The organism is Polymorphobacter multimanifer, assembly GCF_014205635.1.
GTDB classification, from domain to species: Bacteria; Pseudomonadota; Alphaproteobacteria; order Sphingomonadales; family Sphingomonadaceae; genus Sandarakinorhabdus; species Sandarakinorhabdus multimanifer.
In genome coordinates this window covers 1-56,049 of record NZ_JACIIV010000002.1, presented here as the reverse complement: position 1 = coordinate 56,049, position 56,049 = coordinate 1, and the positions used below count along the sequence as shown (strand labels likewise).

The 56,049-nt window shown below is 65.5% G+C and carries 52 protein-coding genes (1 of these 52 only partly in view); 17 read left to right on the top strand and 35 right to left on the bottom strand.

From position 1 onward, the window contains the following. Positions 1 to 784, bottom strand: partial view of an FAD-dependent monooxygenase gene (locus tag FHS79_RS01400; RefSeq protein ID WP_184194258.1) — the 5' portion only. 446 nt of this gene lie to the left of the window's left edge; only the first 784 of its 1,230 coding nucleotides appear in the window; its start codon is at positions 782 to 784; its stop codon lies off the left edge, out of view. Positions 785 to 919: 135 nt separating this feature from the next. Here FHS79_RS01400 and FHS79_RS01395 point away from each other — a divergent pair, with 135 nt between their 5' ends. Then, positions 920 to 3,325 carry an FtsK/SpoIIIE family DNA translocase gene (locus FHS79_RS01395; RefSeq protein ID WP_243452566.1) on the top strand — a complete coding sequence of 802 codons (2,406 nt, stop codon included), beginning with the start codon at positions 920 to 922 and terminating at the stop codon, positions 3,323 to 3,325. Here FHS79_RS01395 and FHS79_RS01390 read toward each other — a convergent pair. Both FHS79_RS01390 and FHS79_RS01385 read right to left on the bottom strand, forming a co-directional pair. Beyond that, positions 3,322 to 4,002, bottom strand: coding sequence for an Npun_F0296 family exosortase-dependent surface protein (locus FHS79_RS01390; RefSeq protein ID WP_184194255.1), 681 nt, complete (start codon positions 4,000 to 4,002; stop codon positions 3,322 to 3,324). The genes FHS79_RS01395 and FHS79_RS01390 overlap by 4 nt on opposite strands. A gap of 79 nt (positions 4,003 to 4,081) precedes the next feature. Next, a complete protein-coding gene (locus tag FHS79_RS01385; protein WP_184194252.1) occupies positions 4,082 to 4,279 on the bottom strand; it encodes a hypothetical protein in 198 nt (65 codons plus the stop codon). Between the two features lie 66 nt (positions 4,280 to 4,345). On the opposite strand from FHS79_RS01385, the gene FHS79_RS01380 reads away from it, so the two are divergent. Then, on the top strand, positions 4,346 to 5,128 hold the full coding sequence (locus tag FHS79_RS01380) for a class I SAM-dependent methyltransferase (protein WP_184194249.1): 783 nt from the start codon (positions 4,346 to 4,348) through the stop codon (positions 5,126 to 5,128). Between the two features lie 140 nt (positions 5,129 to 5,268). Here the strand turns inward: FHS79_RS01380 and FHS79_RS01375 are convergent, their stop codons facing one another. After that, positions 5,269 to 6,762, bottom strand: coding sequence for a replicative DNA helicase (locus FHS79_RS01375; RefSeq protein ID WP_184194245.1), 1,494 nt, complete (start codon positions 6,760 to 6,762; stop codon positions 5,269 to 5,271). Positions 6,763 to 7,021: 259 nt separating this feature from the next. Here FHS79_RS01375 and nusB point away from each other — a divergent pair, with 259 nt between their 5' ends. From nusB to FHS79_RS01360, 3 genes are all read left to right on the top strand, one after another. Then, positions 7,022 to 7,504: a transcription antitermination factor NusB gene (gene nusB, locus FHS79_RS01370; RefSeq protein ID WP_184194242.1), complete on the top strand. Its 483-nt coding sequence runs from the start codon at positions 7,022 to 7,024 to the stop codon at positions 7,502 to 7,504. Further along, positions 7,497 to 8,414, top strand: a complete 918-nt coding sequence (gene thiL / locus FHS79_RS01365; protein ID WP_184194239.1) for a thiamine-phosphate kinase — start codon at positions 7,497 to 7,499, stop codon at positions 8,412 to 8,414. Before nusB ends, thiL begins: the two co-directional genes overlap by 8 nt. A gap of 93 nt (positions 8,415 to 8,507) precedes the next feature. Beyond that, entirely contained in the window at positions 8,508 to 10,589 is a 2,082-nt protein-coding gene (locus FHS79_RS01360; protein ID WP_184194237.1) for a sodium-translocating pyrophosphatase, read from the top strand. On the opposite strand, the gene FHS79_RS01355 is transcribed toward FHS79_RS01360, so the two are convergent. The 5 genes from FHS79_RS01355 to rpe form a co-directional block, all read right to left on the bottom strand. Beyond that, positions 10,586 to 12,040 carry a cyclic di-GMP-binding domain-containing protein, MshE-related gene (locus FHS79_RS01355; protein WP_184194235.1) on the bottom strand — a complete coding sequence of 485 codons (1,455 nt, stop codon included), beginning with the start codon at positions 12,038 to 12,040 and terminating at the stop codon, positions 10,586 to 10,588. The genes FHS79_RS01360 and FHS79_RS01355 overlap by 4 nt on opposite strands. 94 nt (positions 12,041 to 12,134) lie before the next feature. Then, positions 12,135 to 13,229, bottom strand: coding sequence for a serine hydrolase domain-containing protein (locus tag FHS79_RS01350; protein WP_184194230.1), 1,095 nt, complete (start codon positions 13,227 to 13,229; stop codon positions 12,135 to 12,137). Positions 13,230 to 13,240: 11 nt separating this feature from the next. Further along, positions 13,241 to 14,827, bottom strand: a complete 1,587-nt coding sequence (gene purH / locus FHS79_RS01345; RefSeq protein WP_184194227.1) for a bifunctional phosphoribosylaminoimidazolecarboxamide formyltransferase/IMP cyclohydrolase — start codon at positions 14,825 to 14,827, stop codon at positions 13,241 to 13,243. Positions 14,828 to 14,850: 23 nt separating this feature from the next. Then, positions 14,851 to 16,572, bottom strand: coding sequence for a heparinase II/III family protein (locus FHS79_RS01340; RefSeq protein WP_184194224.1), 1,722 nt, complete (start codon positions 16,570 to 16,572; stop codon positions 14,851 to 14,853). A 40-nt stretch (positions 16,573 to 16,612) separates the two neighbouring features. After that, positions 16,613 to 17,272: a ribulose-phosphate 3-epimerase gene (gene rpe / locus FHS79_RS01335; protein ID WP_184194221.1), complete on the bottom strand. Its 660-nt coding sequence runs from the start codon at positions 17,270 to 17,272 to the stop codon at positions 16,613 to 16,615. A 137-nt stretch (positions 17,273 to 17,409) separates the two neighbouring features. Between rpe and FHS79_RS01330 the strand changes: the two genes are divergently transcribed. Then, entirely contained in the window at positions 17,410 to 18,348 is a 939-nt protein-coding gene (locus tag FHS79_RS01330; protein ID WP_184194218.1) for a hypothetical protein, read from the top strand. Between the two features lie 19 nt (positions 18,349 to 18,367). Here the strand turns inward: FHS79_RS01330 and FHS79_RS01325 are convergent, their stop codons facing one another. After that, a complete protein-coding gene (locus FHS79_RS01325) occupies positions 18,368 to 19,033 on the bottom strand; it encodes a YoaK family protein (protein WP_184194215.1) in 666 nt (221 codons plus the stop codon). A gap of 138 nt (positions 19,034 to 19,171) precedes the next feature. On the opposite strand from FHS79_RS01325, the gene FHS79_RS01320 reads away from it, so the two are divergent. Further along, positions 19,172 to 19,942, top strand: coding sequence for a sulfite exporter TauE/SafE family protein (locus tag FHS79_RS01320; protein WP_184194212.1), 771 nt, complete (start codon positions 19,172 to 19,174; stop codon positions 19,940 to 19,942). 7 nt (positions 19,943 to 19,949) lie between these two features. Here the strand turns inward: FHS79_RS01320 and FHS79_RS01315 are convergent, their stop codons facing one another. Beyond that, a complete protein-coding gene (locus FHS79_RS01315; RefSeq protein ID WP_184194209.1) occupies positions 19,950 to 20,681 on the bottom strand; it encodes a PIG-L deacetylase family protein in 732 nt (243 codons plus the stop codon). Between the two features lie 2 nt (positions 20,682 to 20,683). Here FHS79_RS01315 and FHS79_RS01310 point away from each other — a divergent pair, with 2 nt between their 5' ends. Both FHS79_RS01310 and FHS79_RS01305 read left to right on the top strand, forming a co-directional pair. Beyond that, positions 20,684 to 21,811: an acyl-CoA dehydrogenase family protein gene (locus FHS79_RS01310; protein ID WP_184194206.1), complete on the top strand. Its 1,128-nt coding sequence runs from the start codon at positions 20,684 to 20,686 to the stop codon at positions 21,809 to 21,811. Continuing rightward, on the top strand, positions 21,808 to 22,398 hold the full coding sequence (locus tag FHS79_RS01305; protein WP_184194203.1) for an SAM-dependent methyltransferase: 591 nt from the start codon (positions 21,808 to 21,810) through the stop codon (positions 22,396 to 22,398). Before FHS79_RS01310 ends, FHS79_RS01305 begins: the two co-directional genes overlap by 4 nt. Here the strand turns inward: FHS79_RS01305 and FHS79_RS01300 are convergent. From FHS79_RS01300 to FHS79_RS18610, 4 genes are read right to left on the bottom strand one after another with little or no spacing between them, the layout of a single operon-like run. Next, positions 22,319 to 23,338, bottom strand: coding sequence for a glycosyltransferase (locus tag FHS79_RS01300; protein WP_207792176.1), 1,020 nt, complete (start codon positions 23,336 to 23,338; stop codon positions 22,319 to 22,321). The two genes, FHS79_RS01305 and FHS79_RS01300, sit on opposite strands and share 80 nt — an antisense overlap. A 23-nt stretch (positions 23,339 to 23,361) precedes the next feature. After that, positions 23,362 to 24,498 (bottom strand): beta-glucosidase, encoded by a 1,137-nt coding sequence (locus tag FHS79_RS01295; RefSeq protein WP_184194197.1) that lies wholly within the window; start codon positions 24,496 to 24,498, stop codon positions 23,362 to 23,364. Between the two features lie 9 nt (positions 24,499 to 24,507). Next, positions 24,508 to 25,626, bottom strand: coding sequence for a UDP-galactopyranose mutase (gene glf, locus FHS79_RS18615; protein WP_184194194.1), 1,119 nt, complete (start codon positions 25,624 to 25,626; stop codon positions 24,508 to 24,510). Further along, positions 25,619 to 26,665, bottom strand: coding sequence for a glycosyltransferase (locus FHS79_RS18610; RefSeq protein ID WP_184194191.1), 1,047 nt, complete (start codon positions 26,663 to 26,665; stop codon positions 25,619 to 25,621). The genes glf and FHS79_RS18610 overlap by 8 nt, the downstream gene beginning before the upstream one ends. 467 nt (positions 26,666 to 27,132) lie before the next feature. Between FHS79_RS18610 and FHS79_RS01280 the strand changes: the two genes are divergently transcribed. Both FHS79_RS01280 and FHS79_RS01275 read left to right on the top strand, forming a co-directional pair. Beyond that, complete coding sequence (locus tag FHS79_RS01280) at positions 27,133 to 27,318, top strand: hypothetical protein (protein WP_184194188.1); 186 nt, start codon at positions 27,133 to 27,135, stop codon at positions 27,316 to 27,318. Positions 27,319 to 27,322: 4 nt separating this feature from the next. Further along, entirely contained in the window at positions 27,323 to 27,766 is a 444-nt protein-coding gene (locus tag FHS79_RS01275; protein WP_184194185.1) for a hemerythrin domain-containing protein, read from the top strand. 14 nt (positions 27,767 to 27,780) lie between these two features. Here the strand turns inward: FHS79_RS01275 and FHS79_RS01270 are convergent, their stop codons facing one another. From FHS79_RS01270 to FHS79_RS01260, 3 genes are all read right to left on the bottom strand, one after another. Beyond that, positions 27,781 to 29,487, bottom strand: a complete 1,707-nt coding sequence (locus FHS79_RS01270) for a histidine kinase dimerization/phosphoacceptor domain -containing protein (protein WP_184194182.1) — start codon at positions 29,485 to 29,487, stop codon at positions 27,781 to 27,783. Between the two features lie 74 nt (positions 29,488 to 29,561). Further along, positions 29,562 to 30,200: a sigma-70 family RNA polymerase sigma factor gene (locus tag FHS79_RS01265; RefSeq protein WP_184194179.1), complete on the bottom strand. Its 639-nt coding sequence runs from the start codon at positions 30,198 to 30,200 to the stop codon at positions 29,562 to 29,564. Beyond that, entirely contained in the window at positions 30,197 to 30,508 is a 312-nt protein-coding gene (locus FHS79_RS01260; RefSeq protein ID WP_184194176.1) for a NepR family anti-sigma factor, read from the bottom strand. The genes FHS79_RS01265 and FHS79_RS01260 overlap by 4 nt, the downstream gene beginning before the upstream one ends. 160 nt (positions 30,509 to 30,668) lie before the next feature. Between FHS79_RS01260 and FHS79_RS01255 the strand changes: the two genes are divergently transcribed. Continuing rightward, positions 30,669 to 31,454, top strand: coding sequence for a response regulator (locus FHS79_RS01255; RefSeq protein WP_184194640.1), 786 nt, complete (start codon positions 30,669 to 30,671; stop codon positions 31,452 to 31,454). A 3-nt stretch (positions 31,455 to 31,457) separates the two neighbouring features. Here the strand turns inward: FHS79_RS01255 and FHS79_RS01250 are convergent, their stop codons facing one another. Then, positions 31,458 to 32,096: a Crp/Fnr family transcriptional regulator gene (locus tag FHS79_RS01250; protein ID WP_207792175.1), complete on the bottom strand. Its 639-nt coding sequence runs from the start codon at positions 32,094 to 32,096 to the stop codon at positions 31,458 to 31,460. Between the two features lie 396 nt (positions 32,097 to 32,492). Here FHS79_RS01250 and FHS79_RS01245 point away from each other — a divergent pair, with 396 nt between their 5' ends. Together FHS79_RS01245 and galE are read left to right on the top strand one after the other, a co-directional pair. After that, positions 32,493 to 33,428 (top strand): HWE histidine kinase domain-containing protein, encoded by a 936-nt coding sequence (locus FHS79_RS01245; protein ID WP_184194169.1) that lies wholly within the window; start codon positions 32,493 to 32,495, stop codon positions 33,426 to 33,428. A gap of 103 nt (positions 33,429 to 33,531) precedes the next feature. Next, entirely contained in the window at positions 33,532 to 34,620 is a 1,089-nt protein-coding gene (gene galE, locus FHS79_RS01240) for a UDP-glucose 4-epimerase GalE (RefSeq protein ID WP_184194165.1), read from the top strand. Here the strand turns inward: galE and FHS79_RS01235 are convergent. Genes FHS79_RS01235 through ubiA form a run of 3 tightly spaced genes read right to left on the bottom strand, consistent with a single transcriptional unit; the run spans position 34,617 to position 37,742 of the window. Next, the gene (locus FHS79_RS01235) at positions 34,617 to 35,435 is read right to left on the bottom strand and encodes an inositol monophosphatase family protein (protein ID WP_184194162.1); all 819 of its coding nucleotides are present in this window, start codon (positions 35,433 to 35,435) and stop codon (positions 34,617 to 34,619) included. The two genes, galE and FHS79_RS01235, sit on opposite strands and share 4 nt — an antisense overlap. Beyond that, a complete protein-coding gene (locus FHS79_RS01230; protein ID WP_184194159.1) occupies positions 35,435 to 36,781 on the bottom strand; it encodes a TldD/PmbA family protein in 1,347 nt (448 codons plus the stop codon). Before FHS79_RS01230 ends, FHS79_RS01235 begins: the two co-directional genes overlap by 1 nt. Positions 36,782 to 36,818: 37 nt before the next feature. Continuing rightward, on the bottom strand, positions 36,819 to 37,742 hold the full coding sequence (gene ubiA, locus FHS79_RS01225; RefSeq protein ID WP_184194156.1) for a 4-hydroxybenzoate octaprenyltransferase: 924 nt from the start codon (positions 37,740 to 37,742) through the stop codon (positions 36,819 to 36,821). 6 nt (positions 37,743 to 37,748) lie between these two features. Between ubiA and FHS79_RS01220 the strand changes: the two genes are divergently transcribed. Next, on the top strand, positions 37,749 to 38,507 hold the full coding sequence (locus tag FHS79_RS01220; RefSeq protein WP_184194154.1) for a 16S rRNA (uracil(1498)-N(3))-methyltransferase: 759 nt from the start codon (positions 37,749 to 37,751) through the stop codon (positions 38,505 to 38,507). Here FHS79_RS01220 and FHS79_RS01215 read toward each other — a convergent pair. The 10 genes from FHS79_RS01215 to FHS79_RS01170 form a co-directional block, all read right to left on the bottom strand. Beyond that, complete coding sequence (locus FHS79_RS01215; RefSeq protein ID WP_184194151.1) at positions 38,504 to 38,710, bottom strand: helix-turn-helix transcriptional regulator; 207 nt, start codon at positions 38,708 to 38,710, stop codon at positions 38,504 to 38,506. The two genes, FHS79_RS01220 and FHS79_RS01215, sit on opposite strands and share 4 nt — an antisense overlap. A gap of 82 nt (positions 38,711 to 38,792) precedes the next feature. Then, positions 38,793 to 39,269 (bottom strand): hypothetical protein, encoded by a 477-nt coding sequence (locus FHS79_RS01210; RefSeq protein ID WP_184194148.1) that lies wholly within the window; start codon positions 39,267 to 39,269, stop codon positions 38,793 to 38,795. Between the two features lie 2 nt (positions 39,270 to 39,271). Beyond that, a complete protein-coding gene (locus FHS79_RS01205) occupies positions 39,272 to 40,537 on the bottom strand; it encodes a tyrosine-type recombinase/integrase (protein WP_184194145.1) in 1,266 nt (421 codons plus the stop codon). Between the two features lie 243 nt (positions 40,538 to 40,780). Beyond that, positions 40,781 to 41,461 (bottom strand): response regulator transcription factor, encoded by a 681-nt coding sequence (locus FHS79_RS01200; RefSeq protein WP_184194142.1) that lies wholly within the window; start codon positions 41,459 to 41,461, stop codon positions 40,781 to 40,783. Then, positions 41,458 to 44,115 carry a sensor histidine kinase gene (locus FHS79_RS01195; RefSeq protein WP_184194139.1) on the bottom strand — a complete coding sequence of 886 codons (2,658 nt, stop codon included), beginning with the start codon at positions 44,113 to 44,115 and terminating at the stop codon, positions 41,458 to 41,460. Before FHS79_RS01195 ends, FHS79_RS01200 begins: the two co-directional genes overlap by 4 nt. Beyond that, positions 44,112 to 44,705, bottom strand: coding sequence for a potassium-transporting ATPase subunit KdpC (kdpC, locus tag FHS79_RS01190; RefSeq protein WP_184194136.1), 594 nt, complete (start codon positions 44,703 to 44,705; stop codon positions 44,112 to 44,114). The genes FHS79_RS01195 and kdpC overlap by 4 nt, the downstream gene beginning before the upstream one ends. Positions 44,706 to 44,716: 11 nt before the next feature. Next, positions 44,717 to 45,520 carry a transporter gene (locus tag FHS79_RS01185; protein WP_207792174.1) on the bottom strand — a complete coding sequence of 268 codons (804 nt, stop codon included), beginning with the start codon at positions 45,518 to 45,520 and terminating at the stop codon, positions 44,717 to 44,719. A gap of 14 nt (positions 45,521 to 45,534) precedes the next feature. Then, on the bottom strand, positions 45,535 to 47,547 hold the full coding sequence (gene kdpB / locus FHS79_RS01180) for a potassium-transporting ATPase subunit KdpB (protein ID WP_184194133.1): 2,013 nt from the start codon (positions 47,545 to 47,547) through the stop codon (positions 45,535 to 45,537). An 11-nt stretch (positions 47,548 to 47,558) separates the two neighbouring features. Continuing rightward, positions 47,559 to 49,250 (bottom strand): potassium-transporting ATPase subunit KdpA, encoded by a 1,692-nt coding sequence (gene kdpA / locus FHS79_RS01175; protein WP_184194131.1) that lies wholly within the window; start codon positions 49,248 to 49,250, stop codon positions 47,559 to 47,561. A gap of 13 nt (positions 49,251 to 49,263) precedes the next feature. Further along, on the bottom strand, positions 49,264 to 49,353 hold the full coding sequence (locus tag FHS79_RS01170) for a potassium-transporting ATPase subunit F (protein ID WP_184194128.1): 90 nt from the start codon (positions 49,351 to 49,353) through the stop codon (positions 49,264 to 49,266). A gap of 234 nt (positions 49,354 to 49,587) precedes the next feature. On the opposite strand from FHS79_RS01170, the gene FHS79_RS01165 reads away from it, so the two are divergent. Continuing rightward, complete coding sequence (locus tag FHS79_RS01165; RefSeq protein ID WP_184194125.1) at positions 49,588 to 49,857, top strand: hypothetical protein; 270 nt, start codon at positions 49,588 to 49,590, stop codon at positions 49,855 to 49,857. 343 nt (positions 49,858 to 50,200) lie between these two features. Continuing rightward, a complete protein-coding gene (locus tag FHS79_RS01160) occupies positions 50,201 to 52,288 on the top strand; it encodes a DUF3363 domain-containing protein (RefSeq protein WP_184194122.1) in 2,088 nt (695 codons plus the stop codon). A 116-nt stretch (positions 52,289 to 52,404) separates the two neighbouring features. Here the strand turns inward: FHS79_RS01160 and FHS79_RS01155 are convergent, their stop codons facing one another. From FHS79_RS01155 to FHS79_RS01145, 3 genes are read right to left on the bottom strand one after another with little or no spacing between them, the layout of a single operon-like run. Beyond that, positions 52,405 to 53,214 (bottom strand): class I SAM-dependent methyltransferase, encoded by an 810-nt coding sequence (locus FHS79_RS01155; protein WP_243452565.1) that lies wholly within the window; start codon positions 53,212 to 53,214, stop codon positions 52,405 to 52,407. Further along, positions 53,201 to 53,563, bottom strand: a complete 363-nt coding sequence (locus FHS79_RS01150; RefSeq protein WP_184194120.1) for a MerC family mercury resistance protein — start codon at positions 53,561 to 53,563, stop codon at positions 53,201 to 53,203. The genes FHS79_RS01155 and FHS79_RS01150 overlap by 14 nt, the downstream gene beginning before the upstream one ends. Before the next feature lie 52 nt (positions 53,564 to 53,615). Beyond that, positions 53,616 to 55,619, bottom strand: a complete 2,004-nt coding sequence (locus FHS79_RS01145; RefSeq protein ID WP_341534396.1) for a TonB-dependent receptor — start codon at positions 55,617 to 55,619, stop codon at positions 53,616 to 53,618. Between the last annotated feature and the right edge of the window lie 430 nt (positions 55,620 to 56,049).

The window sequence follows — 56,049 nt, the reverse complement described above, 5'->3', positions numbered from 1 at the left end:
CCAGCGTGCCGTCGATGCGCTTCTCGATTTCGGCGGCAAGGGCCTTGGGGCCGAGCTTGGCGCTGCCGGCGGCGGCATGCGCATCGACCGTCCAGACGATCGCCGAGCGCGGGCGACCATCGGTGTGATCGACCATCGGCAGCAGCGCCAGCGGACCCGAGGGGTAGAAGAGCTCGCAGGCGACCTGGCCATGGGGGACGCTGTGCGCGACCATCGAGACGAGTGCGCTGCTCTGATATTGCCAGCCGGCGATGCGGATGCCGGCGGCGGTTCGCGTGGCCGAGCGGCGGCCATCGGCGGCGATGGCCAGCGGGGCCTTGAAGCTGCGGCCATCAGCCAGCGTGAGGGTGGCGGCATGATCGCCATAGTCGAGGCTGGCGACGCGGGCGGGGGCGATGAGGGTGATGTGCGGCTCGGCTTCCACGGCGCGGAGCAGGCTGGCGCGGAGCAGGCGGTTTTCGAGCATGATGCCGAGCGGCTCGTTCCCCTCGCCGGCGTCGAAATGCAGGAATTGCGGGGCGGTGCCGTCGGTGACGCGGATGGCGCGGATGGCGCAGCCATGCTGTGCCAGCACATCATCGATGCCGAGAATCCCGAGCATCCGGGCCGAGGCGCTGGCGATGGCGCTGGCGCGGCCATCGAAGGCGGCGGTGAGCGTCGTCTGCAGGTCGGCGGTGTCGATGACGATGCTCGACACCTCGTGGCGGGCGAGGGCGAGGGCGATGGTGGAGCCGATGAGGCCACCACCGATGATGAGGACGTCTGCGGTGTTGGATGCGTTCATGGCACAGGCTTAGCGCAACCGGCGGACCACTGCCACATGATGCGGAGCCTTGACCCTGAATCCGGCCTGCGTCACTGTGAAGCCCTGCGGTTCAAAGCGTGAACACGCTGCGCGACTGAGGGAGTTTGTGCGCCAATGGCCAGCCGGGCCACCCAGCAGCCGATGCAGGCTCGCCGCCCGAAAGGCGGCGCGCGCAAGCCTGTGGCGCCGAGCCCGGTCGAGCGGCTGCTGGCCTGGGGCGCCCGGGCGTTGCGCACGACCGGTGTGTGGACGGTGGCCTTGCTGCTGATCGGGGTGGCGGTGGCGCTCGTCGTGGCGATGGCCTGGTATTCCCCCGATGATCCATCGTTCAACACCGTGACCGGCCGTGCCGTGGCCAATCCGATGGGGCAGATCGGCAGCCATGTCGCCGATCTGCTGATGCAGGGCGTGGGATGGGCTGGGCTGGGGCTGGCGCTGCTGCCGCTGATGGCGGGGTTGCGGCTGCTGCAGGAGACGGACTTTGCGGCCCGCCGGGCCCTCAGTGCCGTGCCGCTCGGCGTGGTGCTGCTGGCGGCGGCGCTGGGGTCGGCGGGGGTGACCGCAGGGCTGGCACCGGCAGGTGCCGGCGGTGCACTGGGGATGCTGGCGGGCTGGGGCAGCGACGCGCTAGGCGATGCACGGTGGCTGGAGGGCGTGCCGGTGGGGCTGGTGGTGGCGTTGCTGCTGGCGCCGCTGGCGCTGGGGCTGCTCGGCTGGGGCACTGGCGTGCGCAGCGAGGACTTCGCCTGGGCCGGCGCGCTGTGGCGGCGGGACCGGTCCGACTTCGACGACATGGATGATGAGGCCGAGGATGCGCCGCTGGTGCTTGCACCACGCGGGGGCGAAGATGTCCGGGTGCGCGCCGATGCCGATGGCGATGCCGAGTTCCGGGGTCCGCGTGTGGTCACGGCCAGCCCTTCGCCACCCCGACCGCAGCGGGGCCGCCAGCCGGTGCTCGATCTTGGCGATGGCGGGGTGCTGCCGGGGCTCGACCTGTTGAAGCCGCCGCCCACCGGCCCGGCACGGCGGATCGATGAGGCGGCGCTGGCACAGAATGCCCGGCTGCTGGAGGGCGTGCTCGAGGATTTCGGCGTGCGCGGGCGGATCGGCGAGGTGCGGCCGGGGCCGGTGGTGACGATGTATGAACTCGAGCCTGCGCCCGGCATCAAGGCAAGCCGGGTGATCGGGCTTTCGGACGATATTGCCCGGTCGATGAGTGCGCTTTCGGCGCGTGTGGCGGTGGTGCCGGGACGCAATGTGATCGGCATCGAGCTGCCCAATGCCAATCGCGAGATGGTGAGCCTATCGCAGCTGCTCGGATCGGCGGCTTTCGAGAACCGATCGATCGTGCTGCCGCTGGTGCTGGGCAAGGACATTGCCGGCGAGCCGGTGATCGCCGACCTGGCCCCCATGCCGCACCTGTTGATTGCCGGCACCACCGGCTCGGGGAAGTCGGTCGGGCTCAACGCGATGATCCTCAGCCTGCTCTACCGGCTGACGCCAGCCGAGTGCCGGATGATCATGATCGACCCCAAGATGCTCGAATTGAAGACCTATGACGGAATTCCGCATCTGCTGGCGCCGGTGGTTACCGAGCCCGCCAAGGCGATTCGCGCGCTCAAATGGGCGGTCGAGCAGATGGAGGACCGGTATCGCCAGATGTCGGCGATCAATGTGCGCAGCCTCGCCAGCTTCAACGCCAAGGTGCGCGAGGCCAAGGCGAGCGGGCGGCCCTTCGTGCGGCGCGTGCAGACAGGGTGGGACCCCGATACCGAGGCGCCGATCATCGAGGAGGAGGTGCTCGATTTCTCGCCGCTGCCGCTGGTGGTGGTGGTGGTCGACGAGCTCGCCGATCTGATGATGACCGCTGGCAAGGAGGTGGAGTTCCTTATCCAGCGGCTGGCGCAAAAGGCGCGTGCGGCGGGCATCCACCTCATCATGGCGACGCAGCGGCCATCGGTCGATGTGATCACCGGCGTCATCAAAGCCAATCTGCCGACCCGGATCAGCTTCCAGGTCACGAGCAAGATCGACAGCCGCACCATTCTCGGCGAGCAGGGTGCCGAGCAGCTGCTCGGCAAGGGCGACATGCTGTGGATGCCGGGCGGCAAGGCGCCGGTGCGCGTGCATGGGCCCTTCGTTACCGATGACGAGGTGGAAGCGGTGGCCGATCATTGGCGCCGCCAGGGTGCGCCCTCCTATGTCGATGCGGTGACCGAGGAGCCCGACGACTGGGATGGTGGCAACGGCGGCGGGAGTGGCAGCCTGCCGCTTTCAGGTGGTGGCAGCGGCGGGGGTGCTCCGGGTGCCGACAGCGAGGACGAGATCTATGCCCGCGCCGTGCAGGCGGTGGCCTCGGCGCAAAAGGCCTCGACCAGCTATCTGCAGCGCCAGCTCCGCATCGGCTACAACAATGCGGCACGGCTGATCGAGCGGATGGAAGCCGATGGCTTTGTGTCCCGCCCCGACCATGTCAACCGGCGCGAGGTGCTCGTCGACGAGCATGGGATGCGGCGCTAGGCGATAGCCGAGCTGGTCCTGCGCCGGCGGAGAAGGGCGCCGACAACACCGAAGCCGGTGATGAGCATCGCCCAGCTGGCCGGCTCGGGCACCGCGCCGATCGTCACGCCGATATTGTCGAACTCGAAGGCCGGGCTGGAGGAGCGGAAACCGACCTTCTCGATCCGGTCCTGCACGTCGAGCCCGAAGGTGACACGGCGGTTGGTGATGGCGGCGGCCTGGTTGCCGTTCCACTGCGGCATGTCGAGGCCGGTGATTGTGCGGACGAGGCTGCCGTCGGCACGGCGGAAATCGAGGCTGTTGTAGCTGTCGATCGACCCCCAGTAGAGGCTGAAGCCCGCAAGGACCTGCCCGCGCCCGGTGAAATTGGTGAAATCGAAGGTGGAGAGGCTGTCCGGCCCGACCGACTGGTAGACGCCACCGTTCGGCGTGCCGGCGGGGGCTGCGCGGCCGGCGCTGCTGCCGGCGGCGGTGATGACAGTGGGGCCGGCGAAGATATTGGTGATGCCCGCCGCCATCGGCGCATCCAGGCCAATGACCGGCACGAAGCCGGCGGGAAGTCCGGGGTCTGGCGCGCCGGCAAGATTGCCGATGATGGTGACGGCAGCAACAGGGTTGGCGATGCTGGTGAGCAGGGCGGCGGCGGACAGGCGGAAGGGCATTTGCGATGACTCCATCGATGGCATATCCGCGGATACGACCGTCGTTGGCGAAAGCTTAACTGACGAATAGTTAACGCCTGTTCGGTACTATTCTTCAAGGCTCGCGGAGCAGCGTGAGCAGATGCCCGGCCGAAAGGATTGCCAGGGTGAGGCCGATGAAGGTGGCGGCGTTCCAGGGCAGGTGGGCATGCCAGGCGAGCGGGGCGCGGCGGCGGGCATGGTCCCCCAGCCAGCCGGCGGCGGCGAGCAGGAGTGCGGTGATGAGCAGCGTTATTGTTATTTCCCGGTTCATGCGGCTGCGCTACTGCATGAAGCGGGGTGGCCGCCAGCGCGGCACGACCGAATTTGGGAGGATGACATGCGATATCTGTTGACGGCAGCACTGGCTGCGACGGTTCTGGTGGCGCCGGCACAGGCCGCCAGCCTGACGGAAGTTCTTGCAGGCCCGCAGCGCAGCGAAGCGAACAAGGCGCGCGATGCCTATCGCAATCCGGCCGAAACGCTGGCGTTTTTCGGCGTGAAGCCGGGCATGACCGTAGTGGAAATCTCGCCTGGCGGCGGCTGGTATTCGGAAATCCTGGCCCCGATGCTCGAAGGCAATGGCACGTATATCGCTGCTGCCGGCAACCCGGCCGCGAGCGAGAATGCCGCCAAGTCGGTTGCTGCCTACAAGGAAAAACTCGCCAGCTATGCGCCTTCGGCCAAGGTCGGCGTGTTCGGCAAGGGCAGCTATGATGCGATTGCCCCCGAAGGCTCGGCGGATGCCGTTCTCACCTTCCGCAACGTCCACAACTGGCACATGGGCGGCTATGGCCCCGATGCCTTCAAGGCGTTTTTCAAGGTGCTGAAAAAGGGCGGCACGCTCGGCGTGGTCGATCACCGCCTGCCCGAAGACCGGCCCGATGCCGACATGACGACCAGCGGGTACATGAAGGTTTCGGCGGTGCGGCAGATGGCGGAAGCTGCAGGCTTCAAGCTCGTCGCTTCGTCCGACGTCAACGCCAACCCCAAGGACACCAAGGACTATCCCGGCGGCGTGTGGACCTTGCCCCCGACCTTCGCCAAGAAGGATGAGGACCGCGCGAAATATGCGGCGATCGGCGAAAGCGACCGGTTCACGCTGAAGTTCGTGAAGCCTTAAGCCGCAGCGCGGCGGCGGGATAGCGTAGCTATCCCGCGACTCGCGCAAGGCCGGCCGGCGGGTCGGCGGGTTCCAACCCGCCGACCCCGTCCGACGGCGTGGCTTTGCCACGCCCCGCCTTCCTTCTTCTTTGCCAGCAGTTACCCTTGATCATCCCGGCGCCAGCTGTCCGGCGCGCGGTCGCTGAATTTCGTGACGTTCTTGTCGAAGATCAGTTCGACCTTGCCGGTGGCGCCATGGCGTTGCTTGGCGACGATCACTTCGGCCAGGCCGTTGAGGGTGTTGGCCTTTTCCAGCCATTTGGTGTGCTTCTCCACCTCCTCGATGTCGGGCTGCTTCATCGTGTGGTAATATTCCTCGCGGTAGACGAAGAGTACGATGTCGGCGTCCTGCTCGATGGTGCCGGACTCGCGCAAATCGGCGAGCTGGGGGCGCTTGTCGTCGCGTTGCTCGACGGCACGGCTGAGCTGCGAGAGGGCGAGGACGGGGAGTTGCAGCTCCTTGGCGAGCGTCTTCAGGCCGCGGGTGATCTCGGAGATTTCCTGGACGCGGTTCTCGCCGCCATTGCGCCCCGTTCCCTGCAGCAGCTGGAGATAATCGACGACGATGAGGCCGATGTTGTGCTGGCGCTTGAGGCGGCGCGCGCGGGTGCGCAGCGCAGCGATCGAAAGTGCGGGCGTGTCGTCGATGAACAGCGGGAGCGTGGTGAGCGCGCCCGAGGCGCGGGCGAGCTGGGTGAACTGCTCCTGGCGGATCTTGCCCATGCGCAGGCTTTCCGAGTTCACCCCGGCCTGTTCGGCAAGGATACGCGTGGCGAGCTGGTCGGCCGACATTTCGAGGCTGAAGAAGGCCACCGGTGCGCCCGAGGACTGTTCGGGATCGAGCCCGCGTTCCTTGTCCTGCATGTAGCGCTCGGCGCAGGAGAAGGCGATGTTGGTGGCAAGCGCCGTCTTGCCCATCGCCGGACGGCCGGCGAGAATGACGAGATCGGACTTGTGGAGCCCGCCGATCTTGGTGTTGAGGCCATCGAGGCCGGTCGTGTAGCCCGAGAGATTGCCGCCGGACTTCATGGCGCGCGTGACCATCGCCAGCGCCTCGTCGGCCGCACTCCGGAAGGTCTTGACGCCGCCCCCGACTTCGCCGGCCTCGGCGACGCGGTAAAGCGCCTTTTCGGCCTCCTCGATCTGCTTGATCGGTTCGACTTCCACCGACGTGTCGGCGGCCGAGGTCGCCATTTCGCGGCCGACGCGGATAAGCTCGCGGAGCAAGGCCAGGTCATAGATCTGGCGGGCGAAATCGCGCGCCGCGATCAGCCCTGCGCCATTCTGGGTGAGCTGGGCGAGATAGGCCGGGCCGCCGAGCTCGGCCATGGCGGGGTCGTTTTCGAAAAGCGGCTTCAATGTGACGGGGTTGGCGGTCATCCGCCGGTCGGAAAGGGTGAGGATCTGGGCATAGATGCGGCCGTGCAGATCTTCGGCGAAATGCGCGGCGGTGAGGCGACCCATGACATCCTCGACGAGCCGGTTGTCGATCATCAGCGCGCCGAGGAGGGCGGCCTCCGCTTCGAGATTCTGCGGCAGGGTGGTGAAATCCATGGGTGTTTCGACGATGCGGAGGGGAGGGGATGTGGCCATGGCACCTTGTGCCGCATCCGGCCGGGTTTTTGAATCCCCCCTGGGTGGGACAAGGCTGTGGAGAAGGGGTGGAACAGCGCCAATTAGCGTAACAAATACAATATACTAGAATTATTTGAGGAATGCCTCCGGCGGCTGGGGCCTTGGGCCCCAGACCCCTTTGGTCGGGCCGGGTCCCCATGATTGGGGTCCGGGGCCGAGGCCCCGGCCGCCGGAGGCCCCCTTCCTAAAAGCCCATCACCCCGCTAGACGCTCGCGCATGTCCAAAGCGCGCACCAAATCTCCGGCCAACATCAACCTCGCGCGGGGTGCGGCGCGGCTGGGTGCGGTGCAGGCGCTTTATCAGCAGGCGATGACCGGGGACACGATTCCGCGGCTGCTCAACGAATTTCACCATCACAGGCTGGGTGAGTCGCCTGACGGCGCCGGGCCGGGGGTGGAGATGGCCGAGGCCGATGTGGCGTTTTTCGATGACCTGGTGATGGGGGCGAGTGCCCGCGCCGAGGAGCTGGACGGGCTGGTGGCGGGGGCGCTGGCGGCGGGGTGGACGCTGGAGCGGCTCGACCGGCCGATGCAGGCGCTGCTGCGGCTGGCGACCTATGAGCTGGTGGCGCGCGCCGATGTGAGTGCGGCGACGGTGATCGAGGCGTATGTGGCGCTCTCCAAGGCGTTTCACGATGACAAGCAGGCGGGGTTCGTGAACGGGCTGCTCGATACGGTGGCGCGGCAGGTGCGTGGCTGAACGCGATTTCATCCGCGCCCTGATGGCGCCGCTGGCAGGCAGTGCCGCGGCGCGGGGGCTGGCGGATGATGCGGCGGTGTGGACGCCGCCACTGGGGCGCCAGCTGGTGCTGACCCATGACACGATGGCGGCGGGGGTGCACTTCCTTGCCAGCGATCCGCCGGGCGATGTCGGGTGGAAGCTGGTGGCGGTGAACGCATCGGACCTGGCGGCGATGGGGGCGCGGCCGGCAGGGGCATTGCTCTCGGTGGCGCTGGGGACCGGGCAGGACGCGGACTGGCAGGCGGGGTTTGCGCGCGGGCTGGGGCAGGCATTGGACGCGTTCGGGCTGGCGCTGTGGGGTGGGGATACGGTGAGCGGCGTGGCGGCGCCGGTTCTAGGGATGACGGTGGTCGGCCATGTCGAGGCGGGCCGGGCGCTGGGGCGCGGCGGGGCGCAGCCGGGGGACCGGCTCTGGGTTTCGGGGACGATCGGTGATGCCGGGCTGGGGCTGGCGATGGCGCAGGGCCTGGCGCCGATGCAGCCCTGGCTGCTCAAGCGGCTTCGGCGGCCGATGCCGCGATTGGCGCTGGGGGCCGCACTCGTGGGTGTGGCGAGTGCGTGCATGGATGTGAGCGATGGTTTGCTGATCGACGCGGAGCGGCTGGCGGCAGCGAGCAGCGTGGGGCTGGCGATCGATCTGGATGCGGTGCCCTTGTCGGAGGCGGCGCGGGCGGCGGGGTTGTCGGCGATCGAGGCGGTGGTGAGCGGGGATGATTACGAGCTGCTGTTCACCGCTCCGGCCGATGCGGTGGTGTCGGCGGGGGCCTGCTGCATCGGCTCGGTGGTGCGCGGGGCGGGGCTGGCGTTGAATGCGGATGGGCACGCGGTGCCGCTGCCCGCGCGACGCGGCTGGGAGCATGCACTGTAGCTGTTGATTCTGCGGTCTTTACATCGACCCCATGCCTGTCATGCTGCGCACAATAACCGCAGCAATAGTCCGCGGCTGGGCAGGGGAATGCGCATGGATCCGGTCATGATGGCCATCGGCTTCGGGCTGGTGGCAGTGCTGTATGGCGTGCTCACATCGCGGCAGGTTCTTGCGGCAAGCCCGGGCAATGCGCGGATGCAGGAGATTGCCAAGGCGATCCAGGAAGGGGCGGGGGCGTATCTCGGCAAGCAATATGCCGCGATCGGTTTTGTGGGCGTCATCATGGCGGTGCTGGTGTTCGTGCTGCTGGGGCCGGTGGAGGCCGGGGCGTTCGTGCTGGGGGCGGTGCTTTCGGGGGTGACGGGCTTTATCGGGATGAACATTTCGGTGCGCGCCAATGTGCGGACCGCCGAGGCGGCGCGGCTCTCGTTGCAGGCGGGGCTGACGATGGCGTTCCGCTCGGGCGCCGTGACCGGCATGCTCGTGGCGGGCCTGGCACTGCTGGCGATTGCCGGCTATTTCTATGCGCTGGTGGCGTCCGGGCTGGCACCGACGAGCCGGGCGGTGGTGAATGCGCTGGTGGCCTTGAGCTTCGGAGCGTCGCTCATCTCGATCTTTGCGCGGCTGGGTGGCGGCATCTTCACCAAGGCCGCCGATGTGGGCGCCGACATGGTGGGCAAGAACGAGCTCGGCTTCGACGAGGACGATGACCGCAACCCGGGCGTGATCGCCGACAACGTCGGGGACAATGTGGGCGATTGTGCCGGCATGGCGGCCGACCTGTTCGAGACCTATGTGGTGACCATCGGTGCCACGATGGTGCTGGTGGCGCTGTTGGTGGGCGGGGCCGATGCGGCGCGGCTGATGACGCTGCCGCTGCTTGCGTGTGGCGTGTGCATCGTCACCTCGATCATCGGCACCTTCTTCGTGCGGCTGGGGGGCGGCTCGATCATGGGGGCGCTCTACAAGGGGCTGCTGGTGACGGGCGTGCTGTCGGTGCCGGCACTCTGGTTCGCGACCGCGATGATCTTTCCCGACATGAACGCCGTCATCGGCACCGCGGAGCGCAGCTTCACTGGACGGTCGCTGTTCTATTGCATGATGGTGGGGCTGGGGGTGACGGCGCTGATCGTCTGGATTACCGAATACTATACCGGGACCGGCTATCGGCCGGTGCAGTCGATCGCCAAGGCGAGCGATTCGGGGCATGGGACGAACGTCATCCAGGGGCTGGCGGTGTCGATGGAATCGACGGCGATGCCAACCTTGGTGATCGTGGTGGGCATCATCGCCACCCATCAGCTGGCCGGGCTGATCGGCATTGCCTTTGCTGCCACCGCGATGCTGGCGCTGGCCGGCATGATCGTGGCGCTCGATGCCTATGGGCCGGTGACCGACAATGCCGGCGGCATTGCCGAAATGGCCGGGCTCGAAGCGGAAGTGCGCGAGCGGACCGATGCGCTCGATGCCGTGGGCAACACCACCAAGGCGGTGACCAAGGGTTATGCGATCGGCTCGGCCGGGCTGGCGGCGCTCGTGCTGTTCGCGACCTATACCGAGGATCTGGCGCAGTTCTTTGCCGATGTGCCGGTCGATTTTTCGCTCTCCAACCCCTATGTCGTCGTCGGGCTGCTGCTGGGGGCGCTGCTGCCCTATCTTTTCGGCGGCATGGCGATGACGGCGGTGGGGCGCACCGCGCAAGCGGTGGCGCAGGACATCCGCGCGCAGTTCCGGGAGAACCCCGGCATCGCCACGCGCGAGGTGCGACCTGATTATGCGCGGACCGTGGGGCTGGTGACGGCGGGGGCGATCCGCGAGATGATCGTGCCGTCGCTGCTGCCGGTGCTGGCACCTGTCGTCGTCTATTTCGCCATCACTGCGGTGGCGGGGCAGGGCAATGGCTTCGCCGCCCTTGGCGCGCTGCTGATGGGGGTGATCGTCTCGGGGCTGTTCGTGGCGATCTCGATGACGTCGGGCGGGGGTGCCTGGGACAATGCCAAGAAGGTGATCGAGCAAGGCGCCTATGGCGGCAAGGGGTCGCCGGCGCACCAGGCGGCGGTGACTGGCGATACGGTGGGTGATCCGTACAAGGACACCGCGGGGCCCGCGGTCAACCCGATGATCAAGATCACCAACATCGTGGCGCTGCTGCTGCTGGCGATCCTCGCGGGTTAGACGCTCGCCATTGTGCCGGTGCTGCCCCCGGATCCGCTGTTGCCGACGGTGAGGTTGCCGATGGCATGGTCAAGCAGATCGGCGTGAAGTGCCAGCGGCCTGTCCTCGAACTGGCAGGCGGTGACGAGCTGCTCGAGCAGGAAGCGCGGCTGGAAGGCGGCAAGCGGCAGGCGATGCGTCTCGGTGAGCGCGTCTGCCAATGCCTCCACCTCGGTGCGCGGGGGTGCGTCGGGAAAGCCGAGGGTTTTCGCCACGCCTTCGAAGATCGTCACCCAGGTGGCGCGCGGCGGGGCGGCAACTTCGAGCTTGTAGGGGATCCGGCGGAGAAAGGCGGGGTCCATCAGGTCGGAAGGGGAGAGGTTGGTCGAGAAGATGACGATCGCTTCGAAGGGGATGCGCACGCTCTTGCCGGTGTGGAGCTTCAGATAATCGACATGGTTTTCCAGCGGCACGATCCAGCGGTTGAGGAGGGCGGTGGGGGACACGATCTGACGGCCGAAATCGTCGATCAGCATGCAGCCGCCGGCGGCTTTCACATGCAGCGGGGCGGTGTAGAAATTGGCATTGGGCTCGTGCTTCAGATCGAGCATCTCGAGTGTCAGCTCGCCACCGGTGATGATGAAGGGGCGGCGGCACGCGACGAAGCGGGCATCGGGCTCGTCGCGCATCAGGGCACTGGCCGAGCCGCTGTTGGTCACTTCGACCGGCTTGTGCACATCGGGATCGAAGAGCTGCATGATCTGGCCGTCGATCGAAACCGCGTGCGGAATATAGATCACCTGACGGAAGACGCGCTCGAGCCGCTGCGCCACCGACGTCTTGCCGTTGCCCGGCGGACCATACATCAGGATAGCGCGCCCGCCCCGCGCCGCCGGGCCGATCTGGCTGACAAAGGCTTCCGGCACCTGCAACCCGGCAAAGGCGGCGCGCATCGAAGCCGGATCGATGGTCTCGTTGGTTACCTTCTGGCGGTCGATCCAGTGGATATAGGTTTCGAGCGAGACCGGGGCAGGACCCACATAGCTCGACCGCGACATGGCCTCGGCGGCGCGGCGTTTGCCGGCCTCGGTCAGCTCGTGGCGCATCACGGTAAGGCCGCCGAGCATGCCGATCAGCTGGCCTCGAACGCCGAGGTCGATCAGGTCGGCGATGATCTTGGGCGCCAGCTTGAGAGCGGATGAAAGCGCAGCAATCGTGTCTGCCGGCGTGGACGCCATTGTCTTGAGAAGCAGTTCGAGCAGCGACTTCTCTTCGATTTTCGTGTCGGCGATGCTCAACGGCTCGCGCGGGATGCCATCCATGAAGCGTGACAGACCGGACGGGCTGATGGCGCCGGTCGCCACCAGGCTGTCCCCCAGCCGTCCGCCATGCTCGCGCTGGTGGGCCAGCGCCACTTCGACCGCCGCTGGCGTGACAAGTCCCGCCGCTGCGAGCATCTCGCCGATTCGCATTCTCGTCTCCAAGCGCCAGCTCAACGGCGGGGGTTGCCGCAGGCCGATACGCGCGCCTGCCAGGGGATGCAGCGTTGCAAAGCCACCAAGTCCTTCAGGACAAATCGTAAACCGATCTTTCAAACGCCTGCAGAACAGCCAGGGCAGCAGGATCGGCAAAGGGAAGATGCTGCATCAGCAAGATTGCGGCAAGACCTGCCTCAGGATCGACCCAGAAATAGGTGTTGGCGATGCCGGCCCAGCTCAGGCAGCCGGCGCTGCGGCCATCGGGGCCGGGCTCCGGGTTGATGAGCGTGCCCAGCCCCCAGCCGCACTGCTGGCCGGGCATCGCCTCATAGGGGCGTGCCAGCCAGGGCAGCGTGGAGCCCATGATGCCGGCACGCAGCGGCCCGAGCTGGTTGGTGCTGAAAGCCTCGACCATGGCGGGTGAAAGCGTGCCATCACCGCCGCGCAGCAGCATCTGCAGGAAGCGGCCATAGTCACCCGCCGTGCCGGCCAGACCGGCGCCGCCGGGGATGAACTCATGGGCTTCGCTGTAGAGCGAAAAGGCCGGAAAGGGCGCCATGCCGCCATCGGCACCCCGGATCATCATCGGCACGGTGCCCGCGCCATAGCGCGTGTCGGCCATGCCGAGCGGGCCGAGCAGCTCGCGCTCCAGCCAGCTGTCGAGCGGCTCGCCGGTGGCGGCGACGATGGCGAGCGCGACCCAGTCGGTGGAGACGCCATAGGCCCAGCCGGTGCCGGGATCGAAGAGCAGTGGCATGGTGATGGAGGCCATGGTGCCGGGTGTGGGGGGGGCGCTGCGGCTGCGGCTGATCTCGGGCTGCACGAAATCATAGCCGAAGCCCGAACTATGGGTGAGCAGGTGGCGGAGCGTGATCGCGGTGGTGGCGGGGCGCAGCTGCAGCACATCGCCATCGAAGCCGGCGATCACCTGGGGTGTGGCGAGGGCGGGCAGCAGCGACCCGAGCGGCGCATCGAGGCTCAGCGCACCGGCTTCGACAAGCTTGAGGGCGGCGACCGAGATGATCGCCTTGGTCATCGAGGCGAGTTGGAAACGATCGGTGGCGGTATGGCCGAGCGCCACTTCGGCGCGGGTGCCCTCGGCATCGACGACGAGCGCCACGGCACCGGGGATGCCGCTGCCTTCGAGTGCGGCTGCCAGCGCGCTGCGGATCCGGGTTTCCATCGCGAGTCTCCTCAATGCCGGAAGTGGCGCTGGCCGGTGAACACCATCGCCAGCCCGCGCTCATTGGCGGCGGCGATGACCTCGGCGTCCTTGATCGAGCCGCCGGGCTGAATGATCGCGGTGGCGCCGGCATCGGCGGCGGCGAGCAGGCCATCGGCAAAGGGGAAGAAGGCATCCGACGCCACCGCCGAGCCGACCGTGCGGGGGGCGGCCCAACCCCAGCGCGTCGCGGCGTCCTGCGCCTTTTGCGCGGCGATCCGGGTCGAATCGAGGCGGCTCATCTGGCCGGCCCCGATGCCGGCGGTCGATCCGCCCTGCGCATAGACGATAGCGTTGGACTTCACATGGCGCGCCACGGTCCAGGCGAACAGCATGTCGGCCCATTCGGCGTCGCTGGGGGCGCGGGCGCTGACGACGGTGCAATCGGTGCGCGAGACGGCGGCATTGTCGCGCGTCTGCACGAGCATGCCGCCTCCGATCTGGCGGAGTGCCAGGCCGGGCCGGCGCGGATCGGGGAGAGCAGTGAGCAGCAGGCGCAGGTTCTTCTTGGCGGCAAAGATCTCGATCGCTTCGGCATCGGCATCGGGGGCGATGACGACCTCGGTGAAGATTTCGGTGATGGCGCGTGCGGTCGGCCCATCGAGCGGGGCATTGAGCGCGATGATGCCGCCGAAGGCCGAAACCGGATCGCACTGGAAGGCGGCTTCATAGGCGGCGGCGAGCGTGGCGCCGGTGGCGACGCCGCAGGGGTTGGCGTGCTTGATGATGGCGCATGATGGCCCCGCATCGCGGAACTCGGCGATGAGCTCGAGCGCGCCATCGGCGTCGTTGAGGTTGTTGTAGCTCAGCGCCTTGCCCTGCAGCTGGCGGGCCGCTGCCACCCCGCTGGCACCCGTTTGCGGGCGATAAAGGGCCGCCGACTGATGGGGGTTTTCGCCATAGCGAAGCGTCTCGACGCGGGTGAGCGCCAGCGGCAGCGTGGCGGGGAAGGCCTCACCCTGATCGGCGAAGGCGAACCAGCTGGCCACGGCGGCATCATAGGCGGCGGTATGGGCATAGGCGGCGGCGGCGAGCTGGCGGCGCAGCGCCAGCGGGGTGGCGCCGGCGTGTTCGGCCAGGGCATCAATCAGGCCCTGATATTGCGCCGGATCGGTGAGGATCGCGACTGACTCATGGTTTTTCGCCGCCGAGCGGACCATGGCCGGGCCGCCGATGTCGATATTCTCGATGATGTCCTCGCGCGGCGCGCCCTTCGCCACGGTGGCGGCGAAGGGGTAGAGGTTGATGACCGCGAGATCGATCGGCGCGATGCCATGGGCGGTCATCGCCGCCATATGCTCGGGGTTGCCGCGCACGCCGAGCAGTCCGCCATGGACGCGCGGGTGCAAGGTCTTCACCCGGCCGTCCATCATCTCGGGGCTGCCGGTCAGCTCCGCCACGTCGCGCACGTCATGGCCCATCGCGCGCAGTGCTGCAGCAGTGCCGCCGGTCGAGACGAGCTCGATACCATGCGCCACAAGGGCGGCGGCAAGGGCTTCGAGCCCGGTCTTGTCGGATACCGAAAGCAGCGCCCGTTCGATGCGAACCAGATCAGTCATTTTTGTCCTTCTTTTCGAGAATATCAGCGACCAGCGCGTTTGAAGCTCCAGCCGATGCTGGCCTGGCCGGCCTCGGTGGTGGCGCCCACCACCAGCTGCTGGGTCTTGTGCATGGCGCCATCGGGGCCGATCCACAGCGATGGCTCGATCGACACCTGGCCACCGCGCACCTTCATCGCCCACACCTTGCCATTGGCGAGCTTGAGCAGCGCGCCGGTGCCATCGGCAGTGGGGGTGGCGGCAATGCCGGTGCCCAGATGAAAGCGGATATCGAAGCTGCGCTGCACCCGCCGCTTGAGCGCGCCGATGGTGGCGGGCTCCAGGGCATCCTCGCCGCGCAGATCGAGGCCATCGGGGGAGAGCCAGAGCCGCCGCCGCACCGTCAGCCCGAAGCGGCGGGCATAGCCATCATGGCTTGCCTCCAGCCAATGGCCTTCGCTGCTGGTGCGGCTTTCGACATGCACCGTCTCCACGCCCAGCCCGAGCGTGCCATCGTCGCGGATGCGGGTGCTGTTGGTGTCGGCCACCACCAGCGTGCTGTGCGCGGCGGTGGTGCGAAGCCCGGCGGCGAGCGGCTCGGGCAGCGGCAGCGCCAGCCCGCGCACGCCGCCGCAATTGGTGATGAGCCGCTGGTCCCCATCGCTCATCTCGAAGGCCAGGGTTCCGGCATGGCCTTCGGGCGCCAGCCGGGCGAGCGGTGGCGGCCCGGCATCGACGACGAGCACCGACTTGCCCGCCACCAGCCGATGATAGCCCGAGGCGGTGCCGCCCTTGCCGGCTTGCGCGCCGGTGGGCGCCTGCTTCGCCAGCCGGTCGAGCACCGGCGGTGCGATGGCCGCACTCCCCGACCAGGCACCGACGATGCCATCGCCCAATGCCAGGCCGCGCAGCCCCGGCACGAGCTTCGCCAGCGCCTGTGCGAAGGCCAGCGGCGCGCGGCCGCCGGCGGCTTCGGCGGCGGTGCCGGCATGGAGCAGCAGGTCTGCAAGCCCGAGTGCATCGGTGGGGGCGCGGCTTGCCATGCCGCCATCCTCGAGCACCAGCCGGGCGAGAAGGGCTTCGAGGGCAGCCATGGCGCGGGTGGCGCGCACCTCGCCGCCGGGGATGAGCAGCCCCGCCGCCCACAGGCCGGCGAGTGCCTGGGCGCGGCCCAGGCCGTCGGGCAGGCGGAGCGCGGCGCGATCGAGATGCCGCGCCCATGTGGCGAGGGCGGAGAGCACCAGCGAGCGATAGATCTGGTCGGTGGAGGAGAGGATGAGCGGCGCATGGCTGAGGGCCATCAGCAGCCGCTGGCCGGTGACATCGGCGCGCCACGCCAGCGGATCGAAGGCGGGGAAGCGCGCCAGCCAGCGCGCCGCCAGCGGCTCGGCGAGGCTTGCAGCGGCCCCGGAGCCGGCGTTGCGGTCGGGCTCGTGCGCCGCGATGTCGCGCAGCCAGAGCCAGCTGTCGGCCCATTCGCGCCAGGCGGCGGGGTGGCCGGCAGCGCCGAAATCGAGATCGCGCACCATGGCGGTGTGGCCGGCGTGGATCAACCGGCCGGCGGCGATGCGCTCGCCCACCGCGGCATCACCGGGAACCGGATCGCGCGCCACGCCGAGCAGCTTGAGCGGATAGCGGCCGCGCAGCCGCATCGCGTGGAGCTTCGAGCCATAGACGCTGGTGGCGAGCCGCGCCGCCAGCCGCTCCGAAAGCGAAATCCCCTTGTCCCCGCCCACCCGCTGCAGCGTCTGGCGCCGTTCCAGCATGCGTTCTGGCGGGGCCTCGCTGGCGGGCGGCTTTGCCATGTCAGCCGCGCAGGCCGGCGATGTTGGCGGCATAATGCGAAGCGCCGCCGCGGAAGGTGGCGGTGCCGGCCACCAGCACATCGGCACCGGCATCGATGACGGCGCGGGCATTGGAGGCATCGATGCCGCCATCGACTTCGAGGTCGATCACCTTGCCGGTCTTGTCGATCGCCTTGCGGATCGCCTCGATCTTGCGGAGCTGGCTGGTGATGAAGCTCTGGCCGCCGAAGCCGGGATTGACGCTCATCACCAGCACCAGATCCAGCTCCTCCAGCACATAATCGAGCATCTTGGCCGGCGTGGCCGGGTTGAGCGAGACGCCGGCGCGCTTGCCGAGCGCCTTGATGCGCTGGATGCTGCGATGCAGGTGCGGCCCGGCCTCGGGGTGGACGGTGAGGATATCGGCGCCGGCTTCGGCAAAGGCTTCGAGATAGGGGTCGGCGGGCGAGATCATCAGGTGCACGTCGAGCGGCAGCGTCGTGTGCGGGCGCAGCGCCTTCACCACCATCGGTCCGATGGTGAGGTTGGGCACGAAATGCCCGTCCATCACATCGACATGCACATAATCGGCGCCGGCGGCCTCGATGGCGCGGACCTCCTCGCCAAGGCGGGCGAAATCGGCGGAAAGGATCGAGGGGGCGATGCGGACCGGCTGTTGCATCGCCACGCTCTAGCAGCGCTGGCAGGGTGACGGTAGGGGCCGGTTGGCGCAAATATCGGGGCCCCGGCACAAACCTTTGCAACCATTGGGTTTGTGCCGTGTTAGTCTGCGCCCAAGAATTTCCACAGGACGTCGCGATGCGCATCACCCCCCGGACTGCCGGCTTTTCTGCCGGCCTGTTGGCCCTTCTCCTTGCGGGTGGTGCCAGCGGTGCCATGGCGCAGACCAGCGGCGGCAACACGCAGCTGCCAGGCTCGTGCAGGATGGTCGAGCAACGGCAGGATGGGACGGTGGTGGCCGAATGCTCCACCACATCGGGTGAGCGCGCCAGCGCCATCCGCATCAACGAATGCCGGAGCAATCTTTCGGTTCGTGAAGGCGTGCTCGCGTGCACCGGCACCACCGCCGTCGTCGGCCCGCTTCGCGCCGGCACCCAGCAGACAGGGATCGGCGGTTTTCTGGCGTCGGTTCTGGGCACGCAGCAGGAACAGGCCGGCAACACCGATTGGGTCGATGCCGGCCGTCAGAACCAGACGGGCCAGAATTATCAGACTGGCCAGAACTACCAGAATGGGCAGGGCTATGCCCAGTCCGGCGCATGGCAGCCGATGGCCGAGCGCCGCAACGATTTCGAGCGCCGGCTGACCGAGGCGCGGGGCGCCCGGGTCATCACGGTTGCTGAATCGAACCGGTTGCGGAGCGATTGGCAGACGCTGGCCCAGCTCGAAACCCAGTATCGCCGCAACGGGCTCGATGCCCGCGAGACGGCGGATCTCGATTCCCGGATGCAGGCCATCGAGCGGCGGCTGGGGCGTTTCGGGCAGCAGGGGCAAGGGCAGGGGCAGGCGCAGACTGCGGGCAATTGGGCGCAACTCGAAACGCGGATCAACAATGCCGAGCGCAACCGCGCGATCAACGCCAATCAGACCGCGCGGCTGCGCACCGAGCATGGCGATCTGGTTCGTCTCGATGCGGCCTGGCGGCGCATCGGGCTTGGCGCCAATGAGCAGGCCTATCTCACGCGCCGCCATGCCGAGCTTTCGGCGCTGATCGAGCAGATGGAACGTCGTCGCTGAGGCTGGTCAAAGGGGCCCTTCAGCGCCGTGGCTCGAGGTCCAGCGTGTCCTCGGCGCCCGGCAGCCGGAGCTGCGCATAAAGGGTGAGCACCAGCATGATGCCCACCGAAACGAAAAGCGCGCGCGCGCCGAGTGCAACATGGGTGAGCGCGCCCAGGGTCGCGCCGGCGACCATGCCGGCGAACAGCGTGGCGGGGGACACCCAACCGAGCTTGTCCCCACCCAGGATGGCGGTGGCGATGCGCTTGCCCATTCGCACCAGCGCGCCGGTCATGTAGGTCAGCCCCACCTTCACCTCGCCATTCTCGGCGAACACGGTGTTCTTGGCGCCCATGCTCGCGGCAAGCAGGAGCACTGCCGGCACCATCGGCCCCAGCTCGAGCAGCAGCGCCGCCAGCCCCATCAGCATCGTCACCAGCCACAGCACCGCACCGCGCTGGCGGCGACCTGTGGCGCGGCCGAGCAGCGAGCCGGCAATGACGCCCCCGACAAACGATGCGATCAGCCCGAAGCCCAGGGCGAGATTGCCCAGAACCCCCGCCATTGCCAGCCCCACCTTGGTGACATTGCCGCTCATGAACGACACGAACAGCCCGCCCGATGTGAGCCATCCCACGGCATCGACATAGCCGGCAGTGGCTGAGAGCGTGGCGGCGAACAGCCGGGTGCGGCGATCTTCGAGCATGGCTTTTCGCTATTTCAGCTGCTTGATGTCTCGTCCAGCTATCTCGCCCGGAAGATCATCTGCGGGTGCAAAAAGTATGACAAGTGCCATGGGTCGCGTGTAGCAAGTGACTCACCCCTTCAAGCGAAAGCGAGCCGGTTGCTGGAGTTTCCCGAAATCAGCTTCCTCGACCTGCTGCCGTTCATTCTTGTGGGGCTGGCCGCCCAGATCGTCGATGGCGCGCTGGGGATGGCTTTCGGCGTGATCTCGAGCACGCTGCTCGGCTCTTTTCTCGGCGTGCCGCCGGCGCAAGTCTCTGCCAGCGTCCATTTTGCCGAAGTGTTCACCACCGGCGCGTCGGGCCTGAGCCATGCCTGGCTTCGCAATATCGACTGGACACTGTTCTTCAGGATCGTCATCCCGGGGGTGATCGGCGGCGTGGTCGGCGTGTATGTGCTCACCAGCATCGATGCGGGGGTCGCGCGCCCGTTCGTGATGGCCTATCTCGCGATCATCGGCTTGTCGCTGCTCTATCGTGCATGGCGTTTTCCAACGCCCAGGATCAGCGATCCCAAGTTCGTGGCACCACTCGGCCTGGTGGGCGGCTTCCTCGATGCTGCCGGAGGTGGTGGCTGGGGCCCGGTCGTGACCTCCAACCTGCTGATCCAGGGCGGCGATCCGCGACGGGTGATCGGTACGGTCTGTGCATCCGAATTTTTCCTCACCGTGTCGGTCTCGCTGGCTTTCATCGCCACCATGGGGTTGAGCGCCTTCACCACCGCCACGGTCGGATTGCTGATCGGCGGCGTGATTGCAGCACCGTTCGGCGCCCTTGTGGCTCGCCACGTCAGGCCACGCATGCTGATGTTTCTTGTCGGCGGCGTCCTCACCGTCACCAGCCTCTTCACCATCGTCCGCGCGCTGGCCTGACCAACCGTCAGCGCACCGCAATCAACAGCTCGTCCGGGCGAAGGAACAGCTGCTGGAGCGGATCATCGAGGATGAAGCCGGGATCGTCGGTCACGAGCTGGCCGAGCTGGCTTGCATGCGCTGCCAGGGCCCGGCGCTTGCGCGCCATGTGCGGAGTCACATCGATCCGGTGGATGGCCAGATCGGGGACCGGCAGATCGGTATCGAGCACCCATAGCGGAAAGGCGAACAGCGGCGCGGCATGCGCCGTGGCAACCGCCACCGCCACCGCAAATGCGGCCTGATGGTCCGGATGGGGATCGTCGCGCCAGCAGCTTACATAGCAGTCCGCCGGTGGCACCGACGCGGCTACCTCAGGATGATCGGCGAGCGCTCCATCGGGCGCGTTCGCGAAGACGAGCCGCGCGGTGCCTGCGGAGAGGATCGCGACCGCAGTGCGCGCCTCCTGCCGCCGTCGGTGCGCCAGACGCGCCGGCGGCCATTGCAACGATTCCGGATGCGATGCGGCGCCGTCGGTGAGGATGGTGACGGTGACGTCTATCCCCATGGCGCTGGCGGTGGCGATCAGGCCGCCGCAGCCCAGCGTCTCATCATCGGCATGCGGCACGATCACCCCCAGCGAGCGGGCAGCACCGAGCAGTGTGGCAGCCGGCGTCCAGCCCGATGCCGCTCGCCAGCGATCGAGCGCCGGCAGGGGTCCCGGCGCAGGGAACGACGACGGCATGAGCGCGTTGACCATCGATGCTCAATCATGCTCCCGTTGCTCCGGTTCCCGCCGCACCGCCCGGTCCGGTCGCGGCGGCCTGTCATGTCGCCGCATTGGCCTATGAACTGGCGCCGGCACGCGATTGCGATGGCTGCGTGCTCGATCGGGAAGTGGCGTCGCTGGCCGTCGAAGGGTTGCTGCATGCGCCGCTGCCCGCGCGGCTCGGCGGCACCGGGCTCGGGATGGATTCAGCGACGGCTCCGGCGATGCGCGATGTATTGCGGATCATCGGCGGCGGATCGCTTTCACTCGGGCGATTGTACGAAGGCCATGTCAACGCCGTGCGGCTGGTCACGCGCTTCGGCACGGCGGCTCAGTTGCAACTGCTCGCTAACGAAGCCGCTGCCGGCCGTCTTTCAGCAGTGTGGAACGCGCAGACCGGCCTGGGCGTGACGCTGGCCGACCGCCGGCTAGCAGGCAGCAAGATCTACACGTCCGGCACCGGCATGGTGCGGCGCCCGCTGCTGACCGCGGGCACGCCGCAGGGCGTGCTGATGCTGCTGGCCGATGTGCAGGCGGCGCGGAACGACCTTTCCAGCTGGACTCCGCTGGGGATGCGCGCCTCGCTCACCGGGTCCGTCGACTTCACCGGCATTGCCGTCGGCGATGCCGAGATCGTCGGTGAGGCGGGGGATTATTATTGCAGCCCGCATTTCGCCGGCGGCGCCTGGCGGGTGCTCGCCGTGCAGCTCGGGTCCATCGAGCGGCTGGTGTCGCTCTACCGCTCGCAGATGGTCGATCGCAACCGGACCGAGGACCCTGTGCAGCGCGCGCGCTTCGGCGAGGCTGTGGCCGCGCTCGAAACCGCCCGGCTGTGGACGGCGGGCGCCGCCGCGATTGCCGAGGACGCCAGGCGGCCGGGCGACGAGATCGATGCGTTCGTCAATCTTGCACGCCACGGCTTCGAGCGGGCAGCGCTCGACGTGATCGAGCGCGTACAGCGCGGCATCGGGCTCTCGACGATGCTGCGGCCCAACCCCATCGAGCGGATCGTCCGCGATCTCGCCACCTATCTCCGCCAGCCGTTTCCCGATGCTGCTCTTGATTCGGCAGCGATCTGGGCACTCGCCGAGCGGCCGATGCATCGCGATATCGGAGAATGACGATGGGAAGCTTGCCGCCGGCCTATTTCGACGCGCTCTACAAACGTGATCCCGATCCCTGGAAGTTCGAAACCAGCGACTATGAAGCGGGCAAATATGCAGCGACCCTGGCCGCGCTGCCGCGGCAGCGCTACAATGCCGCGCTCGAAGTCGGCTGTTCGATCGGGGTTCTGACGCAGGCGCTGGCACCGCGATGCGACCGTCTGCTCGGCATCGATGTGGCCGAGGCCGCAATCGAGCGCGCACGCGCACGAACCCGCCACCTCGGCAATGTGCGGCTGGCGGGCCGGGCCTTTCCCGGCGAAGTGCAGCAGGATGCGCCCGCCGAGGGCTATGATCTGATCATGCTCTCCGAAGTGCTCTATTACCTCGATCCACCCGCACTCATGCGCGCGGTGCGGGTCACCAGGGCGGTAGCGGCGCCCGGTGCCGATGTCCTGCTCGTCCATTGGCTTGGGCCGACGCCCGACTATCCGCTCACCGGCAATGCTGCGGCGGAACTGTTCATCAATGCCCTGCGGCCTGCAGCGACAATCCTGCACCAGGCAGCGGAACGCGACTATCGGATCGATCTGCTGCGTCTTTAAGCCAGCGGCCCAACAAGGCGGTTTGCGCCGGCAAGGCGCGAACAGCCACACGCTGCCGGGCAAGGCGGGGCGTCTCTGCCTCCTGCGCTGCCCAGGCGGCACCGAAGCCCGGGCGGCTGCCCCAGCGCGCACGGGCAGCAACGCGGCGCGCGGCGCGGTCCCAGGTCGTTGCCGCCGGCTCGAGGGCAAAATCGGCAAGGGCGTCCTGGTCGGTCGCATAGTCGCTCAGCAGGTCCGCAAGCCCGCCCGGTGCGCGACCATCGGCGCGCGCCGAGGTGAACACCTGCACGTCGCAGGCATGGCGAATTCGCGCATCATGGCGGACAAGGGCGGCATGCAGCGCCCGGTCTTCGGCAAGGTCGACCAGCGGTGAGCCGCCAACGGTGGAAAGCGTGCTGGCGCGCACGGCGAAATTGGCGCCCCAGCTCCAGACATGGTTGGGCCAGGGATCATGATCGAGCGGATCGAGCCAATCGGTGACGCGCGCGACCATCGCGGCATACTCGGCTTCGGCCTCCCGCACGCGCGCGAGCGGTGCGCTGATCGGGCCATCGAGGGCGATCACGCCGCACACGGCGTCGATCTGCGGCACAAAGGCGGCCAGCAACCGCCCGAGCCAGTCGCCGGCCACGCGGCTGTCGGCATCGGTGCCGGCGACGATGCCATCAGGGCGACCGAGCCGGAGCAGATGTGCCACCGCGGCTTCGGTCACTGCGCGGCGGGCGTGGCCGATATGCGATTCGGCCGACGGCATCACGGCTTCGATGACGATGAGCGGAAACGGCAGCGCCACGCTGCGGGCGACCGCGGCCGTGGCATCGGTGCAATTGTTGGCGTGGACGATAGCGGCCGCAATGCTGCTGTCGGCATGCGGTTGCGCGGCAAGGGCTTCCAATGCCGCACCGATCCGTGTTGCTTCATTTCGTGCCGGAATCGCCACGACAACGGGCGGCGCCCCGATGCTCAAGCTGCGGCCGACACGCGCGCGAGCGCTCGGAAGCGTGTCGCCTGATCGCGAATCTCCCCGGCCAGCGCGGCATGGGCATGGCGATGCCCGTCGGGAGCATGGCCATCGAACAGGCCGTTCTGGCAGTGCCGGTCGTCGACCCAGCCGAGGTGGCTGATGATCGGATAGAGGCAGATGCCGCCGACCATCGTGCCTTGCCGGGCAGCGACGCACACCTCGTCGCAGACGTAGCGGAGCCAGTGCGGGCGAAACACGCCTTCGGTGCCGGTCTCGGCGATGTAGACGGGTTGGCTGTAGCGCGCGGCAGCCGGACCGAGCAGCTGATGCAACGGGACGTGAAGCCAGTCTCCGAGGAAGACGGTGCGTCCCTCATCGATCCACTGGTTGTTGTAGTAATAGTTGAACCCGATGACATCGAGCGCATCGGCATGGCCACCGAGGTCAGGCGCCTTCAAGCCGAGCAGCATGTCGACCGCCTCGAACTGCGATTCATTGTGCCGTGCCGCTTTTGCCGCCGCCGCTGGCGAGGCGTCGGCCGGGAGCACATTGATCAACGGCTCGGCGCAGGTGATCCGTGCCTGGCTGTTGATGCTGCGCACTTCGCACGTGGCGGCGAGGGCGGCTCGGACGAGCTGCCGCTTGAGCACGTCACCAGAGCCCCGCGCGAACGGGTTGAGATCGCCGGTATCGCCGCCGGCAAAGGCCCAGTAGCTGATCTCGTTGACAGGCGTGAAGCAGGGGGCAGTGTCGGTCTCCGAGGCGATCACCCGCGCCGCTTCGCGCGCAAAGGCGGCGAAACGGGTGATGAAGCGCGGCGACAAGACATCGACACCATCGGGGATGCCATAGTGCAGCAGATCCCAGATGATCCGCGTGTTCGTCTCGCGCGCCGCGCGCAGCATCGGCAGGAAGCTCGACCAGTCATAACGGCCGGGCCGCTGCTCGATGAGGTGCCAGCGCAGGCCATCGCGCGCCGCCGCCATGCCATGCGCGTGCAGCAGCCGATAATCCTCGGCAGCGCGTGCTGCATGGCCGGTGCTGGCGGCGATATCCAGCCGTCTGCGTGACTTCAATTTCTGGGCAGCACATTCGAAGCCGCCCATCAACATGGTCCCGAAGAGAGGCTGGATCATGTCGCTGCTTCAGGCGGCTTGCCGACCGGTGCGCGGCACCGCAGCATCGAGCCGCTGGAACGTCGCGAGTGCCTGGCCGACCACCTGATCCATGTTGTAATAGCGGTATGTTGCCAGCCGTCCGACGAACCAGGTGTTCTCCTCGGCACGTGCGAGCGCTTCGTAGCGCTTGAACAGCGCTTCGTTCTCCGGCCGCGGAATGGGATAATAGGGGTCGCCCTCCGCGCTCGGATACTCATAGGTGAGGGTCGTGCAGGGGTGGTTCTGACCGGTGAGGTGCTTCACCTCGGTGACGCGGGTATAATCCTGATCCTGCGGGAAGTTGATCGTTCCGACCTGCTGCGTCCAGGCCTCGTCGAGCGTGACATGGTGGAATTGCAGCGAGCGATACGGCAGCGCACCATAGACATGGCCGTAATAGGCATCGATCGGCCCGGTGAAGACCATCCGCCGCGGCCGGTCGGCGGCCGGCATCGCCAGCGCATCGACGCCGAGCTGGACGGTGATGAGCGGATTGGCGAGCATGCGCTCGAACATCGCCGTATAGCCATCGCGCGGCATCTGCTGGAACGAGTCGGTGAAGTAACGGTCGTCATCGTTGGTGCGCGTAGGCACCCGTGCCGTCACCGAGCGATCGAGCTCGCTGGGATCGAGGCCCCATTGCTTCTGGGTATAGCCGCGGAAGAACTTCTCGTAGAGCTCGCGCCCGACCTTGCCGACGACGACGTCCTCGGAGGTGCGGATGGTCTCGACGGGCTCGGCGCGCGCCGCCAGAAAGGCTTCGACGCCGGCTTCGTCGAGGTCGAGCCCATAGAGCTTGTTGATCGTGGTGCGATTGATCGGAATCGGCACTAGCTGCCCATCGACCGACGCCAGCACGCGATGCTCGTACGGGCGCCATTCGGTGAACTGCGACAGATAATCCGAGATCATGCTGCTGTTGGTATGGAAGATGTGCGGGCCATATTGGTGGAAGAGCACGCCATCGGCATTGCGGCGATCATGCGCATTGCCGGCGATATGGTCGCGTTTGTCGACCACCAGCACGGTCTCGCCGCGTTGCGAGGCGATGCGCTCGGCCATTACCGCACCGGCAAAGCCGGCGCCGACCACAATCCAATCATGCATGTTCGCTCTCCAGAGCTTGCGTTGTGACGGTGCTGATTTCACGGTGCATCAGCGCCCAGGTGCTGTCCCACGACGAGCTTCGCAGCTGCTCGGCCACGCGGCTGTGCCATGCAGGGTCGCCGGCAGAGGCAAGAGCGACCTCAATGGCGGCGGCAAGGCCTTCGGCATCATCGGCGATTCCGACAAGGCCGAGATCGCCATAGGGGTTCTGCACATCGGGGATGGCGGTGGAGACGACGGGCAAGCCGGCTGCCAGGAATTCCGGTGTCTTGGTGGGGCTTATGAAGCGCGTGGCATCGTTGCGCGCGAACGGCATGAAGCCGCAGTCCCAATGGTGGAGATAGGCGGGCAGCTGGTCGTAGCTCCTGCCGCCGATCCAATGGAGGTTGGGACGCTCGGGGCACGAAGCAGGGTCGATCTTCACGATCGGCCCAACCATCACGAACTGCATCTCGGGGCAGCGTGCGGCCAGCTCGTCAACCAGCGCCATGTCCATCCGCTCGTCGATGACGCCGAAAAAGCCGATGCGCGGATGCGGGATATGCGCCTGATCCTGCGGATCGGCGAGCATCGGCTCGGGCCGGCGGAAATGGGCGATATCGACGCTCGATGGCACCGGGTGGATATTGGGATGCAGATGCCGCTTGGCCTCGTAGAGACTGTGGCCGCCGGTGAACACCACATCGGCCCGCGCCATCAGCAGTGCTTCCTGCTGGCGGATGCGGCTGTCGGCTCCATGAAACAGCGCCAGTTCGTCCATGTTGTCATAGACAGTCGTGGTGCTGCCGAGCGAGCCGCTGAATTCGAGCGCCATCGGCGTGTAATACCAGACGACGCGGGGCAGCCGGCCCATCAGCAGATTGTCGACGAGCAACGCCTGGGTTTCGACGCGCTGCTCATGACTGCCGCCAGCGGGAAGCAGCGGTGTTGCGACGGTAACCCCGCCGCTGATGGCGATCGACCAGCCCGGCGTCATGTCGGGCGCATCCATCGGCTCCTCCACGAAGATCACTTCGTAATCGGTGGTGGCGCGGGTCATCAGGTGCTGCGGGCGCTGAAACACAAAATTCCAACGCAGATGCGAGAAACAAAGCAGCAAGGGATGTGTTGGCGCATCGGCATCGGTCGCGACAAGCCCGTTGGCCGCGCTGGACAGCATTTTCATCGAAGATGGTTCTTTCGTCGGAGTCGGCAATCAGGTCGATGATCCGGCCTCAGGGTCGTGGATTCTCCACGACCGAGCCCGGCGCCGGGGTCTGGCCGATCGCTGGCGCAGGCGCAGGCGCGGTCGGCATGGATCCAAGTCCGCGGTCCGCCAAAGGCGGTCGCTGCGGCGGCGTGGCCGGGATGCTAGCGGAAGGCGCGTTGCCCATGCCGGCATTCGGCGCGCCGAGGGGCGGTGCCGGAGCCGGAGCAGAGGGTACTGCCGTGGAACCAGTTGTCGGCGGCGCTTCCTGCGCCACGGCCATGGTCGCGAATCCAGTCGAGAGAGCGAGCAGAGCAATCTTGTTCATGAAAACCTCCGGTGATGCCCCCGCGATGTTCCATGAAATTCAAGATATGATGCCGGTTTTGGTTCCTTGCCCGCACAAATTTCAAGCGGACTGCAAACCATCTCAAAGCGCAGTCATCCGCCCGGAACTTGGCCGCCCAGCCATGGTTGGTTCGACAATGAAATCACTCAAGGCTTGATCGTGTGCCCCAACCACCCAATGCCATTGCCCTGCTGACCGCTGTACACCGCGAGATCGATGCGCTCTTCGAGCAATTCGAAGTCGCCACCCCGGAGCGGCAGCTGGCCTTGAAAGCGCCGATCTGTGCGGCGATCGCAAGCCATCAGGCGCTCGAGCAGCAGGTGTTCTATCCGGCCGTGTCTGCAGTGCTCGACACCGCCGAGCTGATCGATGTTGCCGTCGTGGAGCGCATGACCACCGAATTTCTGCTTGAGCACATCGCCGATCCTGCCATGTCGCCGGAGATGCTCCGTGCCCATATGACCGTGCTCCGCGAGCATTTCGCGCACCATGCAGAAATGGAGGAGCGGCAGATCTTCCGGCGGGTGCGGGGCTCCGACCTCGATCTTGAAGCGCTTGGGGCGCGCATGCAGGCCTTCGTGGCCCGGCCAGGCTATCTGGTCTGAGCCGGCGTCAGGCTTCAACCGCGCGCCTCGACTGTCATCACCTTGTCCAGCGGCATCGACAGCACGATCTGGCCCTTGTCCGGCCCGACATCGTCGATGCGCGAGCGGCCCCCCAATTGATGGGCAATGGCGATGACGAGCCGGCGGTGAAGGCTGTCACGACCGGAATCGGGGAGCAGGCCGTGTGCGGTCACCACGAAGCAGATCATATCGTCCTCGCTGGTGATATGGATACGGAAGGTCCCGGCATCCTCATCCCCGCCCGCCCTTTCGAACAGGCAGACGGCAGCTTCCACCACCCACAAGGAGAGCGGCACGGCACGATCGAGATCGACAACCTGCGGTGCAAGATCGGGATCGACGATCACCTCGCCGCGGCAGCGGCCGTGCGACGCCAGCAGCTCCTCGAGAGGCTCAAGCAGATCGGAAACCGACACTGTGGTGAGCTCGCCGTCGGCGTAGAGCAGGCCGTTGACCATCGCCAGCGTCGCGACGCGGAGCTGCGCTTCGTCGAGCGCCACGCGCGCCTGCCCGGCAGGCATGCGTGCAGCCTGAAGACTGAGAAAGCTGCCCATCACCTGCAGGTTGTTGCGGACCCGGTGATGAAGTTCGCGCGCCACGGCCGTCTGGGTCTCGACCGATTGCCGCAACCGATGGTCGCGCTCGGCAATCGAATTGCCCATGCGCAAAAGGTCCGCCGCAAAATCGCGCATTTCCATCGGCGCATTGGCAAAGCTTGGCCGGCGCCTGAGATCGGAACCACCGCTGTTGCCGATTCGCCCGGCGAGTGTCCCGAGCTCGGCAATCCAGCGCAGGATGGCGCGGTTGGCACCATACCAGATTGCCGCCGAGGCCAGCACCAGCGCGAGCAGCGGCAGCAGGAAATAGCCTGCGGCAAACCACCAGTCACTGCCGAAGCGGAACGGCTGGGCAGCGGCATAGACAATGTGGAACGATTCGCCGCCTTCGGTATCGATATGCAGCGGTGCCACGGCATAGGACCAGTCCCGCCCGTCCGGCCCTGCCACGGTGAACACCTCGTCGTTATTTGCATCAGCATTCTTCGGAAGAATATCGAGCTGCTTCCACGGCAGCTGTCGGCTGCTCACCACCGGGCGGCCTGCGCCATCCACCAGCGCCACAGCCACATTGTCGAGGCGATGCTGTTCGCTGAGCAGCCGCTCGATCCACGCAAGATCGATCGATGCCGTGATGACCCCGTCAAATTCGCCGTCGGCAGCGCGGAGTGGCAGCACGGCGCGCAGGATCGGTCGGTTCGAAATCTCGCCCCATATCGGTGCCGTCACCAGAAATCCGCTGGTCTGCAACTGCTTCGAGAGGATCGGCTCCTTCATCGTCATGCCGACGGCGCTCGGGTCGCTCGCGCAGGCGAGCGTGCCATCGGGCCGCGCGATCGAGAAATGGCTATAGGCCGGATAGCGCCGTACGGTTTCCTGCAGGATGGGGCCACATGTTGCCTGCTCGCGCGCCCGGACATCGGGGATTGTCGCCAGCACGCCAAGAATGGCTCGGGCACCTGCGATAACATTGCGTTCGGACGCGCTGGTCATCATCGCAGATTCGAGCAATTGCCCGCTTCCGGCGCTGCGGTCGCGCTGCAGCCGGGCGATCCCCTGCCAGGTGGAAAGCAGCACCAGCGGCAGCAGCGACACCAGCATGATGAACAGGAGGATGCCGCGAATGGAACTCCTGCGGGTCATCCGGTCGAGCAGCGGCAACGGCGCAACAAGACTCGCCGTTCGTCGCGGCGCAGGCTTTCCGAACATTTCCTGCATCAGCGATTGTTGGCTGTCTGCGACAATTGCGACCGGCCGGACGATGGCAGGCGAGCGGACTCATGCGAGGATGATCCATCCATGTGGCGCCGAAGCGCGCTGCGGCCACGGCTGATCCGGCTTTTCACGGTGCCGACCGGCGTGTCCATGATCCCGGCAATGTCCTCGCAGCGAAGCCCCGACTCCATCAGCAGCAAAGCTTCACGCTGCTCCGCCGGCAACAGCAGCAGACCGCGCTGCAAATCTTCGAGATTGAGGCCTGCCTCCTGCGATGGGGCCGTCACCATCAACCGGTCGGTCACTTCGGGATCGAGCTCGACAAACCGGCGCGACACCTTGACCACGGAATAAAAGTGGTTGCGCAGGATCCGAAACATCCAGCCGCGAAAATTGCTGCCGGGCGTGAAGGAGGCGCGTGCGCCCCAACCCTTGGCGAGCGCTTCCTGCGTCAGGTCATCGGCCAGATCCCGGTTGTAGCAAAGACTGCGGGCATAGGCCCGGAGCGAAGGGATGACCTCGGTCAACTGGCGCCGGAATTGCGCTTCATCGCTCGCACCGAGGCGCAACTTTCCGCTGGTGCCCGGGGCCGGCGTACCTTCCGGAATTTCGCCGCCTGCGTGATCAACCACCTTGCTCATTGGCTGCCCTCGGGCTCGATGGTCCCGTTGGCCAGCGCGGCAGGTTCATTCGACGGCGGGGACTCGGACGATTTGCGAACGGCGTCGATGGCATCGAGAAGATCGAAGAACTCGTCTGGCACCGACTCGCGTTCCACGTCCTGCCAAAGCTTCCGCAGTCCCAGCGACACGGGATCATCACCGACACGGCGACCGCGCCGGGGTGGACCCGCGCCGCGCAACGGCAGTCCCATGTCCTGCTGCGACTCATGATAGAGCGGCTTTGCAGGCTCCTGTGCACCATCGGCCGCGGGATGTTTTTCAGCCATTCATCTGGTTTCCATCATCGTCAATGGGTGCAAACCATGCGATAAGATAATGGTTCCCTATCAACGGGGGGTTTTTTGCCGGTCGGCTTGGAACCGGCAAGCTGCTATGGTGTTGTGCGGTTGCACTATTGGTTATCCGGAGTGATGCGTGACAGAAGTGATTTCGATGCGGGCTGCGCTCGGGCCGCATTTGCCTCCCCTCCGCCGGTATGCACGTGCGCTTACCGGTGCGCAGCGTCGTGGAGACGCTTATGTGCGCCTGACCCTGGAAACCATTCTGATCGAGCCCGAGCATCTGCCGGGCAGTTATTCGGCTGACGACAAGCGGCCCAAGCTGGCGTTGTTCCGGCTGTTCCACTCGGTGCTGCAGACCGCTGAGCTGCCATCACCTTCATTGCCGGCAACAGAGATTTACGACATGCCGCCGGGAGGCATGGAGGCGCTGCTGCTGACTGTTGTCGAGGGGTTCAGCCTCGCCGAGACCGCCTTCATCCTCGATGAGACCGAAGAGGTGATTGCCGGCCAGGTCAGCCGTGCCAAGGCCGCCATCGCCGAGACGATCCGGTCGCGGGTGTTGATCATCGAAGACGAGCCGCTCATTGCGATGCATCTCGAGCAGATCGTCGAGGACATGGGGCATGAAGTGTCCGGCATGGCGATGACGCATGAGGATGCAACGATCCGCGCACATGAGGTTCTGCCGGAGCTGGTGCTTGCCGACATTCAGCTGGCCGACGGATCTTCCGGCCTCGATGCCGCGCGCGAAATCCTGGAAACCTTCGATGTGCCGGTGATTTTCATCACCGCTTACCCGGAACGTTTGCTGACCGGCGAGCGTCCCGAACCGGCGTATCTGGTGACCAAACCGTTCAAGGCCGAGACGGTGATCGCCACCATCGGCCAGGCGCTGATGGCACGCAGCTTCAAGCGCGCCGAAACCAACTGAGGCTCAGCTGCGCTTGTCGGGAGGGTAGACTTGGGCCAGCACCTTGTCGAAGTGCGCGCGCACCGATCGCGTGCAGTTGCAGCTGTGCCGATCCAGACGACGGCGATCGAGAATTTGTATGCAGCCGAGCGAGACCTTGAGCGCATTGTCGCTCTTCAGGCCGGCCAGCACACGGCTGACATAGCTGCGTCCCACCCCGAGCAGTTCGGCAAGCCGTTGCTGGGTGATGGGGATGGCGAGATCACCAGTCCTGTCATGCGCCGAGAGCAACCAGCGCGCCGTGCGCTGCTCGATGCTGTGCGCGGCACTGCAGGCGACTGACTGGAAGATCTGCGAGAGCAGGCAATCGGCATAGTGCGTGAACAGCTGATCAAGGGCTGGTGATTCTTCCTTGATCGCCTGCAGCTGCCGCGTCTCCATCCGCCACAAGGTGCCGGGATACTGCACCACCGACCGCGTGTAGGCCGGCAGATGACCCTGGCTCACGATTCCGCCGACAGCACCTTCGCGGCCGATCAGCGCGCATTCCACCGAGTTTCCATCCTCGAAGGCGACCATGAACGAGATCAGCGCCGGCCCCTCGGGAAAGTGCACATGGTCCACATCGTCCCCGGGTTCGTAAAGGATTTCACCGGCGGCCACACGAAGTGGTTCGAGGTGCCTGACCAGTAGCGCCTGGTCAGGTGGCTTCAGAAAGCGAAGCAGATTGTTATGAGGCAGATCTGATTTCACAGGTGACACGATAGGCCGCGTCTTGGCCATCAGCAATCATGGAGGTCTGTCCACTAGTGCGCAGACCTCCATGATGAACCAGATTATCCGGGCTTTTGGACATCTGGCCCCCGCGGAGACGCTGTGCACCAAAATGAATTCGGCCAGCGAGGCGTTGGTTCGACCCTGGGCGGCTCGACCCCGGGCGGGTCGACCCTCGGCGGTTCGACCCTCGGCTTTCCGGCAATGCCAGACGCAGGGTCCCGAGCGGAGCCATGCGAAAGTAGTTTCATGGCGTTGTCCGCGTTCGATCCGGGCACTGGGAATATGTTCGATGCGCTGCCGGAAATCGCCTGGGTGGCGACCGATGGCGGACAGCACTGGCATTTCAATGCGCGCTGGCACGCCCATACCGGCCTCGATGCCGCAGCCTGTGCCGGGTCGGATTGGCTGCAGGCCGTCCACACCGATGACAGGGAGGCGCTGGGGAGCGGCTGGCAGGCGAGCATGGCCAGCGGCGCGCCGTTCGAGCAGAGCTTCAGGTTGCGCCGGCACAACAGCCAATATGGATGGGTGCTCGCGCGTGCAGCCTTCGATATCGGGACGGCCCGCTGGATCGGGACCGCGGTGGACATCGATGCCATCAAGTCCAGCGAGAGCCAGGCCACGCTTCTGGCGCGCGAGCTCGCACACCGGATCGGCAACATCTTCGCCGTCGTCGGCAGCGTCATCGCCTTTTCCGCACGGTCACGCCCCGAAGCGAAGGATTTTGCCGCCAGCGCCAAGGCGCGGCTCGCGGCACTGGCGCAGGCGCATGAATATGCCTGGCCGATGACGGGTGCCAATGAGGCAGCCCCGGTGCGGCTGCAGGGGCTGCTCGAACTGCTGTTGCGCCCCTATGCCGAAACCGATGGGCCGGAAGTGACGATCACCGGTGTCGATGCCCCGCTCGGGCCGTCGACATCCACCTTCGTGACGCTGGTCGTGCATGAGCTCGCCACGAACGCGGTCAAATATGGAGCCCTTTCAAGCCCGCAGGGGCGCATCGCCGTGCGCGTTCGCCAGTCGGCGGAGCATCTGACGTTGATGTGGGTGGAGAGCGGCGGCCCGCCGATCACCGCGGCTCCAGGGCAGCAGGGCTTCGGTACGGCCCTCATCGACCGCGCCATGAAGATGGGCCTTGCTTCGGAAACCCAGCGCCGTTGGCGGCGGCGCGGACTGGCGATCAAGCTGCGTCTCAACGTTGCGCCACTGGCTCGCTGACGCGCATGCGATCCGTCGCAAGAGCCTGTGGGAATTGCTCGGACGGCTGGAACAAGACTCTGAAATCCGGGTTGTAACCCCGGTATGAGTAAGGAGTATCAGCATGGCTAAACATCGCAACCGGCCCACGCCGATCGTCCAGTCCGAGCCGCTCCCGAAGATCCCGATTGCCGATTGCCCCGCCGTGCTGGTGACAGGCGGCGCCGGCTATATCGGCAGCCATGCAGCCCTTGCACTGCTCGATCAGGGCGTGAAGGTGGTTGTGCTCGATGACATGTCCACCGGCTCGTCGTTGCTGGTGCCCGAGGGAGCAGTGTTCGTGCGCGGCAAGGCCGGCGACTCCGCGCTGGTCACGCGGATCATCCGGCGCGAGAACATCGGCGCGGTCATGCATTTCGCTGCGAGCATCAGTGTCGGCGATTCGGTGACGCAGCCTGCGGCCTATTATCGCAACAATCTCGTGGAGACGCTGGAGCTTGCCGACACCGCTGCAGCTGCCGGCGTCGGCGCGGTCCTCCTGTCCTCCACCGCCGCTGTCTATGCCGAGAACGACGGCTCCCGGCTTCGCGAGACCGATCGCCTCGATCCGATCAACCCCTATGGTGCCTCCAAGGCGATGGCCGAGCGTGTGCTGCGGGACATTGCTGCCGCGTCGCCGCACGGCATGTCGGTCGGCATCCTCCGTTATTTCAACGTCGCCGGCGCCGATCCGCTCGGCCGCTCGGGCCAGAACAGCCTCCACCCGCACCATCTGATCGAGATCGCCACGCAGGTCGCCACCGGCCAGCGCGACATGATCACTGTCCATGGCAATGACTATCCAACTCCCGACGGCTCGGGGGTGCGCGACTATGTGCATGTCAGCGACATCGCCGCAGCACATGTGCTGCTGCTGCGAACGATCCTCGCCGCCAAGGGGCAGAGCCTCACCTTCAACCTCGGTTATGGCGAGGGGCAGAGCGTCCTCGATGTGCTGTCGGCGCTGGGCAAGGTAAGCGGCCGCAACATCCCCTACAGCTTCGGACCGCGCCGCGCCGGGGATCCCGCCAGCCTGGTGGCCGACGCCAGCCTCGCGTCCGCACTCGGTTGGACGCCGGCCTACAAGGACCTGACGACGATGGTCGGCCATGCACTGGCTTGGGAGCGCCAGCGCAGCAAGGCTCCCGAAGACGCGGTGGCAGTCGCGGCCTAGCCCGCCGCCCGCCGATGCGCCGCAAAGATGGCGAGCGCGTGCTGCAGATAATGCAGTGCCAGCGGGTGCAGGCCGGGAGCAGCCGCGGCCACGCCGTGGATGATCGGATCGGGCTTGTTGAAGCTCAGCGGCTGGCCGTGGCGATCGGTCACCGTTCCTCCTGCCTCGCTGACGATGAGCGCGGATGCCGCGACATCCCATTCGTTCACCGTGCGCCCCTCGATCCAGGCATCAGCCTCGCTCGCTGCCAGCTTGGCCATGCGCAGCGCCAGGCTGTTGGGCTTTTCCACAAGCTCGCCGCCGGGCCATGGCGCCGGCCAGAAGGGTGCCGCAAGGTTCTGCGCATCGATTGGGAGCCGGATGCAGCCCTCGCGGCCGCTGCAATGGAGCGGCACATCGCCCAGCCAAGCGCCCTTGCCAAGCTCGGCCACGAAAAGCTGGGTGCGCGCCGGTGCGTGCAGCGCGGCAACGACCGGCGCCCCATCCTCCACCAGTGCCACGCTCACCGCCCAGCCGGTGCGACCGCGTACGAAATCGCGGGTGCCGTCGATCGGGTCGATGATCCACACGCGGCGGCATCCCAGCCGGCCGGGCGTGTCGGCGGTCTCTTCCGACAGCCAGCCGTCTTCGGGGCGGGCGCTGGCCAGCTCGGCCTTCAGCCAGGCATCGACCTCGAGGTCGGCCCGGCTCACAGGGTTGCCCGGCGACTTGTCCCACCAGTCTTCGGGGCCATGGAAATGGCGGAGCGCGAGCTCTCCGGCCGTCTGCGCCAGCCGCCGTGCCAGCGCCACATCGGTTTCGGCCCGTCCCGGCATCAGGCTCCGGCGATGGTCATGCCATCGATGCGGATCGTCGGCGCGTTGGTGCCCATGCGGAATTCGAGGTCATCGGCGGGCACCATCGCCTGGAACATCGCCTTGAGATTGCCGGCGATGGTGATCTCGGCGACCGGCACGGTGATCTCGCCATTCTCGATCAGAAAGCCCGAGGCGCCGCGCGAATAGTCGCCGGTCAGGCCGTTTACCCCCATGCCGATCAGCTCTGTGACGAGCACCCCGCGCTTGATGTCGGCGATCAGTGCCGCCACGCTCTGGTTGCCCGCTGCCATGTGCAGATTGGTCGTGCCTGCCCCCGGCGGACCGCCGGCACCGCGGCTGGCATGGCCGGTCGGTTGCAGGCCCAATTGTGCGGCACTCGCCACATCGAGAAGCCAGGTTGTGAGCACGCCATCCTCGATCAGTGCCGTGCGCCGCACCGGCAGCCCTTCGCCATCGAAGCTGCGCGACGCCAGGCCGCGCCGCCGCAGCGGATCGTCGATGATGTGGATGCCGCTGGAGAACACCCTGGTGCCCAGTGCATCCTTGAGGAAGCTGGTGCCGCGGGTGATGGCGCTGCCGGTGATGGCGCCCGCCAGATGGCCGAGCAGCGAGGCCGAGACTCGCCGGTCGAACACCACCGGCAGGCTGGCGGTCTCGAGCTTCTGCGGCCCCACCCGCTGCACCGCGCGCTCGCCCGCGCGCCGACCGATGGCGGCTGCTGCTTCCAGATCGGCAAAATGCCGTGTCGCATGCCAGGCATAGTCGCGCTGCATCGCGGCTCCCTCGCCGGCGATGACGCTGGCGGAGAGGCTGAAGCTGGACGAGGACCGTCCTGCGGCAAAGCCGGTGCTGGTGGCGAGTGCCGTCACCACGCGCCCCGCCGACGCACCGCCACCTTCGGAGTTGCTCACCCCCGCCACGGCGCGCGCCGCGTCCTCGGCTTCGAGCGCCAGCGCCTTCAGCGCCTCGGGCGGCATGACATGCGAATCCTCGATATCGAGTTCGGGCGGCGTTCCGTTCAGCAGCAGCCCGGCAGGGGCGAGCCCGGCGTACCGGTCCTCGGGTGCCAGCCGCGCCATCGTCACCGCCCGCTCGGCAGCTTCGTGAAGTGCGGTCGGCGACAGGTCGGAGATAACCACATTCGCCGAGCGCCGTCCGATGAACACGCGCAGCCCCAGCTCCTCGCCCTCCGACCGGCCGACATCCTCGAGCGTGCCGAGCCGCACCGCGATCTGCGTGCTGGCATCGCCGGCATAAACCGCGTCGGCGGCATCGGCTCCCGCCGTGCGGGCGGCCGCTATGATGGTGTCGAGGCGATCAAGGGCTTGGGGGATGGTAAGCATGGTCCATGCCTTAGGGTGCCGTGCGCCGCCGGTCCAGTCAGGCCAGCCCGACCACGGCGCAAGCGGCGAAAAGCAGCAGCCCGGCCTGGCGGTTGGCGCGGAACAACGCCAGCGCGCGGGCGGGCGCATGGTCTTTCAACGCCCAGACCTGCCACAGGCAGTGCAGCGCGAACGGCAGGGCAGCGAGCGGGCTGAGCGGATCGGGCAGCGCCAGCCAGAGTGCTGCGACCAGTGCGGCAACGCTCAAGCCATAAAAGCCCGCCACCCCGGTCCGCGCGCGGGCACCCAGCGCCCGCGCCGAAGACTTTATTCCCGCCATTGCATCGTCCTCAAGGTCCTGTAGCGCGTAGATCGTGTCATAGCCGAGCGTCCAGAAGATGCCGGCGGCATAGAGCAGCGCCATCGGCCAGCCGGGTGCCGTGATCGCCGTCCAGCCCACCAGAACGCCCCAGTTGAAGGTGAGGCCGAGCCACGCCTGCGGCCACCAGGTGATGCGCTTCATGAAGGGATAGGCGGCGACAAGCACGAGGCTGGCAATTGCGACGAGCTGCGCCAGCGGGCGGAGCTGCAGCACCACGAGCAGCCCGATGAGCGACAGCGCCACGGCAAAGGCCAGTGCCGCACGCACGCCGATCGCACCGCTCGCCACCGGCCGGGCGCGCGTGCGCTCCACCTTGGCGTCAAGATCGCGGTCGATGATGTCGTTCCACACACAGCCGGCGGCGCGCATCGCCAGGCTGCCGAGCAGGAACCAGGGGATCAGCGCCCAGTCCGCCACCAAGCCGCCGGCCAGCGCCACACCGGCGGCGCAGGGCCAGAACAGCAGCCAGCTGCCCGCCGGCCGATCGAGCCGCGCCAGCCGCGCATAGGCTTGCGCGCCCGCCGGCAGCAGCCGCAGCCAGCCACTGACCTCGGCATCCGGAGTGGCGGGTTCGTTTGGGCGGGGGGCCGTGCTAGCCATGCTGCCATGAGCGAAACGTCACCCCATCTGTCAACCACCCTCTCCACCACGCCGCGCCTGCATGTGGCCGGCCCGCTGGGCGTCGGCGTGGAGATCATCCTGCCACCGCCGGCGTCCCACTATCTGGCGCAGGTGATGCGGCGAGTACCGGGAGACAAGGTGCGGCTGTTCGATGGCGCCAATGGCGAATGGGCGGCGCGGGTGAAGAGTGTGGGCAAGAAGGTGGTCGTGGTGGCCGAAGCGCAATCGGCGCCGCAGGAGGTGGTGCCCGATCTCTGGCTGTGCGCGGCTCCACTCAAGCGCGGGCGGATCGACTGGGTGGCCGAAAAGGCGTGCGAGCTCGGTGTGGCGCGGCTGCTGCCGGTCATCACCCAGCGCACGATCGTCGACAAGCTCAACCTCGATCGGCTTCACGCGCATATGGTCGAGGCCGCCGAGCAATGCGGCCGCACGGCAGTGCCGGCCCTCGATTCGCCGATCAAGCTGGCGGCCTTGCTTCGGGACTGGCCAGCCGAGCGCCGGCTGATCTTTGCCGATGAAACCGGTGGCGCCCCCATGGCGGCGGCCCTGCAGACAGCAACCGCCCCCGCCGCCATCCTCATCGGCCCCGAAGGCGGCTTCACCGCCGATGAGCGGGACGCCATTCGGGCACTGCCGCAGACGCTGCCGATCAGCCTCGGGCCGCGCATCCTCCGCGCCGATACGGCAGCTGCTGTCACTGTGGGGGTGTGGCAGGCGCTCGCGGACGTTTGCGCGTCGCATTAAGAAGCCAGCCAGAGATTTCCCGGGCCGGTGCGCTGGTGGATGTCAGCGATGCGCCAGACAGTGATGCCCGGCCCGAGCTTGATGGGTTGGGGGTAGCGACCGGACTTGACCCCGGCCCACCACGACGATTTGCCGACGGGAATGAGGCGCAACACCTCGGGCAGACGGAGCAATGCGCCGCTATTGATGGGCAGTTCAAGCATGTTGATACCTGCAGATTGATTGCGAGGAGGTTCAACTGGACCACTCTGGACGGGCTGACAGGGTAGCCAATCCGATGAAATGCTACCCTGCGCTGCGTGGTGGCTTTCGGTTTGCCTCTTTGTAGATGCGGCGGACATTATCCACCGAGATGGCCCAATGCTCGGCCACGATCTCGCACGCTATCTCAAACGGCGTCCCGGGGCCTCGGTCAGCAGTAGAGATCATCTGCAGTCGCTGCATTTCGGTAATCACATGGAACGCGATTTCGAATTGTTTTTGGGCGCTTACGAGCGCTTGCCGCTGCCGAGCCATCTGCCCTCCAAACGCCTCATCCAGCGATATGATCGCCGACTCCGGATCCAGAAAAACACGAAAGCGAATGGCGAGCGCTTCAAGAATGTGCGGGGGCACGGGAAACGTCATCTCGCCGCTCGACGAGAAGCTCTCCAGATAACGCTCAATGATGCGGATTGGCTGCTGTTCGAACAGATCCGCATCGACGTCGGCTTGCAGGGCGGCAATCGTCGGTTTGCCCGGACTTCCCCCGTCATCGTCCATCGCTACCTCCGCGGTCCTTCCAGCAGCTCAGCAACCGGCTTGCTGCCCTCGAGCAGCAGTTGCGCCCACAGGATCGCAAGTTCCCTCCGCCGCGGTGCAAAGGCGGCGCGGTTGTAAGCGCCCTCGATTTTGTTCCGGGGTACATGGGCAAGCATCAGATCGATCACGGCCCGGTCATTCGCACGCTCCTCCCGTTCGGCTCGTTCGTTCATCAGCGTGGAGAATGTCGTTCGCCAGCCGTGCGGTACGTGGCGACCCTGGTAGCCCAGTCGGTTGTACAGATAACCGATCGCATTCTCGCTCATGGCGTTATGAAAACTGCGAGCGCTGGGAAACAGAAACTTGCTGCGCCCGGTAAGCTTTCTTACCGCTTCGATAGCTTCCACAGCGTCGGGTGACAGTGGCACCACGAATTCCTCCCGGATGTCGGCCTTCCGAGCTGCGGTAAGCTTCATCTTCCCAGCTGGAATGCGCCAGACAGGGGCAGCGCCATCAAGTTGCTCGAACTCTGTCCATTCCGCCCGACGGAGGACATTTGACCGTACCGCAGTCAGCGCCAGCAGGCGCGAGGCTATCTTGGTTACTGGCGATGCGGCGGCCGCCTCGGCTTTAGCGAGAAGCATTTTCGCGTCCTCCAAATCAACAAGGGCCGGTTGGCGCCCCTTGGCCGGCAAGGGCCTCATCGCGCTTCTCGCTATGGCGGCAGGATCTGACTGCCCAAAGCCACAGGCAATCGCGTAGACGAATACACCGGACATACGTTGGCGAAGGCGCCTTGCTGTTTCGATCGCCGGACGCTGTTCAACTGCCCTGAGCGTTTCCAGCACCATTCCCGGTGTAATCTTCGCGATCGGCAGACCGCCCAGCGCGGGAAAGACGTCACGCTCGAGGCTGCCAATGACATCGGCAGCGTGCGTTGAGCTCCACTTTGCCTTGTGCAACTCGTGCCAGGCGATAGCGACAGTCCTGAAGTCGTTTTCAGAATCTTGAGCGCCAGCAGCGGCAGCCAGCCGCTTTTCGAGGCCAGGGTCGCGGCCATCGCGCAGCAGGGCGCGCGCTGCATCACGCTTCTCGCGGGCCTCGCTCAGCCTGACCTCGGGATATGGACCAAAGGTCAGCGTCTTCTCGACGCCACAGAATCGATACTTCATTCGCCAGGATCGAAGCCTACTCGGGGCCACGTACAGGTAGAGGCCTTTGGCATCGGCAAGCTTGTACGGTTTGGCAGCAGGCTTTGCGGCTTTCACCTGGATGTCCGTCAGTGCCATGATACCCCCAGCGTTCTGATCCGTGCCCCAATATGCCCCCACTGGCCTCTGGATGCAGGGGTACTCGTATGGACAGGACCGAACGCATGTCGCCCCGTTTTGCATTACAAATCAAGACCTTTAGGGCCGCCTTGGATGTCTTTGGATTGATATGATGGCGGGCCACGACCGATGAAGATGAGCACTACGAATACGCTGTAGCACTATGATTGTCGCCCGGTGCAATATGGTCGGCTGCCATGCTTAGGTCACCGTAAGGCGATAACCAACTCCCGGCTCGTTTCTGAGGAGCACCGGCGATGCGGCATCTTCTTCCAGCTTGAGTCGCAGTCCTCGCATCGTGACACGCAAATATTCGACATCTTGGGTGTGGGCTTCACCCCATACCGCTCGAAGCAGGTGAGAGTGCGTCAAGACGCGATCGGGATGCCGAGCGAGTTCGGCGAGGACTGCATATTCCTTGCGCGTCAATTTCAGTTCCGCCCCGTCGCGCAACACACGCCGGGCGGCCAAGTCTATGGTTATGGAACCGAAAGCAAGGACACCGCTGCCGTCATCCATAGCCGATCGGTGTCTGAGTGCTGTCCGAACGCGAGCAAGCAGCTCGTCTGTGTCGAACGGCTTGACGACATAATCGTCCGCGCCAAGATCGAGCGCTGATACCTTTTCGACGGTCGCGTCGCGCGCGGTCAGAATGATGACCGCCCGGTGCATTGCCTTGATGAGTGGGACAAGTTCAATGCCGTCACGGTCGGGGAGGCCAAGATCGAGAAGGACGAGTTCACAGCCTTCGCGACGTGCCAACTTTAGAGCTTCCCCGGCGGTCGCTGCTTCGCTGACAGTGTAGCCGGCGCGTTCGACGGCACCCCGGACCAATCGGCAAATGGCCGGCTCATCGTCAACGATTAGTATCTGCCCAGTCATAGCTGCGTCTGTTCGGGCAACGAATGGCGAATGCTTGATTCAGGCCAGATGATTTCAAACACCGCCCCGCCCTCGTCACGGTTTCGCGCGCTCACGCCTAAGTTCATCGCATTGCAAAAACCCTTGACAATCGCGAGGCCCAGGCCGGTTCCACCGCTCATATCGTCACCATCCACGCGGGTGAAACGGTCAAACAACGTGGTTTCGCGGCCCTGCGGCAAGCCCGGTCCTTCATCGATCACCGCCATAGCTAGCCCGTCAGGGGTCCGTCTCGCGTTAACCCGGATCGCCGTCCCGGGAGCGGCAAACTTGGCAGCGTTCCCTAGCAAGTTGATGAGAACATGATGCAACATGCGCGGATCGGCGTCTACGAGCGGCAGCGTCGGCGGCACTTCCAACACCATTCGGTGACTGGCAAGTTCGGCACGCAGGTCCTGCGCGGCGGCGGCAACGGCATCAGTCAGGTCGGTCGCCTCGCGGCGGACGACCAACGCCCCGGCCTCAATCCGGGTCATTTCCACGAGATCGTCAAACACCCGCCGCAACCGGCGGGCTTCGCCCTTGAGTGTGGCGGTTATCGTCGATGCGCCATGTTGAGCTGCCAGTTCGTCCGCCGCCGCGACAACCGCTGTCAAAGGCGTCTTCAGGTCATGCCCGATAGACGACAGGAGCGTCACGCGCAGATCGTCGCGTTGTTTCAACGCACTCACTTCGCGCGCATTAGCTTCGAGTGTCAGGCGCTCATGGGCGAGCGCGGCCTGTCCCATGAGCGTCGTGAACAAAACGCGCTTGTCGGCTGGTACCGGATCGCCGCGTCCGTTAGGGGCGAGACCAAGAACACCTAATACGCCAAGTGCCGTTTCGAGCGGATGGAATTGCCAGTCGCTCGCGGTCAGCGTGCCGCTGTCGCGCCCAGTCACTTCGCCTCGGTCAAAGGCCCATTCGCCCGCTGCCATATCGATCGCGCCCAGCGATGGATTTTCGGGACTTGCGCCGATCACGACGAGCCGGTTGCCATCTCGTGCGAACAAAACGGTTGAGACGTCGAGAAGATGGGCCACTTCCTCGCAGACCGCCGTCGCAGTCCCCGCTTCATCGGAAACCGCCGCCAAGCGTTGTCCAAACGCCGCGAGGGCTGCATTTTCGGTCGCCGTACGCGCGCCGATGGTGGCTTCACGTTGCAGGCGGCCCGCAAGCTGACTTGCGACAATCGCCACGATCACTAGCACGAGCAACGTCACGACATTCTGCGGATCAGCGATCGTGAAGGTATAGAGCGGCGGCAGGAAGAAGAAGTTGTAGGCGAGGGCGGCAGCCACGCTGGCCACGAGCGAGGGCCGAAGACCGAACAATGTAGCCGTAGTGATGACCGGCAGCAGATAGAGCAGATCGATCGAGTTCAGTCCAAGCAGCGGCTGGACTCCGATTGCCGCTATCGTCGTCAACGTCACAAGCCCGAGGCCGATTAACATCCCGCGTGTCGCTGGCGCGCGGACAGTTGGCAGCTCCGCCTTGGACGAGGCCGCTTCAGCGACGGGAACGACGTGGACAGCCACACCGTCCAGTCCACGCACCAGCCGATCAACGACCGAGCCGTGGCGAAGTTCGAACCACCAGCTCCGGCGAGACTTGCCGATGACGACCGCCGTTGCGCGCGTCTCAAGGATATGCGCGCACAGCCCGTCGAACACCGACCGCGCGGGGACGGTAACGATGGTAGCGCCAAGTCCGGTCGCGAGCTTTAGCGCATCGGCCATGCGCTCGCGCGCGTCTGCGCTCAGGGTCGCGTTGCGCGGCGTCTCAACACTCACCGCCGTCCAGGTCGCGTGCAGCGCGTCGGCAAGTCGCTTGGCGGCGCGGATAAGCGCTTCGCCGCCCGGCTGATCGCCGATGGCGACAACCACGCGCTCGCCCGCCGCCCAGGTGCCTCGCTCGCCAATGCTTTCGACGTGATCGAGCAGGTGACGATCGACCGTCTGTGCGGCGCGCCGCAAAGCCAGTTCACGCAATGCCGACAGGTTCGACTTGGAAAAGAAATGCCCCAGCGCACGCGTCGCCTCGTGCGGGACATACACCTTGCCGGCCTTCAGCCGCTCGATAAGTTCGTCGGGTGGCAGATCGACGACTTCGATGTCGGCATCGTCGAGGACCGCATCGGGAACGGTCTCACGGACACGAACGCGCGTGAACCCGGCGACGACATCATTCAGGCTTTCGACGTGCTGGATGTTCAGCGTCGTCAGAACATCAATGCCCGCGTCGCGCAGTTCTTCAATGTCCTGCCAGCGTTTGGGATGACGGCTGCCGGGGGCGTTGGTGTGAGCGTATTCGTCAATCAGCGCGACGCGCGGCTTGCGAACGAGCATCGCATCAATATCGAACTCAGCAAGGGTGTGCGCACCATGCTCGATCGAGCTGCGTGGCAACACTTCAAAAGGAGCAACCAGACTTTCCGTTTCGGCGCGACCGTGCGTTTCCACCACACCAGCGACGACATCAAGGCCACTTCGCAGCAGCTCGGCACCTTCACGCAGCATCTCGAACGTCTTGCCCACACCTGGGGCCGCACCCAGGAAAATCTTGAGCCGCCCGCGCGCCTCACGCCGCGCTGCCTTCAGCAGCGCTTCGGGAGAAGGACGGGCGGCATCGTTCATGGTGTAGCGTTAGGCGCAATCCGGTCGAGCTGTCGATTAAGGAGCAGCACGTTCACCCGCCGTTCTCCAATGATGCCGAACAGGGGATAGGCGATGCTGCGTTCGACGAGCGCGCGCACCTGCTCATCCGGCAACCCCCGTGCGGTGGCGACCCGCGCGGTCTGCGAAAAAGCCGCCTCGGGGCTGAGATCGGGATCCAGCCCCGAGGCGCTAGTGGTGACCAGGTCAGGCGGAACAGAAACCCCGGTCATTCCTTTCGCGCGCGCGTCGGCCATTCGGGTGGCGATAGCATCGCGCAAATCTTTCGAGCCGGGGGCAAGGTTGGTCGCGGCGGAGGCCGCAGCGTCATAGCCCTTGCCCGCAGCCGAGGGGCGCGGCTGAAAGTAGCGCGGACTGGCGAAATTTTGCGCGATCAACTCCGAACCGATAACGCGATCACCATCCCGGATGAGGCTGCCATTTGCCTGTCGTGGCATGGAAATTTGAGACAGACCGGTCAGGGCCGCTGGATAAGCGAGCCCCAGCACCAGCGAAAACAGGATCAGGAGTACCGCCGCTGGGCGGAGCGAGGCAGTGAGTTCGGAACGCATAGTTGCTACTCCTAGAAGCGGGTCGAAATGCCGAAGTAGATTTGCGCGTCAGGCGTGGCGCGGTTCAGGCCAAAGTTTCCGCCGACATCAAACTGGAGCGTCGGACTCGCAAGATAGGCGAGCGCAACGTCGGCAGAATATTGGCGAACCGTTCCGGCGGGATCATAATTCTGAGCGGTCCAGAGTTCCGCGTAGGCGGTGACCTTGGACGACAAGGGCTTTGCCAGATTCACGACGCCGATCAGCTGGACGTGTTTGCCCGAGCCGTCGCCATCGGCAAGCACGTCCATCTCGGGCGCAAAGGTTAAGGTAAAGCTCTGCGGTAGCGAAAACTGAACCGGAACGACGACGCCGCCTTCCCATTCGCGGTTGCCGATACCGCGCTTGGCGAGAGGTGCCTTGATGTAAGGCACGACCCCGACCTGGACCTTCGCAGCCGGATTGGTCAGCCGCTGCTTCAAGCGAACGAAGAGGTCGCCTACGCCGCGAACATGGCTGACTACACCGCCCGCCCGCGTGCGAACATCGACATATGGCGCGATGTTGGCCTGGATATCCGTATTCGGGCCAAGCCCCAGCTTGAGGGTCGGATTAGCGTATAGGACCGTGTCGGTTCGCGTTCCCGCATCATCCAGCCTGGTCCAATTGGGCAGGTCGGCTTCGAGTTGGAACGTGCCAGCGGGCACGGTGCAGACTGACGTGGCCTTTGTCGGCCGGTCGGTGCAGATCGGGCCTGGTTCGCTGGTCGGCTGTCCCAGCGCAACCGTGGGAACGACCGCAAGGGCGATGGCGAACATTTGAAAACGGATGATCATTATGGTGTTTCTTACTAGGCAAGATGGAGGCTAGTGACGGCGAGGTCGATCAGCTTGATGCCGAGAAACGGCGCGGCGAGACCGCCGACGCCGTAGACGGCTAAGTTACGTGCAAGCAGCGTGCCCGCTGGTGCAGGCCGGTACTTCACGCCTTTCAAAGCGAGCGGCACCAGCGCCGGGATAATCAGCGCGTTGAAGATGATCGCCGACAGAATGGCGCTTTCGGGACTACCGAGCGCCATGACGTTGAGAACGCCGAGCCCCGGATAAAGCACGACGAAGATCGCTGGTAGGATCGCGAAATACTTCGCCACATCGTTCGAGATCGAAAATGTCGTCAACGCGCCGCGGGTCATCAGCAGCTGTTTGCCGAGGCCGACAATCTCGATCAGCTTGGTCGGATCGCTGTCGAGGTCCACCATGTTGCCAGCTTCACGCGCGGCCTGCGTGCCAGTATTCATCGCAACGCCGACATCAGATTGTGCGAGCGCGGGCGCATCGTTGGTGCCGTCGCCACACATCGCGACCAGCTTGCCGCCCTCCTGCTCTTTGCGGATCAGGGCGAGCTTGTCCTCAGGCGTCGCTTCGGCGAGAAAGTCGTCGACCCCGCTCTCTGCGGCGATGCTGGCGGCGGTGAGCGGATTGTCGCCAGTGATCATCACGGTGCGGATGCCCATGCGGCGGAGTTCACCAAAGCGTTCGCGGATGCCCGCCTTGACGATGTCCTTGAGCTGGACGACGCCGAGCAGGCGCTGTCCGTCGGCTACCGCGAGCGGCGTAGCGCCTTGGCGAGCAACATCGTCTGCAATGGTGCGCAGGGCATCGGCATTGGCTACCGGACCCAGCCGCTTGAGCACGGCATCGACCGCGCCCTTGACCAGTTCCCGCTCGCCGATTTTAAGCCCTGAGACCCGCGTCTGCGAGGTGAAGGCGATCGGTTCGCCACCGGCTGGCATGGCCTCGCCAGCGCCCGCGAGCACAACGATCGAGCGACCTTCTGGCGTCTCGTCGGCGAGGCTCGATAAGCGCGCGGCGGCGGTGAGTTCCGAGACGCTGACCCCTGCTACGGGCAGGAAAGCCGTTGCCTGCCGGTCGCCAATCGTGATCGTACCCGTCTTGTCGAGCAACAGCGTATCGATATCGCCGGCTGCCTCGACGGCGCGGCCAGATTTGGCAAGTACATTGAACCGCACCAGCCGGTCCATTCCGGCGATACCGATCGCCGACAACAAAGCGGAAATCGTGGTCGGGATGAGCGTCACGAACAGTGCAACGAGTACCGGCACCGCGAGCGAGCCACCTGCATAGGAGGCGAACGCGGGGAGCGTGCCGACCGCGATCAGGAAAATGAGCGTTAGCCCGGCGAGCAGGATCGTCAGCGCGACTTCATTGGGCGTTTTCTGCCGTGACGCGCCCTCGACGAGCGCAATCATCCGATCGAGGAAGCCCTGTCCGGCCGCTGCCGTGACGCGAACGCGGATGCTGTCCGAGATGACCCGCGTCCCCGCCGTCACCGCCGAACGGTCGCCGCCAGCTTCGCGGATCACCGGCGCGCTTTCGCCAGTAATCGCGGCTTCATTGACCGAAGCCACACCAGCAATGACTTCGCCATCGGCGGGAATGAGGTCGCCGGTCTCGACGAGCACCTCATCACCGACGCCGAGCAAGCTCGCGCCGACCATCTCCCACACATCGCCGACCCCCGCCAGGCGCTTGGCCTGAAGATCGGCCTTGGTTGCGCGCAGCGAGGCCGCCTGAGCCTTTCCGCGCCCCTCGGCGAGCGCTTCGGCGAAATTGCCGAAGAGCACTGTGAGCCATAGCCAGAACACAAGTTGCGCCTCGAACACAGCGTTGCCCGTTCCTGTCGCTACTCCCTTGATCAGCAGCACCGTCGAAAGCGCCGCGACGATTGCGGTAACGAACATCACCGGGTTGCGGATGAGGACGCGGGGGTCGAGCTTAATAAAGGCGTCGCGGGCAGCAGCGGCCATCAGCGGGCCGGTGAAAAGCGAGGTTTGTTCGGACATTGCAGCGTCTCTCAAAGAAGGGTGCCGGCGGCGACTTGCGCCTGGTCGGCAATCGGGCCGAGCGCGAGGCTGGGCAGGAACGTCAGTCCGCCCACGATCAGGATGATCGCGACGAGCAGTCCGACCCAAAGCAGACCGGTTGTCGGGAACGAACCCGCGCCGGGCGGGATGTGGCGCTTGGCCGCCAGACCTCCAGCAATCGCGAGGACGGGTAGGATGACCCCGAAACGGCCCACGAACATGCCCAGCGCGAGCAGCAGATTGTAGAACGCCGTATTGCCTGTCAGGCCGCCGAATGCCGATCCGTTATTCCCAACGGCGCTCGAGAACGCGTAGAGGATTTCGCTGAAGCCGTGCGGCCCCTTGGCGAGCGGACCCGCCAGTCCGGCAGAGGTGACGCTGGCAATTGCAGTCAGTCCAAGGATCATCAATGGCAGGATGGCGATGGCGATCACCGCCAGCTTCATCTCGCGCGCCTCGATCTTCTTGCCGATATATTCAGGGGTTCGCCCGACCATCAAGCCAGCGATGAACACCGCGAGGATGGCGTAAATCAGCATTCCGTAGAAGCCCGTGCCGACGCCGCCGACCACGATCTCACCGAGCTGTATGTTGAACATCGTCACCAGCCCGCCGAGCGGCATGAAGCTGTCGTGCATGCCGATGACCGCGCCGCAGGACGCAGCGGTTGTGACGACCGCGAACAGCACGGTCGCGGCGATCCCGAACCGAACCTCCTTGCCTTCCATGTTGCCGCCAGCAAGCCCGAGCGCTTGGTGAATCGGATTGCCTGCGGCCTCTGCCCAATAGGCGACAGTGACGCCAATCAGGAACAGCACGACCATCGCCGCGAGCAGCGCCCAGCCCTGGCGAACGTTGCCGACCGCCTTGCCAAACGTGAGTGTCAGCCCCGCGCCGAGCACGAATATCGTCAGCATTTGGATCATATTGACGAGCGCCGACGGATTTTCGAATGGGTGCGCGGAATTGACGTTGAAGAAGCCGCCCCCGTTGGTGCCGAGCATCTTGATCGCTAGCTGCGACGCGACCGGTCCGAGCGCGATAAGCTGTTGAGCGCCCTCGACCGTCGTCGCGGTGACCGACGCCGCGAATGTCTGTGGCACGCCGAGCGCGACATAGACCAGCGCGAGCACAATGCAGGCGGGCAGCAGGAGATAGATCGTGACGCGCGTCACATCGACCCAGAAGTTGCCGATGCCCGTTGCCTGCCGACGCGCGAAACCCCGAATGAACGCGAATGCCACCGCGATCCCGGTCGCAGCGGAAAGGAAGTTCTGAACCGTCAAGCCAAGCATCTGGGATAGGTGCGAGAGCGTCGTTTCCCCGCCGTAGTTCTGCCAGTTTGTGTTCGTGACGAAGCTGACGGCAGTGTTGAATGCGAGCAGCGTTTCGACACCGCCGAAGCCTTGCGGGTTCAGCGGCAGCAAACCCTGCAGCTTCAAAATTGCGAACAGAAAAACGATCCCCGCGACGTTGAAGACCATCAGCGAAACAGCATAGCCGACCCAGCTTTGCTCCGCCTTTGGGTCAACACCCGCGACGCGATAAAACCCCCGCTCGATGCTCCCGAGCGGCAAAGTCTCGCGTGCATAAAGGGCGTGCAGCCATGCTCCGGCGGGCTTGGCCAGCGCCACGAAGAGAACGGTAAAAAGGACGATCATGCCCCATCCGGCGAGTGTCATGCCTGGCACTCCCTCAATACCGCTCAGGGCGCGCGAGCACGGCGAGCAGATAGACAAGCACAATCGCGGCAACGATTGCGCCGAGCAGTAGGTCGAAGGGCATGGGGTCGCCTTTGTTAGATCGAACCCAGCGTTTGCCTTAGAACTGCATTAAGCGGCGCGGTGGAATGCGGCGGCGACGCATTAAGCGAGCATAAGTTTTGTGACTGCTCGTGCATGGCGAGCCGTAAGGCGACCTGCCAGCCGTTCCCGACATAAGCTTGGTAGACACCCGAGTTCGGTCCCGGCAGCAACGATCAAGCACATGCCTTGTTCACGGCGGGGTGTGTCGCCGAAGGTGGTCGCGCGTGCCTTTCATCGTCACGCCCTGATGACTTTTGTAAAATCGGGCGCGTGTGTAAAGCTGGTTCCCGGATCATTCAGCGGCATTACGATGGACGAGCCGACGTCCAAACCGTTGCAGATCGACAACGCTGAATTAAGTGTCGCGGCGGCATTCCCGGAAGGCGACTATGCCGGCTTGGCTGCACAGTTACTGCGCTGCGCTCGCGCAATCGTTTTGTCACAATCCGGCGAATCAACGGCTCGAGCTGGCGCATTATCGTAGTTTAGCGTAGTAGTAAGATCGGCGGAATCAATGGTCGTGAATGGCAGAGTGAGGGGAAGGAAGATGACGGCAAGATAAAGCGAGATTCCTCGCTGCCGGAACTTCGTTCCTAAGTGTTTGTCTGCACATTGTTTTTTGGCGTCGCGCGGCACTGTTAACGCGGTGCATGGGTGGCACTCAAGCCATTTTCTCGTTTGTTATCAATGCTTCGACATGCACAATCGACGATGTGCGCGAAATCCAGTCCCGCCGTTTCCCGCCGTTTGCAAGTCTTTCTACGCCACGGCCCTACGCCTCGATTTGCTGTCTTGCGCGGGTAAATCCAGCCCTCAATCGTCACGTCATGGCGAACGATGACGACCGATTCCGTATCCGTCCCGGCAAGGTCCGCGACCGGGGGGCAAGCCGGTTGCCAAGGGTGGTGCGGCAGCGTCCCAAGACCTTCATCGGCGAGGTGCATCAGGCCATCCGCCGGGCGGGCGGCAATCCGAACAGGTTGGCCGGAACGGGGAAGGGAAGCGGGCGGTTCAACGCGCGCGGACGGGGCGCTCAGGTCGCAGCGGGTTTGAAAGGCCAGAACGGGTGGAGTCGGGACGGGCGTGGCGTCCGCACCCGCTCGCGCCGGGTGGCGGTGAAGGCCCGTGTGGTGAAGCTCAATCCGCAGCGCGGTGCCACGCGCGGACGGCAGTTCGTCAGCCGCAAGGCGGTGGACGCGCATTTGCGTTACCTGGAGCGCGATGGCGTGACTCGCGACGGTGAGAAGGGCCAGGTCTATTCCGCCGACAAGGATATTGCCGATGGTCCGGCGTTCCTTGATCGGGGCCGCGAGGACCGCCATCAGTTCCGCTTCATTGTGTCGGCAGAGGAAGGCGTCGAGCTGTCCGACCTTCGCCAGACCACGCGCGACCTGATGACGCAGATGGAGGCGGACCTTGGCACCAAACTCGACTGGATCGCGGTCGATCACCACAACACCGGCCACCCGCACACCCATATCCTGATGCGTGGCGTCACCGACGACGGCAAGATGCTCAACATCGCAGGCGATTACATCGCCCACGGCATCCGCGAGCGGGCGAGCGAGATCGTCACCCTGGAGCTGGGCCGTCAGACCGAGCAGGAGGTCAGCCAGCAGCTTGAGCGCGAGGTCGATGCCGAACGCTTTACGCGGCTCGACCGGATGCTGATCGCTTCGCAGGAGCGCAACGAGTTCTCCGATCTGCGACCCGACAAGGAGATGGTTGAGACCGCCCGGCAAAACCGGGCGCTGCTGATCGACCGTGCGCGCAAGCTGGAGCGCATGGGACTGGCGACCGAACACACGCCGGGAGTCTGGACGATATCGGCCCGCGCCGAGCCGATCCTCCGCGAGCTGGGCACGCGCGGCGACATCATCAAGACGATGCATCAGGCGCTCGAACGCGAAGGCGTCGCGCAATATCGAGCGGCCTCCAGCTACAACGTCCATCACGCCATCCCGACCGAACGCATTGTCGGTCGCGTTGTCGCCAAGGGGTTAGGCGGCGACGAGTTGGGCGACCGGATCGGGCTGACCATCGACGGCGTGGACGGGCGCGTTCATCACCTTGAGGTTCCAGCGAACAGTGCCGAAGACATCGGGCGCGGCAGCATAGTGGCCGTTGAACCGCCGCCGAGCACGCCGCGCGCAGCCGATCGCAACATCCTGGCAGCGACCGATGCGAACGGTATCTACAGTCCGGCGGCGCATCGTGAAAAGGCGCTGGCACGGCTCGGAGCCGATGATGCGGACGCGTATGTCCGCAGCCATGTGCGCCGCCTGGAGGCGCTGCGGCGAGCGGGGATCGTTGAGCGCATTCATTCCGAACACTGGACCATCCCCGCCGACCTGCCCGAACGCGGCCTCGCCTATGATCGCCAGCGGTTCGGTAACGGCCCGCGCATCGCAGAACTCTCCCACCTTCCGCTCGACCGGCAGGTGCGCCATGAAGGCGCGACCTGGCTTGATCGAGCCATGCTCGGCAGCGGACGCGAGACCATGCCTCACTCCGGCTTCGGCGGCGACGTGCGGAAGGCCTGGGAGGCTCGCAAGCAGACGCTCGCCGACATGGGCTATGCCCGGGACCTTGGCGGTGGACAGTTCCGCGCGCCCAACGACCTGATCGCGCAACTGGAAAGCGCCGAGGTCAATCGCTCGGGGAAGAAGTTCGCGGCGGAACGCGGACTCGACTGGCAGCCGACCGGAACTGGCGACCGTGTATCGGGCAAGCTCGTCGGGCAGGCCCAACTCAGCAGCGGGCGGTTTGCCATGATCGATAACGGCCTGGGGTTCCAACTCGTCCCGTGGAACGACACGCTCGCCAAACGCCTCGGCCAGCAGGTTGACGGCATCCCGATGCCCGGCGGCGGCATCGACTGGACGCTCGGGCGAAGCCGGGGATTGGGGTTATGATCGCAGTCCCAGCCAGTTGTCCACTAGGGGTAAAGAGTTCCTAGGCAGTTGACAGGCATGCAATACGAAAGCCGTAATCTAGTTCGGGTGACAACCTTTTTTTTGACCCTTACGGTTCAGCGAAGCGCAATGGCAATAAGCGCGGTCGAGGGGATTGGCAGGTTTGATTGATCGCCAGCCATTCGCCGCACCTCGTCGATCACTGCCGCTTTGTCCGCATCTTTCAGGCTAGCCCAATCAGGCGACATGCCGAACAGCGTGTCAGGCTCGGCGAGCGCCGCAACATCGAGGTTGAAGTCGAATGTCACTTCCTCGATTTGCGGGGCGCGGAACCCAGCCGCGACCAGCTCGCGCGCGAAATCCCCCGGGTCGCTAAGCGCCTTGACCCCCTCGGGCATCGTCAGTCCGACGCGCTCGGGAAACAGTTTACGACGAATTTGACCCAAAAGCAGGAATGTCGCGGCACCATGATCCTGCCACGTGGCGACCACGCCACACCCCCCAAGGCGCGTAACCCTCGCCATTTCCGCGAGACCCTTGCGCCAGTCGGGAAACATGATGACGCCGAAGATCGAGAAAACCGCATCAAAGCTGGCGTCCGGCAGATCGAGCGCCTGTCCATCCATCACCCGCGCCTCGACGTTGGGCATCGCCGCTGCGGCGATGCGGGCGACCATGCCGGCTGAGAAGTCAGTCGCGAGCACCTGCGCGCCTAATCGCCCCGCTGCCAGCGCCAGCGCCCCGGTTCCGGCCGCCACGTCGAGCACGCGGCTGTCGGCGGTCAGAGCTACACGCCCGAGTGCAAATTCGGCATATCGCGCGGTGAACGGATGCGCTGTTTTCTCGTAATGCAGGGCGGCCATATCCCAATGGTCGGGGTTCTCGAACTCTCGCATTTCGATGCTCCGTAATTCACGCTTTGCCATGCCTGCGTCGCCAATTCAGGACATGCGCAATCGACAAGATCACCGCACCCACCACTGTAATGGGAACTTCGTAGCGCGTTTCTCCGGCTATCGTCGTTCCGATCACCAGCAGACTGAGCCCGACGACGCCGAAAACAATAGTCGAGTTGAGATGTCTTCGCCTGCCCTTGAGCAGCGCATAAGCAGATGTCGGCACCGCCACCGCGACCATCCACAGGTGGAAAGATTCCGGAAGATAAAGGACGTGAGAGAGGATCGGCAGCGCCGCGAACAGCAGCGGCAGCGCCAGGCAGTGGATCAGGCACGCGGCAGAGGTCACCAACGCAAGACGATCGGCAGCGTCGATCACGCTAAATCGCCGTACAGTCATCATCGCCGCAACCGGAGGGCTGCCTTCACCATCAGAAATCGACCGTCAGATAGGCTGAGGCGACGCGCCCGGCGATGATGTCATAGGCACCAGCGCCACGTAGATCGAACCCGTAGACGTTGCCGACATTGTTCACCTGAGCGCGGATTGTCGCATCTTTTCCGCTCAGCTTGAACCGGTAGCGCGCGCCCAGGTCGACCAATGTGCGCGACGGAATGGAAACAAGGTTGTTGCGCGTCGCGATGATCGAGCCGGTATGCGACACTCCGATATCGACCGAAAGTCCGTCGAGAATGGGCGGCCGCCAATCGGCATTGAAGTCAAAGGAACGAGCCGCCAACCCGACAGGCCGCTCCCCGACGCGGCCAAGCCCCACACCCTCGCCCGTCACGCGGGGCCGCAGCAGCACGCCGCCCGCCACCACGTTTAGCCGAGGCGTGATCGCACCAGCGACCGACATCTCGACGCCGCGGCTAACGATATTGCCCAGCAAATAGAAACGATTATCGGCATCGAGGTTGTAATAAGGCTTTCGCAGATCAAACACGCCCGCGATCAGCTTCACTTTATTGGTCAGGCTATAGCGAAAGCCAGCATCGACTTGACTGGTCAGGATGGCGGGCAGCGGCTGATTGCGGTTGGCGGCGTTGTCGGGGGCGACCCCACTTTCTTCCAACCCTCGTGCATAGTCGGCATAGACGGTTAGACGCGGCCCGAGAAAGCCAGCGGCGGTGACGTTGTAGAGCCATGGCCGCGAGCGCGTTTCGAGCGCCGCAGCACCGGGCAGCTCGAATCGCTTGGTATAGTTGGTCTTCGACACGCCGAAGCTCAGTTCGCCCACCCCGCGCCAGCGGCCTTCATACGCAACTCCTCCTGTCCATTGCCGCACGCGGTCGCGCGTCTGATCGGTGAAGTCGAAATCCGGCTCAGCGGGCTCGAACCGCTCGCCTAGCCGGGTCGCTCCGTAGTCGATGAATGCCGAGCCGGAATAGCGTTGCCGCCGATCGCGGCCCCGGGCACTCAGGTGGATGACATGAAGGCGCGGACCTTCAGTGACGCTCCGTGTTACGCGCAACTCACCACTTACCGAAACGAACCGACTTCGCGGATCGGCTATGATGAGCCGGTTCGCGGCGCCTTCCGGCGTCACGTCTGTGAGTAGATTCGCAAACGTCGATCGGTCGTCATAAAGTGAGCGAAACAGGCCGGCGCGCACCAGCCAATTCGATGCGGGCGCGATCGAGAGGAGCAAGCCTTGTAGCCCGGCGACACTGTCATAATCTGACCATCGCGGACCATCGAAGCGGCGACGCTGCACCTTGGGCGGTAAGTATGGGCCTGCTGGTATGTAGGTCGGCCCAGCTTCGTCGTCATAGACTTGGCTTCGCGCCCAGAATGGCAGGATTTCGATCGCGTCGGTTGGTCGCCAGCGTAGCGATATCCCTTGGTTATGCGACCAGCTCGTCGTGCCGTTGTAGAAGTCGCTGCGCGATCCTTGTGCGCCCAGCCCCAGGCTTAGCCCCGGCGCGATCGGTACAACCGCATCGGCTTCCAGCCCGACGTTTCCGTAGCTATCGGCACTAACCAATGTCGACAGCGATGCCTCGTCGCCGGGTTTGCGGAATGCGTAATCGACGATGCCAGTGGGCGATGGGAAGGGATAGCCTTGCGCCGACAGGCCGACTCGGATCGAGGTCGATTGCCGCAAGCGCAGGATGAGCGTCAGGAATGGATCGAAATACAGCCCCTCGATCCGCACGTTCCCGGCAGCGAATGGCGAAAAGCCGCGTACGTTGCCCGCCGAATACAGCCCCAGGCTTTCACGGCCGACACTAAAACCGAACGCATCTTCGGCTTGGGTGACGGCATTTTCGCCCGTTCGGCCCGACTCCCGCCCGGCAGGCGGTGCCGGGGGAACGGACGGGCTTGGCAAGGCGCTCGCCGGAGATGTCTGCGCCATCGCCGGTCCGACCCCCATCAGCAGTGCAGCGGCGATTGCAGTCGCTTTGATTTCCAGATTGTAGAGCACTTTCACCGGCCAGCTCTTTTTCGCACTGCCTTAGAATCGCGCCGTGATACCGGCGCTCAGGTAGCGGCCGACAACATCGTAACCTCCTTGATTTTGATCGGCTGATCCCGTCACACTTGGAGGGGGCTTTCGGTCAAACAGGTTGTCGACTGACAGGCGAAACGTGAACCGGTCGGCGACAGAGAACCTGAGCGCGACCGCATGATAGAATGCCGATCCCGTCGTAAGAGGGCTTACGACATCGGGATTGAGCGGCGGATTGCCTCCTACGGAATAGACCTCTTCGGCAAGCACGCCGTTCTGCAATTGATTGCCGACGTAGCGTAAACGGTAGTCGATGCTGAACTGCCCCGGGTTTACCGGAGGGTGGGCGGTTCAAATGTCAGGCGGCGATATCGAGTTTCTTGAGGTTTGCATAGAAGGCCAGTTCGGCCTC

What these genes read in the sequence shown, in the direction of transcription:
- nusB (WP_184194242.1), top strand. Translation starts at nt 7,022, where the DNA reads ATGTCCAAAGCGCGCACCAAATCTCCGGCCAACATCAACCTCGCGCGG.
- galE (WP_184194165.1), top strand. Translation starts at nt 33,532, where the DNA reads ATGGCTAAACATCGCAACCGGCCCACGCCGATCGTCCAGTCCGAGCCG.
- FHS79_RS01260 (WP_184194176.1), bottom strand. Translation starts at nt 30,508, where the DNA reads ATGGCTGAAAAACATCCCGCGGCCGATGGTGCACAGGAGCCTGCAAAG.
- FHS79_RS01355 (WP_184194235.1), bottom strand. Translation starts at nt 12,040, where the DNA reads ATGCGAATCGGCGAGATGCTCGCAGCGGCGGGACTTGTCACGCCAGCG.
- FHS79_RS01155 (WP_243452565.1), bottom strand. Translation starts at nt 53,214, where the DNA reads ATGGCAAAGCGTGAATTACGGAGCATCGAAATGCGAGAGTTCGAGAAC.
- FHS79_RS01315 (WP_184194209.1), bottom strand. Translation starts at nt 20,681, where the DNA reads ATGGTCAACGCGCTCATGCCGTCGTCGTTCCCTGCGCCGGGACCCCTG.
- FHS79_RS01210 (WP_184194148.1), bottom strand. Translation starts at nt 39,269, where the DNA reads ATGGACGATGACGGGGGAAGTCCGGGCAAACCGACGATTGCCGCCCTG.
- kdpB (WP_184194133.1), bottom strand. Translation starts at nt 47,547, where the DNA reads ATGTCCGAACAAACCTCGCTTTTCACCGGCCCGCTGATGGCCGCTGCT.
- FHS79_RS01270 (WP_184194182.1), bottom strand. Translation starts at nt 29,487, where the DNA reads ATGACCCGCAGGAGTTCCATTCGCGGCATCCTCCTGTTCATCATGCTG.
- FHS79_RS01235 (WP_184194162.1), bottom strand. Translation starts at nt 35,435, where the DNA reads ATGCCGGGACGGGCCGAAACCGATGTGGCGCTGGCACGGCGGCTGGCG.
- FHS79_RS01295 (WP_184194197.1), bottom strand. Translation starts at nt 24,498, where the DNA reads ATGATCCAGCCTCTCTTCGGGACCATGTTGATGGGCGGCTTCGAATGT.
- FHS79_RS01185 (WP_207792174.1), bottom strand. Translation starts at nt 45,520, where the DNA reads ATGATCATCCGTTTTCAAATGTTCGCCATCGCCCTTGCGGTCGTTCCC.
- FHS79_RS01205 (WP_184194145.1), bottom strand. Translation starts at nt 40,537, where the DNA reads ATGGCACTGACGGACATCCAGGTGAAAGCCGCAAAGCCTGCTGCCAAA.
- FHS79_RS01325 (WP_184194215.1), bottom strand. Translation starts at nt 19,033, where the DNA reads ATGCTCGAAGATCGCCGCACCCGGCTGTTCGCCGCCACGCTCTCAGCC.
- ubiA (WP_184194156.1), bottom strand. Translation starts at nt 37,742, where the DNA reads ATGGCTAGCACGGCCCCCCGCCCAAACGAACCCGCCACTCCGGATGCC.
- FHS79_RS01305 (WP_184194203.1), top strand. Translation starts at nt 21,808, where the DNA reads ATGACGATGGGAAGCTTGCCGCCGGCCTATTTCGACGCGCTCTACAAA.
- FHS79_RS01220 (WP_184194154.1), top strand. Translation starts at nt 37,749, where the DNA reads ATGAGCGAAACGTCACCCCATCTGTCAACCACCCTCTCCACCACGCCG.
- FHS79_RS01350 (WP_184194230.1), bottom strand. Translation starts at nt 13,229, where the DNA reads ATGGAAACCCGGATCCGCAGCGCGCTGGCAGCCGCACTCGAAGGCAGC.
- FHS79_RS01390 (WP_184194255.1), bottom strand. Translation starts at nt 4,002, where the DNA reads ATGGAGTCATCGCAAATGCCCTTCCGCCTGTCCGCCGCCGCCCTGCTC.
- FHS79_RS01215 (WP_184194151.1), bottom strand. Translation starts at nt 38,710, where the DNA reads ATGCTTGAACTGCCCATCAATAGCGGCGCATTGCTCCGTCTGCCCGAG.
- FHS79_RS01395 (WP_243452566.1), top strand. Translation starts at nt 920, where the DNA reads ATGGCCAGCCGGGCCACCCAGCAGCCGATGCAGGCTCGCCGCCCGAAA.
- FHS79_RS01380 (WP_184194249.1), top strand. Translation starts at nt 4,346, where the DNA reads ATGCGATATCTGTTGACGGCAGCACTGGCTGCGACGGTTCTGGTGGCG.
- kdpC (WP_184194136.1), bottom strand. Translation starts at nt 44,705, where the DNA reads ATGCGTTCCGAACTCACTGCCTCGCTCCGCCCAGCGGCGGTACTCCTG.
- FHS79_RS01340 (WP_184194224.1), bottom strand. Translation starts at nt 16,572, where the DNA reads ATGCTGGAACGGCGCCAGACGCTGCAGCGGGTGGGCGGGGACAAGGGG.
- FHS79_RS01375 (WP_184194245.1), bottom strand. Translation starts at nt 6,762, where the DNA reads ATGGCCACATCCCCTCCCCTCCGCATCGTCGAAACACCCATGGATTTC.
- FHS79_RS01160 (WP_184194122.1), top strand. Translation starts at nt 50,201, where the DNA reads ATGGCGAACGATGACGACCGATTCCGTATCCGTCCCGGCAAGGTCCGC.
- FHS79_RS01230 (WP_184194159.1), bottom strand. Translation starts at nt 36,781, where the DNA reads ATGCTTACCATCCCCCAAGCCCTTGATCGCCTCGACACCATCATAGCG.
- FHS79_RS01310 (WP_184194206.1), top strand. Translation starts at nt 20,684, where the DNA reads ATGCTCAATCATGCTCCCGTTGCTCCGGTTCCCGCCGCACCGCCCGGT.
- kdpA (WP_184194131.1), bottom strand. Translation starts at nt 49,250, where the DNA reads ATGACACTCGCCGGATGGGGCATGATCGTCCTTTTTACCGTTCTCTTC.
- FHS79_RS01385 (WP_184194252.1), bottom strand. Translation starts at nt 4,279, where the DNA reads ATGAACCGGGAAATAACAATAACGCTGCTCATCACCGCACTCCTGCTC.
- FHS79_RS18610 (WP_184194191.1), bottom strand. Translation starts at nt 26,665, where the DNA reads ATGACCCGCGCCACCACCGATTACGAAGTGATCTTCGTGGAGGAGCCG.
- rpe (WP_184194221.1), bottom strand. Translation starts at nt 17,272, where the DNA reads ATGCAACAGCCGGTCCGCATCGCCCCCTCGATCCTTTCCGCCGATTTC.
- FHS79_RS01170 (WP_184194128.1), bottom strand. Translation starts at nt 49,353, where the DNA reads ATGCCCTTCGACCTACTGCTCGGCGCAATCGTTGCCGCGATTGTGCTT.
- FHS79_RS01360 (WP_184194237.1), top strand. Translation starts at nt 8,508, where the DNA reads ATGGATCCGGTCATGATGGCCATCGGCTTCGGGCTGGTGGCAGTGCTG.
- purH (WP_184194227.1), bottom strand. Translation starts at nt 14,827, where the DNA reads ATGACTGATCTGGTTCGCATCGAACGGGCGCTGCTTTCGGTATCCGAC.
- FHS79_RS01265 (WP_184194179.1), bottom strand. Translation starts at nt 30,200, where the DNA reads ATGAGCAAGGTGGTTGATCACGCAGGCGGCGAAATTCCGGAAGGTACG.
- FHS79_RS01245 (WP_184194169.1), top strand. Translation starts at nt 32,493, where the DNA reads ATGTTCGATGCGCTGCCGGAAATCGCCTGGGTGGCGACCGATGGCGGA.
- FHS79_RS01330 (WP_184194218.1), top strand. Translation starts at nt 17,410, where the DNA reads ATGCGCATCACCCCCCGGACTGCCGGCTTTTCTGCCGGCCTGTTGGCC.
- FHS79_RS01200 (WP_184194142.1), bottom strand. Translation starts at nt 41,461, where the DNA reads ATGACTGGGCAGATACTAATCGTTGACGATGAGCCGGCCATTTGCCGA.
- glf (WP_184194194.1), bottom strand. Translation starts at nt 25,626, where the DNA reads ATGCATGATTGGATTGTGGTCGGCGCCGGCTTTGCCGGTGCGGTAATG.
- FHS79_RS01195 (WP_184194139.1), bottom strand. Translation starts at nt 44,115, where the DNA reads ATGAACGATGCCGCCCGTCCTTCTCCCGAAGCGCTGCTGAAGGCAGCG.